The organism is Paraburkholderia strydomiana (assembly GCF_031456815.1).
Classification (GTDB): domain Bacteria; phylum Pseudomonadota; class Gammaproteobacteria; order Burkholderiales; family Burkholderiaceae; genus Paraburkholderia; species Paraburkholderia caledonica.
Map to the genome: position 1 here is coordinate 57,672 of NZ_JAVDVL010000019.1, position 48,267 is coordinate 105,938.

Genomic DNA, 48,267 nt, shown 5'->3' on the forward strand with positions numbered 1-48,267 from the left:
ATGCGAAGTTGCGCTCGCTTGCGGCTGTCCGCGTTCTGCATCATCCGGCGTTTGCGTTTTGCATGAAACGCAGTCGGCACGGTCGCGCATGCTCGTAGCTGCCCTCTTTTCACTACTGCTGCCCACCCACCATGTCTCTGTTCTCCGCCGTCGAACTTGCTCCCCGCGACCCGATTCTGGGCCTGAACGAAGCCTTCAACGCCGACACGCGCCCCACCAAAGTCAACCTCGGCGTTGGCGTGTATTTCAACGAAGAAGGCAAGATTCCGCTGCTGCGCGCCGTGCGCGACGCGGAAAAGGCACGTGTCGAAGCCGCGTTGCCGCGCGGCTATCTGCCTATCGAAGGCATTGCCGCCTACGACGCAGCCGTGCAAAAGCTGCTGCTCGGCAACGATTCTCCGCTGATCGCCGCCGGCCGCGTCGTGACGGCGCAGGCACTGGGCGGCACGGGCGCGCTGAAGATTGGCGCGGACTTCCTGAAGCGTCTGAATCCGAGCGCCAAGGTCGCGATCAGCGACCCGAGCTGGGAAAACCACCGTGCACTGTTCGAAGCCGCGGGCTTCGAAGTCGTGTCGTATCCGTATTACGACGCGCACACTCACGGCGTCAATTTCGACGGCATGTTGAGCGCGCTGAACAGCTACGCAGCGGGCACGGTCGTCGTGTTGCACGCATGCTGCCATAACCCGACGGGCGTGGACCTGACCGTCGACCAATGGAAACAGATCGTCGAGGTCGTCAAGGCGCGCAATCTGGTGCCGTTCCTCGACATCGCCTATCAGGGCTTTGGCGACAACATCGAAGCCGACGCAGCGGCCGTGCGACTCTTCGCGGCCTCTGAACTGAACGTGTTCGTCTCGTCGTCGTTCTCCAAGTCGTTCTCGCTGTACGGGGAGCGTATCGGCGCGCTGTCCATCATCACGGGCAGCAAGGAAGAAGCTACTCGCGTGTTGTCGCAACTCAAGCGCGTGATCCGAACGAACTACTCGAACCCGCCGACGCATGGCGGTTCGGTAGTCGCCGCGGTGCTCGCGTCGCCGGAACTGCGCGCCACGTGGGAAACGGAACTGGCGGGGATGCGTGACCGGATTCGCGCAATGCGCAATGGCCTCGTCGAACGCCTGAAGGCAAGCGGCGTGGATCGCGACTTCAGCTTCGTGAATGCGCAGCGCGGCATGTTCTCGTACTCAGGCCTGACCGCGCCGCAAGTGGACCGTCTGCGCGAAGAGTTCGGCATTTACGCTGTCAGCACGGGCCGCATTTGCGTCGCTGCATTGAATACGCGCAACCTCGACGTGGTGGCCAACGCGATTGCCCACGTGTTGAAGTAAAGCGTTTCAAGGCCGCGCGATCCCGCGCGCTCTGGTTGATTCGGCTGAAGCCGAATGTGAGAACGGCGCCCCTTTGAGGGCGCCGTTCTCGTTTGTGGACTCCGTGTTGGCGGATGATGTCAGCGCGAGTCGCGATGAATGTCGTGCGTGACGAAGCCCGCGTCGTTATCCGGCATGGCAAGCCAATCCGGCTGCGAGAGCGAATGGCGGATGTCTGCCAGTCCGCTTTCCCAGTGCTCCCGCATGGTCGAGAGGCCAAACTGGAAGTCCTTGTAGTGCCCTTCGTATTCTTTTTGCCTGTAGATGAGATGAATCACGTTGTAGCGCTTCGAGCACGACAGGTCTTCAGCCAGCTTGCACCATGGATCGTCGCGCTGGTCCGGCGAGACCCGGTCCAGCACCTCGCGCAACACGTGCCGGAAACGCTGTGAGCGTTGCAGCATGTCGGTCACAAGACGCGTGCGGCTCGAATATTGAATGTCTTTCATGCGCCCCTGCACGTCGGTGATGTTGTCGGGCACCGGCCCGATCGCGCTCCACAGATCGACCTGGAACGCCAGCGTGTCGCGCCGCGGCGTGGTTTGAATCACCTCGTAGAGCGGCGTGTTCGACATCAAGCCGCCGTCCCAGTAATACTGGCCGTCGATTTCCACAGCAGCAAAGCCGGGCGGCAAAGCCCCAGATGCCATGAAGTGCTCAGCCCTCAGCGTGGTCTGCGTGTTGTCGAAGTACGCAAAATTTCCCGTGCCGCAATTGACGGCGCCCACGGACACGCGCATTTCCCGCGAGTTGATGCGGTCGAAGTCGCACAGACTTTCCAACGTCGCTTTGAGCGGCGCGGTGTCGTAGTAGCTGGCCGCTTGAGGCGGTCCCGACACGGTCGGCAAAGGCGGCGGAAAGCGCGGCACGAAGAAGCCCTTCTGCCCTTCCACGAGCGCGCCAACGGCCTGTGTTGCCGTGAAAGCTTTACGCACTGCGTCGCTCGAATTGAAGAACGCGTGCTCGATAAAAGCGGGCAACGGTAGACCGAATGCGGGCTGGCAGATGGTTTCCCAGAATTGCAGCAGCCGTTCGACCCGCTTTTCGGGCGGATTGCCGGCGATGATCGCCGTATTCAACGCGCCGATAGAAATGCCTGCCAGCCAGTTCGGCTCGACGCCTGCTTCATGAAGCCCCTGAAAAACGCCGGCCTGATATGCGCCCAGCGCGCCGCCACCCTGCAGTGTGAGCGCGATGGTTTCATAGGCCGGCAATTGCACGCGCTTGCCGCGGGCCGACGCAGACGCCGCGCTGGCGCCTGCGCCTTCCTCATTACCGGCCGCGCCGACGCGAGCCCGTTTGAGATTGCGTTGCGCCATGCGCACCTCCTTATTGCATGTACCAGCCGTGACTTACGATAAACGATTGGCCCGTCAGTGCAGCCGTGGGGAAAGTCGACAGGAACAGGACGGTTTGCGCGACGTCTTCCACCGTGGTGAAAATGCCGTCGACCGTACCGCCCAGCATGACGCGCTTGACCACTTCTTCTTCGCTGATGTTCAGTTCCTTGGCCTGCTCCGGAATCTGCTTGTCGACGAGCGGCGTACGCACGAAACCCGGACACACGACATGGGAGCGCACATTGTGTTTTGCGCCTTCCTTGGCGAGCACGCGAGCGAGACCGAGCAGCGCATGCTTGGCCGTCACGTAGGCGGACTTGAGCGGCGACGCCTCATGCGAGTGAACCGAACCCATGTAGATCACGATGCCGCCGCGATCGTCCTTGTACATGTGCTTGAGCGCCGCCTTCGTGGTCAGGAACGCCCCGTCCACGTGAATGGCTTGCATCTTCTTCCAGTCGGAAAACGAGTAGTTTTCAATCGGATTGACGATCTGAATGCCGGCATTGGAAATGAGGATGTCGACCGAACCGAGCTCTGCCGCCACTTTGTCAATGCCCTGGTTCACCGCGTCTTCGTTGGTGACGTCCATTGCGATGCCGATTGCCTTGCCCCCGCCCTTCCTGATTTCTTCAGCGACGGCATTCGCGCCGTCCAGGTTCAGGTCGGCAATTGCGACAGCCGCGCCCGCAGCCGAAAGGGTCAACGCAATCTGCTTGCCGATGCCGCTCGCCGCGCCGGTGACGACCGCGACCTTGCCATTCAGATTTGTGTTCAGTGACGACATCCAGAACCTCCATGCAGTTGATGAGCAATGAGACCACGAGCCGCGCGCAGCGAGAAGTAGACCGAATGGCATAGGCGCGCATAGGCACTGTCCTATACCGTTCGGCCGATGTTGCACTGCGGCCAATGCTGCTATTGTGCATGAACCGTGTGGAATCGATCGGTAAAAAGCACGCCCCGGCTTATCTATTTAAACTAGGCGTTCTGGCAGGATTCCGGTCGCTTCACTATCAGGAGAATTGCATGAATTATCGGCGTCTAGGCCGCTCTGGACTGCAGGTCAGCGAGTTGTCCATCGGCTCGTGGGTCACGTACGGCAATCAGGTCGACCATCGCGCGGCGCGTGAATCGCTCGCTGCCGCGCGCGATGCGGGGGTCAATTTCTTCGACAACGCGGAGGTGTACGCGGGCGGCAAGTCGGAAGAAATCATGGGCCAGGCGCTCAAGGAACTGGCATGGCCACGCGTGAGCTACGTCGTGTCGACGAAATTCTTCTGGGGGCTGGAAGAAGCACCCAATCAGTACCACACGCTGAACCGCAAATATCTGCTGAACGCAATCGACTCGTCGCTCAAGCGTCTGCAACTCGACTATGTCGATCTGGTCTTCTGCCATCGGCCGGACCCGAACACGCCCGTCGAGGAAACCGTATGGGCAATGAGCGACATGATCACGCGCGGCAAAGCCTTGTACTGGGGCACGTCCGAGTGGAGCGCCGACGAAATCCGCGCCGCTTATGACATCGCGGAGCGACACCATCTGCACAAGCCGGTCATGGAACAGCCGCAGTACAACCTGTTTCACCGCAAGCGCGTCGAACAGGAATACAAGCGTCTCTACGAAGATATCGGTCTCGGTCTGACTACCTGGAGCCCGCTCGCGTCCGGCCTGCTCACCGGCAAGTATCGCAACGGCGTGCCTGCCGACAGCCGCGCCCAGTTGCAGGGCTACGACTGGCTGCGCAAACAGGTTACCGACGCGGGCAAAAACAACGTGGTCGGCAAGCTCGGCGAAGTGGCCGACGAACTGGGCTGCACCGTCGGCCAGCTTGCGATTGCATGGATTCTCAAGAACCCGCATGTCAGCACGGTGATTACAGGCGCATCGCGCGTCGAGCAGATTAGCGAGAACATGAAATCCGCTGAGGTCGCCGAGCAGATCACGCCGGAGATCAAAGAGAGAATCGAAGGTATTTTCGGAGAGGTGTACGACTGACGCCGCTCTGTCGGACGGCTGGGTACGGCGCGGCAAGATTGTGGCCGTGGTCCCAGTCGTGGTGGTAGTCGCGCAGGGTACCGCGCAATCCGACAACGCGCACGGCAGCACCGCCGCAACTCACTGCGCCGCGCGCGGCGTCGCGTACAATACGCGACCGCGCGGCACATCGGCGTTCTGTGCCGGCGTGCCGCTGCAATGCATCCGCATCGTCGACTCCAGCCTGGAACGGCGCGCCCTCTTTCTGCATCTCCTCATCATGCTCAGCTATCGCCACGCCTTTCATGCAGGCAACCACGCCGACGTTCTCAAACACGCGGTCTTGTTGCAGCTATTGCGCTACCTCGGTCAGAAGGACAAGGCCTACTGGTATATCGACACGCATGCCGGCGCGGGCGTCTATTCGCTGCAGGAAGGCTATGCGGTCAAGACCGGCGAGTTTCAGACAGGCATCGCCAGGCTGTGGGAGCGCAACGATCTCCCGTCGCTCTTCTCCGACTATGTCGATGAAGTCGCCGCGCTCAATCCCGACGGCCAGTTGCGCTTCTATCCCGGCTCGCCGTATATCGCCTGGCGCCAGATGCGCGAGCAGGACCGTATGCGTTTATTCGAGTTGCACACCACTGAGATCGACGTGCTGCGTCACAACTTTCGCGATGCGGGCCGTCGCGCGATGCTGTACGCGGGCGACGGTTTCGACGGCATTCTCGCACTGCTCCCGCCGGCGCCGCGCCGTGCGCTGATACTGCTCGATCCTTCGTATGAGGACAAGCGCGACTACACGCGCACGCTGCGGTGCATCGAAGAGAGCCTGAAGCGCTTCCCCACCGGTACCTACGCGGTCTGGTATCCGCAAGTGAAGCGCCTCGAATCGCAACGCTTTCCCGACCAGTTGAAAAAGCTGCAGGAGCGCAACTGGCTGCACGTCAGCCTCACGGTGAGCAATCCGCCCACGGACGGATTCGGGCTTTATGGCAGCGGCATGTTCATCCTGAATCCGCCATACACGCTGCCGAAGCTGCTGAAGGACCAGATGCCCTGGCTGGTCAAAGCGCTCGGTGAGGACAAGGCCGCGCAGTTCAAGGTCGAATACCGCGGCGATTGACGCCGGGCGAGGCCGCGCATAGTCGAATAGCGCCCCCTCGCCGCGCTGTTATTTGAGTTGTGCCGCGGCCTTGCGGGCGAAGTCGTTGGTATACGTCGCGTTCAGGTCGATCTTTTTCGGATCGAGCCGGTTATCGAACGACGCCAGTGCGCGCAATGAAGTCTCCGGGCCGTCGGCGGGCATCAGGCCGTCTGGCGAATAAGCGTCGCGCACATTATGGAACGCCTCGATATAGAGCGACGAGTCGTTGAGCAGATAGGCCGGCGGCACCATCTTCAGCAGATCGGCATCGCTCGCGGTCTGCAGCCAGTGATCCGCACGCACGATGGCATTGGCGAGCGCCTGCGTCGTCTTCGGGTATTTCTGAATGAAACTTTCCGACGCATAAAGTGTGGCGGCCGGCATCGTTCCGCCGAACACTTCCTGCGTTCCTTTCACGGTGCGCGTGTCCACCAGCACCTTGATTGCGCCGCCGCGTGTGAGCTTCGTCATCATCGGATCGACGTTGGATAGCGCGTCGATCTGACCGTTGCTCACTGCCGCGAGCACCGTGGCGCCGCTGCCTACACCGATCGCCGCAATGTCGCTTCTCTGCACGCCGGCCTTGCGCAAGGCGACAGTCAGCACGAGATCGGTCGATGACCCCGGCGCGCTCACGCCGACCTTTGCGCCTTTGAAATCGGCAAGCGTCTTGATCTTGTCTGCCTTCGACGTCAATACGGCAACGACGATCTGCGGCGCGCGGCCCATCAACGCAAAAGCCCGGTAGCGTTGCCCCTTCGCCTGCATGAATAGTGTGTGCTCGAATGCCCCGGCGCCGATATCCGCGCTGCCGCCCACTACTGCTTCGAGTGCTTTGGAACCGCCCGCGAAGTCTTCGAGCGTGACCTCGAGACCCTCGTCCTTGAAATAGCCCAACTGCTGGGCCGTGAGCACCGGCAAGTAGTAAAGACCCGGCAGACCGCCAACGGCCATTGTCAAAGCCGGCTTTTCGGGGACGTCTTTCGCGGACGCCACGCCGTGAAGTGCGGCAACGGCGAACAACGTGGCGCAAACGGCGGCACGCCGCATCCAGTGATTGGGCATTTGACGTCTCCTTTTTGTATGTTCTCGTTCAATCTGGTTGCCGGCCGCCCGTGTGGGCGCTATCGGCGCGACTTTGCGGCACAGACCGCTTGAGGATTGTCGTCGCCCGACTGGTGGCGCGCCATGCGCCCAAACCCGAATGGCCAGGCGCGGGCGCGCAAATTCGCTGCGCCGCGTCTCGCGCGGACGTCTGGCAGCAATCTACGGGCAGGATCGGCGCGAGTCGGCTATTGCGGACGCGGAGCGGGCCGAGGCACGGGATAAGGTTGAGGATACGGCTGAGGATACGGTTGAGGTTGCGGTGCGACACCACCGCCGCCGACGGGCAACTGGATATACGGCGCGACGACGATCGGCACGGACGAATTCGGCGCCAGTTCGGTAGGCGTAGCGATAGGTTGTGCTTCGACGATGGGTTGCCGCGACAGCGGCGCTGTCTGCAGGACGGTTCCGCTCTGCCCGTCGCTGATGCCATTCTGCGAGTCGAGGATCACAGGCTTGCGGCTATTGCTCGACGCAGCAGACGCGCTCGACACGGCGCAAGCCGTGGCAAACAAAACTGCAATGGCGGTCAGAGAGAATTTGAACGAATGGGTCGAAGACATGGGGCGGACCGGTTGAGCCGGGAAGGCCGGATTGCGCTGAAAAACGCTTTACCTTACCGCGACGCGGACTTCGCCGCTAGTCGATATTCGCCATCTCGAGTTTTGTGACGCCTTGAGGACAACGCGGCGCCCAGATGTGACAAAGCCCCGCAAAAGACGGGGCTCACACTTAACAGCTACTACTGAACTACTGTGGCGGCATAAAACGCTCGCCTAAAAAACTTACAGCGAATAGCCGTTGGCTTCGAGCGAGCGGATGCGCTGTTCGAGCTGGACGATATCCGACGACGAAGCCAGATACGCTTCACGGCGGTCGCGCTCTGCAGTTTCAAACCAGGTGCTCAGTTTTTCAAGGACGTATGCAAACATGATGTTCTCCAAGGATCAGATTGAATCCCCGGTGGATCGGGCATCAGGGATTTCCCGTAAAAGGGTTAACCCGGATTATAGGCCGATGGTGCAACCGCGCCAGTGAAATGCTCGCATGATGTGCATTCCAAAATGGAATGACGCACTCCATAGGTGCATAAAGCACGTTGATTTGATTGAGAGGCAGAAACGCCCGTAGACCAAAAAGTATGAGATAGACTCACTTGCCGCACACATTAGGTGCATACAGCAACGAATCGCCAGCCCGCCTCGCTAATCGCTAACGTTCGCCTTCGAAAACCCCTTGCAAGCGTTCCGGCTCTCCGCCGAAACCATGCCTGCGTCCGCAAGCCCCTCGATAATCGGACATTCCGGACGATCGTCGCCGTGACAATGGTTGGCAAGATGCGCCAGCGTGTCGCGCATATCGGTGAGTTCGGCGATGCGTCGATCGAGTTCGGCCACGTGGTCCAGCGCAATTGCCTTCACTTCGGCACTCGCGCGCGTGCGGTCGTGCCACAGCGCGAGCAGCCGCCGGATGTCTTCCACAAGAAAGCCGAGCCGGCGCGCCCGGCGAATGAAGCGCAGTGAATGCACCTCCTGCGGACCGTAGACACGATAGCCGGCGGTCGTTCGGGATTTCGCCGCGAGCAAGCCGACGCTTTCGTAGTAGCGAATCATTTTCGCCGTGACGCCCGACGCGCGGGCCGCTTCACCAATGTTCATCACTGTTTCCCCACTCAATGCGTCGATCGTACACCTTCCCATGATGGGAAGGTCAGTCACCTAAATCTGGTCGGGAAGGCATAATTCAATCATCGCAACCGACATTTCCCCGAGGCAATTCCGATGAAAACCGAATTCCAGGTTGAAGGCATGAGCTGCCAGCATTGTGTTGCGGCAGTCACCAACGCTATTCGCGAGCACGACGAAGCCGCGCAAGTGCAGGTAGATCTCGCGGCGGGCCGGGTCGCGGTCGAGTCGACGCAATCGGTCGACGCTTTGAAAGCCGCGATCGACGAGGCCGGCTACACGGTCAAAGGCGTGTCGCCCGGCGTGGCGAGCTAAGGGGAACGCGGATCATGTTCAAGGTCGCAGTCATAGGAGCGTCTGGCCTGCTCGGTCGCGCTGTCGTCGACGAACTGGCGGCTCAGCCGGACTGGCAAGTCGTCGGTACCGCCTTCAGCCGGCCAATGCCGAACACCGTCACGCTCGATGTCCGGGATCCGCGGGCAGTCGAGCAGTTTGTCGAGCGCGAAGCGCCAGATGCGCTCGTGATTGCCGCCGCCGAGCGTCGACCGGATGTGTGCGAGCGTCAGCCGGAAGTGGCCCGCGCGCTTAATGTGGATGCCGTGCGCGCGCTCGCCGCCGCCGCGCATCGGCGAGGCGCGTGGACGCTGTCGATTTCCACCGATTACGTTTTCGACGGCACTCATCCGCCCTATCGGCCGGATTCCGCACCGGCGCCGCTCAATGCATATGGGCGCAGCAAGCTGGACGGCGAGCAGGCGTTGACCGACACGACCGACCTGGGCTGCGTGCTGCGCTTGCCGCTGCTGTACGGGCCGATTGTCGATTGGTCGGAATCCGCCGTGACGAGTCTCGTGCCGGCTATTGCCGCGTCGGCATCGGCGCAGGGCCAGGCGGCCAACATGGACGCATGGGCGATCCGCTATCCGACCTTCACGCCGGACGTCGCGTTTGTGATCCGGCAGATGCTCGAGCGTCACGCCGCGGGTGACGCGATTCGCGGCATCGTGCAATGGTCGGGCGACGAACCGATGACCAAGTACGAGATCGCCATGCGCCTCGCACAAGCGCTGCAACTCGACGCGCGGCTCGTGCCGCAACACACGCCGGCCGATGCGACGCCGCGTCCGCATAATTGCCACCTGGCGTCGGACCGGCTGGAGCAACTCGGGATCGGCCGCCGCACGCCGTTCGATATGGCGATACGCGAGGTGTTGGCCGCCTTTCCGTGGCGCGGCGATACATCCGCCTGAACCGGATGCGCTGAACGTTGACGACCTCGCGAAGCGCACCAACGTCTCAGCAAAAATTCCTGCTAACGGAATGCAGCCCGCCCAGCAGATGCGACATATCGACGAGCCGTTGTGCGACCAGATGCCTGACCTCGCCCTGGCATTGCCATACTCCATACACAGCCAGCAGCGACGCACCGAGCGCTTCCTTGCGTTGCTTCTCGAGCAGGCTTGGCCACACGATGACGTTCACGTTGCCCGTTTCGTCTTCGATCGTCACGAACACCACGCCTTTCGCGGTGCCGGGACGCTGCCGCACGGTGACAAGACCGCAGCCTCGCGCAAGCCGGCCGTCGCGATAAGTGCGCAGCGTCGCAGCCGGCATCAACCGGTTTGCCAGCAACTGCGGGCGCAAAAGTTCCAGCGGATGGCGCCCGAGCGTCAGACCCACTGAGCGGTAATCCGCAACGATGTCGTGTGCTTCGGAGGGCGCGCCGAGTTCGGGCGTTTCGTCCTCGACGGCCGCGATTGCAAGCATGTCCTTGTCCGGCACGGCAGCGACCGACTGCCAGAGCGCCTCGCGCCGGTTGCCGGCAAGCGAGACCAGCGCATTGGCGTCCGCCAGGATATGCAGGTCCCGGCGATCGAGCGCCGCGCGACGCGCGAGGTCTTTCGCGCTTGCGAACGGGCGCACCGCACGCGCATTCTCAATCCGCTCGGCTGTGCCCTCCTTCATGCCACGTAGCAGCGACAGGCCCAGACGCACCGCAGGCCGTGCGGCATCCGCAATACGCTCAAGAGACGAGTTCCACCCACTGATAGTCACATCGACTGGCAGTACGCTGACACCATGCCGTTGCGCATCCTGCACGAGTTGCGATGGCGAGTAAAAGCCCATGGGCTGGCTGTTGAGCATGGCGGCCAGAAATGCCTCGGGTTCGTGGCATTTGAGCCAGCTGCTCGCATACACGAGCAGCGCGAAACTCGCGGCATGACTCTCCGGAAAACCATATTCGCCAAAACCTTTTATCTGTTCGAAGATGGCTTCCGCAAACGCAAGGTCATAGCCCCGCTCCTGCATGCCGAGCACAATGCGGTCATAGTATTTGCCGAGACCACCCTTGCGTTTCCACGCCGCCATCGCGCGCCGCAACTGGTCGGCTTCGCCCGCCGTAAAGCCCGCGGCGAGAATCGCGACCTGCATCACCTGCTCCTGAAAAATCGGCACGCCGAGCGTGCGGCCCAGCGCGGTCTCCAAATCCTTGCTTGGATAGGTGACCGGCTCAAAGCCCTGGCGACGGCGCAGATAAGGATGAACCGCACCACCCTGAATCGGACCCGGCCGCACGATGGCCACTTCGATCACCAGGTCGTAGAACGTTCGAGGCCGCATGCGCGGCAACATCGACATCTGTGCGCGCGACTCGATCTGGAAGACGCCCACCGTGTCGGCGGCGGAAATCATGTCGTAGGTTGCATCGTCTTCTGAGGGAATGTCCTGCATCTCGAAGCGCTCGCCGCGCTGCTCCGACACGAGGTCGAGCGTGCGCCGAATGGCCGACAGCATGCCGAGCGCAAGCACGTCGATCTTGAGCAGCCCCAGCGATTCGAGGTCGTCCTTGTCCCATTGGATGACGCTGCGCTCTGCCATCGCGGCGTTCTCAACGGGAACGAGGCGCGTGAGCTTGCCCCGGCTGATGACGAACCCGCCCGAATGCTGCGACAGATGCCGCGGAAAACCATACAGTTGCGCGGCGAGCGTGGCCCACGCGCGGATGAGCGGCGTTTGCGGGTTCAGCCCGCATTCCTCGAAGCGCTTCAGCAGGTCCGCGCTGTTATCGAACCAGTGATGCGACTTGGCGACCGCATCGACTATCTGCATATCGACGCCGAGCGCCTTACCCGTTTCGCGCAAGACGCCACGCGCACGATACGTCGAGACCGCAGCGGCAATCGCCGCGCGGTCGCGACCGTACTTGCGATAGATGTACTGAATCACTTCTTCGCGCCGCTGATGCTCGAAGTCGACGTCGATGTCAGGCGGCTCCCCGCGCTCTTTCGAGATGAAGCGCTCGAAAAGCATGTTGCCGCGCGCGGGGTCCACTTCCGTCACGCCGAGGCAATAGCAGACAGCCGAATTGGCCGCCGATCCGCGTCCCTGACACAGAATGTGCTGACTGCGCGCAAAGCGGACCAGGTCATAGACCGTCAGAAAGTACGGTTCATATTGCAGGTCGGCAATCAGTTCAAGCTCGTGCTCGATCTGCTCCTGCACGTGGTGCGGAATGCCCGACGGAAAGCGCCGTTGCGCGCCGATGTACGTCTCCTGCCGGAGATAGGCAGTCGGCGTGAAGCCGGGCGGTATCAGTTCGTCGGGATACTCGTAGCGCAGTTCGTCGAGCGAGAAGGTGCAGCGCGCGGCGATGTCGACGGTCGCGGCAAGTGCCTCCGGCGAATACAGATTGGCCAGCCGCAGCCGCGAGCGCAGGTGCTGCTCCGCATTCGGCGCAAGCTCGTATCCGCATTCATGAACCGGCTTGCCGACGCGAATGGCGGTTATCGTGTCCTGCAGCGGTTTTCTTGAACGCACGTGCATGACCACTTCGCCGAGTGCGACCACCGGCACGTCCCGGTTGCGCGCGACGAATTCGACCGCGCCGCGGTGAATGTCGTCCATCGCCCGCTGATGAAGCACGAGGCCCACCCACGCGCGTGCGGGAAAGGTCTCGTCCAGCCATTCGACCTGGGCATCGAGCACATCTTCTTTTGCCGGGAAGGTCGGCACGAGAATGGCCAGGCAGTCCGGCAGGCCCAGCAGGTGCCGGTATTCCTTCTCCGGTCGCGACAGGTCCTGCGGCGTGAGCCGGTATTCGCCCTTCGGCGCGCGCGTACGCGCCAGCGTGATGAGTTCGGACAGATTGCCGTAGCCCTCGCGATTTTTCGCCAGCAGGATGAGTCCGAATGCCGGCGAGCCGTCGGCGTTCACCAGACGAAAGTAGGAGCCGACGATAAACGGCAGCTTCGCTTCTTTCGCCGCGACGTGCGCACGCACCACACCGGCAAGCGAGCACTCGTCGGTAATGGCAAGCGCCGAGTAGCCCAGTTGCGCGGCGCGCTCAGCGAGTTCCTCGGCGTGCGACGCGCCACGCAGAAACGAAAAATTGGAGAGGCAGAAAAGCTCGGCATACGCCGGCAGCATGCTGAAGGTGGCATCCATGGCGCGTCATCCGAAAAGGCCATGAAGGAACCACCGCTGGTCTTCTTCGGCGTCGCGGCTGCTGACACGTTCGCGGTAAATCCAGTAGCAGCTCTGGTCGTCGGCCTGAGCGACGAAGTAGTCGCGCGTCACGAGTTCGCCGTCGAACCAGCCCGCTTCGATACGCTCCCCCGGCGACACCATGCGCAGCGGCGAGCCATAGAACGGACGATGCTGGCGCATTATCAAGCGCACCGGCGTATCGAGCATCCACGTGGGCCTCGGCAAGCCTTCCGGTATGACTGCGGGCTTCACCGGTTGTGTCACCGGCACCCAGCAGTTGGCGACTTCCGGCCGATGGTCGGGACTCGGCGCGGGCCGCAGCACGTTCTCGTCACCCAGCCGCGCGACCAGCAGTTCGAGTAGCCGTGCATGATCTTCCTTTGAGCCGCCGGGCTCGGGAAAAAGCGTATCGGAAGCCGGCGCAGCAGACTCCACTTTCGAGGCGTCCAGACGCAATGCGATAACCGGCGCGGTGAGCTCGATGCGATGCAAGCGCTCCTTCAGCAGCCTCACCAGGTGTTCTTCACGCCACGTTGGCTCGCCGAGGGCAATGTCGATGGTGGTGGGTTCGATGGCGTCGCGCCCCCGCTCGTGCTCCAGCAACAAACGTATTGCGGTGACCGCCAACTGCTTTGCGCAGAGCCAGCCGCACAACTGCACGATCAGCCGATGCGCGCCGAACACGGCGCCGTCCGCATGTTCGAGCCGGTCGGGCATTTCGATGCGCGCGGAAAACGTGGGCGGCAATTCGAGCCAGTCGAAGAGTTCCGGTGCGGTGCCGAATGCGCGGTCGAGCGAATCGAGCAGGTGTTCGCCGCAGCGCCGCTGCAAGCCGGCGCGCGGCAGCCGGCGAATGTCGGCGATGGTTTCGCAGCCGAGCCCCGCGAACCAGTCGGCGAACTCGCGCACCTCGGGGACCGCGATCATGGGCAACGCGGCGAGACGCTGCTCGAGCGTGGACAGCTTCAGCACGCGCCGCGCGCCCCGCCCCTTCGCATATCGCGCCAGCAGCCACGCGCCCTGGCCGGTCGGCGCGGCGCTCACGCGCGCGGTGAGACCGAGCGTGGCAAGCAGCGCCTTCGCCTCGCGGCACAGCGCAAGCAGTCCGCCAAAGAGGCGCAGGCTCGCGCCTATTTCCACGACGACGGTCGCCTCATCGAGCAGCGCGACTTCGGGCGAAAAGCGCATTAGCGCCACGCCGACCTCGCGTTGTGCGGACTGCTCGCGGGCGAAGTCGCGTTCGTGCATGTCCGTCTCGGGCGACAGCGTGAGCACGCCACCGCGTTTCATGCCGAGCCTCACTCCGGCCGCGCGCGCGACGCTGTCCGCAATCACGACCTTGTCCTTCTCGAGCACGACACTGCCGTGAGCGGGCTCAGGCGACCACTTCGGCCTGAAAACTTCGAGCGGCAACTTCGGCAGGTGAACGGCGAGGAAGACGCGCATGTCGTGACAGCAGAACAGGAGTGGGTTGAAGGGGAATCGACAGGGGCTCCGCGCGCGAGGGCCCTCGTCGTTTCACGATGTCGACGGTCAGGCCGTCGGCAGATGGTTTGAGCGCCAGCCGCAATAGCGCCGGCGACGCGTCCTGAGCGCTCGCGAGCGGCCGCACCATGACGAAAAGCGTCTCCGACGACTGCGCCGCCAGATGCAGGCGCCGAAGCGACGAAGCCTGCGCATACTGCGCCCAGAAAATCAGCGCACCGCAACTGCCGGCACGCAGAATCTGTTCTGCCGACCACAATGCGTCCGCCGTTTTCTGCGCCTTGACGCGCAGCACCTGCTCAAGCGACAAGCCGATGTAGCTGAGACCGAGGCCGTCCGGTGTATGCGGGGGCTGGACGAACGCAATGGGCCGGTTGCCCGCTGCACTGAGTGCCGGACGTAGCAGCCGCAGCTCGCCGACACCCGGCTGCTGCACGAGCAGGTCGACCAGTGCGCCCACTGGCCAGCCGCCACCGGGCAGTTCAGCCGATAGCGCCGGATAGCCGGTGTCGACCACCTGCCCCCGGCCGCGCGCAAGCTGGGACGCCCGCCACAGGGACGGGTGTATCGCTTCGGGCGGTGGAGAAGAGGCAGTCATGGACGAAAAAACCTGTATGGATGTACAGTATCCTACACGGATTTTCGCGACGGGGAACAGGCACTTTTTTTGGGAACGAATGGAAGGACAGGTGTGTACCCAAGCTCGTGGGCCATCCATTCCAGAGAAAACGCCATACAGCAGGCACTTCCCGACGCACACCGCCATTGCGGCGATGTGCGGTCTGAATCTCAATGAACGGGCTACAGCGTTGGGATCAAACCCGATCCAGATTCGCCGAAGCAAACGCCCAGTTCAAATGACGCGACACGGTCGCGACCAGGTAATCCGGCCGGCGATTCTGATAATCGAGGTAATAGGCGTGCTCCCACACATCCACCGTCAACAGCGGCGCCTGACCGCGCGTGAACGGGGTTTCCGCATTGCTCGTCTTCACCACCGCGAGTTCGCCTCGATCGACCACCAGCCATCCCCAGCCGCTGCCGAATTGCGACGCCGAAGTGGCCACCAATGCTTTGGTCAACGCTTCCGTGGAGCCGAACTTGCGCTGGATCGCCGCCTGCAGCTTCTCGCTCGGCGCGCTCGCATCCGGACTGAGCGAGTTCCAGTAGAAATTGTGATTCCACGCCTGCGCTGCGTTGTTGAACACGTCGACGAGCGCCGGCTGATCGTGCGACTGCATGATCAGCTCTTCGAGCGACGCATTGGCGAGCGGCGTGCCGGCCAGCAGCTTGTGCAGATTGTCGAAGTACGCACGATGATGTTTGCCGTAGTGAATCCCGATCGTACGCGCCGAGATAACCGGTTCGAGCGCGTTGTCCGCCCACGGCAACGGCGGCAGAGTTTGCGGCGACGCGCCGAGATACGCCGGCACCCCACGCGAGCTTGCAGCCGTTGTAGCGGCCTGCGTGCTCGCGCCGAATGACATCTTCGAAAGCAGCACACCGACTGACGCCAGCGATCCGGTTGCCATCAGACGACGGCGCGACAAAGACGATTTGAGCATGTTTGAAATCCCCAGTAATGTGGCGCGGCGCTCATGATGTCCGCCGCACTCACACAACATTCCACGCTATCTGGCTATTCCATCGCGGCGGGGAATTATTTGCCCGCTTCTAACGGGACGATTGGGACGATTGGGAGCCTTGCGGCGCGTCGCTCTGCTGCTTCGCTTCGGTCTTCTGCTTCGTGTCGATCTGCTTCGTGTCGGTCTTTTGCTTCATGACGCGCTTCTGCTTCGCATGGAGCTTCTGCTTCGCATGGACCTTCTGCTTCGCAGCGAGCTTCTGCTCGAAGAGCGGCTTGCCGAATTCGAACGCCTTCGTGTAATCCGCCGTGTCCGGTTCGTCGTCTGTCGGCGAGCGCGGGATGTTGTCGGTTCTGCCACTCGTTACCGGACGTATGTCGAGCTTCAGACCCGACACCTGGCGCTTGACGGTGTCCGCGACCTCGCCGATGACAGCGGGCGTCACAGCACCCATCGGCTCGACTCCGTGTGTCGCGAACTGCGTGCGCAGGCCACTATCGGGCGTGAGAAACAGCGGACCTGCCGGGACCTTTTGCTCTTCGTCCTGATATTCCGTCAGCTCGTCGCGTTCGTTGAACCACAAGACGCAACCAAGGCACGGCGGCTTGGAACCCGCGGCGCGACCTTCCTTCAACATCTCGGGATAGTTCTTTTCGATCGTCAGCCTCACACTGATCTCGGCGTGGTGCCGGGACGGGTTGTCGGTCACGGTCAGGACGACATCGGGATTTTCGCCGAGCCAGTTGAACAGCTTCTGCGCGCGGCGCAGCTTGTCGTCTGTATTGAGCAACAGCGACGCGCCGCTTTGCGGCGCAGTACGAAGTTTTTCGGCAATGAATTCGCCGAGATGGTCCCTGAGCCTGGCTGCATCGCCGTAACGCTTCTGGAGCTTCTCGTTCGCTTCGCCATTGTTCATCGACATCACAATGCGATTGCTCGCACGGGACGCAACGGCCTGCAACTCGGTTCCGTGCAACTTCGGATTCCCGTCCAGAATGAAGCCCGCGAGTCGCGTCGAAGTCCGTTGACTATCGGAGTCATTCCTCGAGTATTTCCACTGCTCCGCAACGTCTTCTGGCGCGACCTTCGGGGCGCCGCCCTGGGTCTGCAAGCTCCACGCACGAAGTCCGCCGGACTTCACAGCGCCGGTTATCTGCTCGTGGAGCAACTGCGCGTTGTCGTCGGGCTCGATGCGCGGCCCGGACTTCGACGCTCGTACTTTAAGCGGCCCAGGTGACCCGTTGCTTTTATCCGGCAAATTTGCCAGCGCCGCCGACGGCTCGCGCGCACTGCGCGGCTTCGCTCCTGACGACTGCGCAAGCGGTCTGTCACCGGCCGCTTTATCCGTCACCTCACCGGTCGCATTAGCGATCGCATTAGTGGTCTCACTACTGTTCGCCCGCCCGTCGGGCACCCTGTGATCCAGGGGAATCCCTTTCAGCATCGTCTTTCTCCAATCGGCGTGATCTCGCGGTGCATCGCTTTATCAGGCCGCGCCCGGAAGATTCAAATCGTCCTTGTGATCGTCGTACTCGGTTCCGGCAACTTCCTTCGCGCCGTCCTTGGCGATCTGCTTACCCGCTTCCTTCGCGGCCGTTTTGTTGATCACACCTTTGTTGGCCTGATACGCCGCGTTCAGTGCGGCCGACTCCGCGCCCTTGAGCGCCGTGCCCGCACCCGGCACGGTCAGCGCGCCGAGGGCCGCGCCGCCTACATCGAAGCCGGCCTTGATGCCGGCCTGCTTCATGTCGCCGCCTTCGAGCGCGGTGTCGGCGAGTTCGTAGCCGCTCGAAAGCGCCTGCGCGCCAACCGAGCCCGCTGCCGCCAGCTGGCTGATAAGCGGAATCTTGAGATCGGCGATCACGCCGAGCACCTTCGACACAACACCCTCGATCTTCGAGGCGATCGTGAGGAGTCCGTGCAGGAAGTCCTGGAACTGGCCGCCCTTCTTTGCTTTCGTGTCCGGCTGGTCGGCTTCGCCGTCCTGCATCGCGGCGACCGCGTTCGCGTCCTCAGCGCTCGACGGCGCCTGGGTCGCGTAGGTCGGCGCGGGCGTTTTGTTCATCGTCGAGGTGAATTTGTCGAAGTCCTTTTTCGAAATCTTGCCGTCGTCGGCGGCGTGGAAAAACGAGCCGCTATTGCCGTGCAGCGCGTTGTCCATCATGCCGAACAGCATCGGATCGTTGAGCAGCTGCTTCGCGGCTTTCGCGACGTCGGGGTTCGGATCGTTCGACAAGGTCTTGAGCTTGTCCCGCGTCAGGTTGCCGTCCTTGAAGAACGCGTCGGAATTCGCCTGCATCGTTTTCACGGTGGCGGTTTCGTCTGCATTCAATTCGACGTTCGATGAAATCGCGTCTTCCAGCTTGCCGCGTTTGACCTTGCCGTCGGCGTTGCCTGCGAGCTTCTGCCAGTCGTCCGGATGATCGAGGTAATACTGGGCGGCCGCGATCACTTGAGGCGGACGCTTGCCCTCGCTGCCCGTTCCGTCGACGATCTGCTGCAACGAGTCCTTCGTCACCGGGTCGGGCAGGTTGTCGGAATAGCGATACAGCTCGCGCTCGGCGTCGTTAGCGGTCATGGGGCGGCCCTGCTTCGCGCCGCTGGTGTCGTCCGACGGAATGTAGTTCTTCTCGAACGAACTGGCCTGCTTCTGGTTCATCGCGATCAACGTGGGCGAGTTCGAAAGCGCTTTCACGTCGCCGCCACTGAACTTGCCGTCCGTCTTGCCGTTCTTGCCCGAGTCCAGCATCTGCTGCAAGCCGGGATCGTTCTTTACCGTTTGCAACGCCGCCTTCAGATCGGGCGGCGTTTTCGGATCGTTGATCTTCTTGTCGAGATCCGAGAACTTGAGCGTGCCGAGTTCGCCCTCGTGACGCTGCAACACGTTGAGCGCGTTTGCACGATCCGGCGACGCTGCCAGTTGCTGGTCCGCGAGCGTGCGCTTTATGTCGCCTGCGATGAACTTGCCGTCCGACTTGCCGTTCAATGCGCCGTCGAGTTGCTTCTGCAAGTCCGGATCGTTCTTCAGCGATTGCAGCGCCTGCTTGAGGTCGGGCGGCGTCTTCGGATCGTCGATCTTCTTGTCGAGATCGGAGAAGCTCATCGTGCCCAGTTCCTTCGAGTGCGCGTCGAGCACGCTCAACGTGTTCGAGCGCTGTTGGGCGAGTTGCTGAGCCTGCTGTTCTTCCGGCGTGGGCGCGGGCGATGCCGGGGACGCGCTCGAGTCGGCGTCGGCCGCCGCTGTATTGGCGGGCTCGGGTTGCGCGGCGACGGGCGCGGCCGCGCCGCTGTCATCGCCGGCAGCGTCGGCGCGCTGACCGTCCGCCGGTTGCATCGCATTGCGCAACATGGGTCCGCTCGCGTTCGGCTGAGCGCCGCCCGCTTGCGCGAGATTGCGCAGCACGAGTCCACGCGGCACGGTCTGGCCGTCAGGGGCGCCCGGCGCCTTGCCTCCAGCCGACGACGCATGCTTCAAACCCGTCAGCATCGCGCTGAACAATGCCTGCATTTCCGCCGACCCGGCGTCCTGCGTGTCGGCCGGCGCGCCGTTTCTCAGCGCCGCCGCTTCGGGCGTGCCAACATCGCTCGCGGTGTCGGCCTGCGGCGGCGTGGTTTGCGTCAGTACGCGCATATTCATTGTTAGCTTTCCTTGATGATTTCGGGTTATTGGCCGGACTTGCCCGCACCGCGAACAAGCAGTTCGATTCGCCGCGCGACGTTCGCGGACATTGGCGGCAGATGCTGGCGTGCAAAAGCCGCCTGCAACGCTTCATACTGTCTTCGCAGCGCCGCCGCCCGCGTCTGAAGCGCGGGGCGCAGTTGCAGCGTGATTTCGAACGCGTACGAAGCGTCCGCGGACAATTGGCCGTCCAGATAAGACATCAGCAGCAACTCACTTGCATACATAGCGCCGTTCCAGGTCGGACCGAAATAGCGGGATTGACAGGCGCCGGCCGTTCAGCCCCGCTGCCGTCCCGACTGCGTTGCCGCGCGGCGAGACGGTTACGCCAGAATCGTCGAAAGATTCGCAAGCCGTGACGCCATCTGCGGATCGCTTGGATGCTCGAACGCATCGGAAAACGCCTCGGTCGCGGCTTGCGGCGTCTTCGCGTTCTTCACCGCGTCGATCGCGCCGCGTTGTGTCGTTTCCAGTTCCTGCTTGAGGAAGCCGTAGTTGGCGACCTGGCTCGACGGATCGAGCGGCGGCTTCTGGCTTGCCGCGAAGTCGAGCAGACCTTGCTTGCGCGAGCCGCCCCACTGCGCGATTCCGTAGCCGTTGGCGTTGTCGTCGGCCATGTTGCCGCTCGGCTTGCCGATCGCGCCGCCCTGGTTGATGCCGGAGTTCATACCCCCGCTCTCATGCCACAGATTGGCGACGACGCCGGCCGCCTGGTCCTTCGTCAGCCCGAAGTCTTTCTGCAAATTGGCCATGTAGGCGTCAGCAACCTGCTTGCTTTGTGCAGGCGTGTTTGCAGTGGTTTGCGGCGCAGTGCTGAGACCGGTGCTGCCGTTATTGAATGGGGCACCCGCTGCACCTGCTGCGCTCGCGGCGGAATTAGCGGCAGGCGCAGCAGACGACGCACCGCCGGAAGCCCCGGGCGCTAAAGCCCCGGCCTGGCCTGCGGCGCCTTCATGCGCAGCGCCGAGCCCCGCCAATACGTGATGCCCGCCGTGATGCCCGCCGGTCCCCGCCATGCCCGAACCCTGATCCTGAGCGTCGTCGCTTTGCTTGAGCAATGCGAGCAGATCCTGCATGAACTTCGCGACGTCGTTGACCTGGCCATCCTGGCCCGCGCCGTTGCTGCTCGCACTGCTCGCGGAATTGCCGCCGTCGAGCAGGTTGGCGATATCGCGCAGCAGATTGCTGACGTCCGAGCCGTGCGAACGATCGTTGTCGGCATTGGGCAATCTGTTTGTCGACGTGCCGACGAAGTAATTACCGCTCGCTGTAGATATGGGATTCATGGCGTTCTCTTCTCTCGATGAGTGACAGACGCGTGACGCTCGACAGCGCCGCGTTTGCATCAAGATAGATTTCCCTCGCACGCTGTTGCGTAGCGCGTGCGAAGCCGCATGCAGTGCGCCGAACCTGCGCGCCCGCAATCTGAAAATCGCCTGCTTCGAGACGGCCCGAGGCGATCCTAAGCGACTTGCGATGCGCGCTTCGCACGGCCGTGGTGCCGCTTCGCGTTACGTCATGCACGAACGCTGGCAATGAGTATGGTGGAGTTCTCCATGTGAATCGCTCATCTTGAGCAACGCTGTCATGTTCATTCGCCGATTTTGTGTTTCTTGTGCCTCTTGTGCCTCTTGTGCCGTCCATTGCGCTTCGTTGTTCACCGGCGCAGCCCTCTTGATGACGTTTTCGGTTTCGACGCAAGCAGCCACCGGGTTCGTGCGTGTCGATGCACAGTACGACGCCGTGGCGGAGCGGCATCGCGAGGAACGGTTGTGGGAAGAACGTCAGCAGGACGCGCGCCGTCAGCAGGCAATTCACGACGACTATCGCCACCGCAGTGAACGCGCGCAGCGCGCTCACGCCGCAAGCGAACGCGGACAACTGGATTGACGCCGCCCATGTGCCTTCTAAAACCGCGCATGGCCGGCGCCGCCGTTTGTTCGCTCGTCATGTTTGCAGCAGCGCCCGCATATGCCGATTGTTTCGACGAAGCCGCCGCGTATCAGCACGTCAATCCGACTATCCTGCGTGCAATCGCCTGGCAGGAATCACACTATCGTGCGGACGCGGTTCACAAGAACGCAAACGGCTCGATCGACTACGGTCTCATGCAGATCAATTCGATCCACCTGAGCGCGTTAGCGCGCTACGGAATCGGTCAGGAAGCGTTGATGACGCCGTGCAAGAACGTCTACATTGCCGCATGGCAATTGCGCCGGCAGGTCGTCAAATACGGCAATACGTGGGCCGCTGTTGGCGCGTATCACTCGGCGACGCCCGCATTACGCGACGACTACGCGCGTCGTATCGCCGCTATCGTCGAACGCTGGAGCATGGGATCGACATCGGTATCGGCATCGGCATCGGCATCGGTATCGGGAATGCCGGCGCCTTGACGTGCCGTCATGCGTCGAGCATGCGCTAAAGCCGCGGTTGCACGCGGCCCACTTCGTGGCAAAGCACGACGCTTCGCGCAATCCGCTTGTCGCGGCGGGCCGCGTCGCACAATGCAAATGGACGCACCACGCGAATCGTTTGTTCCTTCTTCTCTGTGAAACCAGCATGCCGACCATTCAATGCAGCGCCACCGTACTCGACGCTTTCCTATCCGTATTTTCGGGCGGCATGCGCATCGGAGCGCAGGCCGATCTCGACGACATGTTGCTCGCGTTGCGAACATGGCAGCCCGATTCGCCGCTCGCCGACGTACTCGAAGCGCGTCTGCATATCAGCCGCACGGACTGGCGAGAAGCGGCGCAACTGCTGCGTCAGGTGAGCGACCGGCACGCGGGTCTGCCGATCGTATCGGCGTTGCACGGCTTGTGTCTCTTCATGCTGCGCGACGACGAATGGCGGCGTCTCGGCGCGCAGGTTCTGGAGAGCGGCAATCAGACAGCGATCGCTATCGTCGCGCGGTTTCTCGGCGTGACGATCGAGCCGGGCGCGCACCCGTCGCTGCTCGCCGAGCGTGTGACCGAAGCCGTGCACGCCTGAAGCACCGGAAAAAATGCCGGTGTGACGCATATCGCGCACAACCGGCATTCAGCGTTTCGTTCCTGCATCCGTTACCAGAACTCGGTCAGGACTCGATCAGAACTCGATCACGCGCGGCGAAAGCAACACCAACCGTTCCATATGGCTATTCTGTTTCTGCCGATAGCGAAACAGTCCGCCCAGAAACGGTATCTTCGACAGGACCGGCACGCCCGATTCGCCATTGGTCTGGTTATCGATCCGATATCCGGCAATCAGCAGACTTTGCCCTTCCGTTACAACGGCTTCCGTGTTGATTTCGCTGGTGGCAATCTGAGGAATCTGGTCGGTGGTTTGTCCGAGCACGATCTGACCGTCCTCCACATGCACCTGCAACTTGATTTGCGTCTTGCCTTCGTCGTCGGTGACCATTGGCAGCACCCGCAGTGTATTGCCGACCGACACGCTGAACAGATCGCTCGACGTGAACCCCGCTACCTTCACGAAGAAGCGCGTTTTGTTGTCCATGACCGCCTCGACGTTATCCAGCGTCGCGACCTTCGGGCTTGCGTCGACGCGCGCGAGATCGTCCTGTTCGAGCGCATTGACGCGCGCGAGCAGATAACGCCCCGCATCGCCCACCACCGCTGTCAGCGACAAGCCCGCCGGCGTCACGTTGGCAATCGTGTTGCCGTTCGCGTCGGTTCCCGTGAACGTCGGATTCAACTGGCCGTTGAAGCTGTTCGCACTCGTCACGCCGTTGCCAGTCTGAAAGTCGACGTGGCTGTTGTGAGCGCGCCAGTCCACGCCGATCTGCTTGAGCGCGTTGTCGTTGATCTGAATGATGTTCGCCTCGATCTCGATCATGCGGCGCTTCACGTCGAGCCGGTCGATGAGCGGCTTGTACTGATCGACACGTTGCGGCAGATCCCGCACCAGCACCGAGTTCGTGCGCGGGTCCGCAATGATGACCGGCAACGAGCCCGCGCCGTCGGGTAGCGCGGCCGTGGACGGCGCGCCTCGTCCGCTCGCGTCGTTGCCGTTGTGCGCGCCTTGCGAAGGCGCGCCGACGGGCCCTGCCGCGTTCGGCAATGGCGCGCCGAACAGACCCGGCAACGGCGGATTGACGCCCGCGTTGTCGGGATACGGCGAGCCGCCGGAGGTTCCACCCCGCACGTCCGCCATCGCGTCGACGGGTCGCACCGAAGGCGTCACATCCGGCGTCGCGCCACGCGAGTTGCCTTTCTTGTCGCTATCGTTTTGCGGGTGATACAGGCTCGACAGCACGCTCGCCACGCCAGGCACGATCACGGTCTTGCCGTCGATCACCACTTTATGATCGTCGGCCCAACCGTTTTTCAGCGGATACACGCGGACCTCGCTGCCGGTGCGTCGATTCGCGTTCTGATCGATGCGCGCCGCCACGTCGCTCACGAGTGACAAGAGCCGGCTCGGTCCGGTGACCAGGGCAACGCCCTGAACCGGGTCGTACACAATCGGAAAGCGGTCGGTTTCGAGGCCGATCTGCTTGAGCGTCTGACGCAGATTTTCCGTTCCGGCGAAGTCGAGGTTGATGACTCGCGTGGAGACGTCATTGGCCGCGCTGATCGACAGCACGCTGCCGTCGTAGAACCACACAAAACCGAAGGTCGCGGCCATCGTGTCGATGAACTTGCGCGGCGGCAAGTTGAAGCGGCCCGACACCGTGCCCTGGATATTTGGCGCAATGGAAATGATGATGCCCTGGCTCGCCGCGAAATCGCTCAGTACATCCTTCACGTCCTTGCTTTCCACAGAGATCTGCACGAGACCCGGCCGCCATTTGATCGGCGCAGCGTGAGCGGTAGTGAGACAGAGAAGCAAAGCCGCGCCGATTGCACAGCGACCTAGTTTTGATTTCATGATGTTGTGGAAAGTCGGTGATTGAGATGACGTGCAGGCGTAATGCACAATTTCAGCGATTGAGCGTGTCGGAAGGTGCTTCGTTGAATTGGCGCCGATATCCGTTGACGAGGGTCGAGCGGTTACTCACACCCCACTTGCTGGCGGCTTCCAGAATGCCGCGCTCGCTGCCGCTCGCGGCTTGCAGTTCCGCGCGAATGCGCTGCATGCGTAACTGCCGGATGATTTCGCTCGGCGTCGAGCCGAGGCTGTTCTTGAAGGTGCTTTGCAACGCCCGGTCGGTGACACCGATCTCCAGCGCGATCTCGCGTATCGACAGATCCTTGCGTTCGAGATTCGCGACGAGAAAGCGATACGCGCGCCGGTATTTCGCCGGCAGGCGAGCGGCGATGTCGTCCAGTTGTTCCGGCGGACGCGCGGTGCGCTGCGTGTATTGCGCAAGCGCCCCGGCCTCGTCGCGCACGCAACGCAGCGCGTTGACCGCATAACGCGCGTAGAGCGTGAGCGACTCGCCGTTGCGGCCTTGCAAACGCCGCAACTTTGCCAGCCCATACAGATATTCCAGTTGACGATGCCCTTGCCAGCCGCGGCTCTCCGCACTGAGCAGATTGATGATCGACTCCGCGAGTTGCGGCACACCGCCTGCGAGACTCGCAAGCATCATCTCGAGACGCGCTGCGCGCTGATACGACGTCAATCCTTGCGCCGCGGCCCAGTTCAGATGCTCGTTGAGCGTGCGTTCCGCGTCGCGGCCGCCCTCGGCCAACGCATGCAATTGCTCGAGAAACTCAATGCGTCCACGCAGCAGCGGCGCTTTAACGCCCGCTGCGGCCCGCCGCATCAGCGCGGCGGGCACCGACACCACCGAGCATTGCGCGTCGCCCGCGAACCCCGGTTGCCAGTAGCCGTGATCGGCAAGCTCGGCGTGCGAGCGCAGTTCGCTTTGCGTCGTCAGATCGAAGCGCACGGTGTCGATCAGATCGTGCCAGCCGGCCACGTTGTGAAACTGCGCGGCGTCGCTAGTAAGAAGGTTTTCGAGTTCGTCGAGTGCGAGACCCGCTTCGCGCAAACGGCCCAGATCGAACAACACGCAGAAGGTGCCGAACAAACCTTCGAGACGCAGCGCAGCGTCGCCGCCCGTATCTTCGACCACGCGTGTGAAGCACGCCATCGCCGTACCGAGCCGATGACGGAACAACGCCTGCCAGCCCGCATTTCGGCACGACGCTGCTCGCATCTGCGAGCGCGATGCACGCATTTTCTTCTGTGCCTGGCGAAACGATTCGTCGGCGTCGAGTTCCATGCCGAAGGTCATGTTCAGGTCGCCCTGCAATTGCAGCCATGCGGGCAGAATGTCTTCGTCGCACGATTCGACGTGGCGCGAGATCTGTGCCGACGCCGCTAGAATCCGGCCCCCGGCGATCATGTCATAGAGACCCGCCGGCGCCGCCGACGATGCGAGAACGGATACGAGAGGAAAGTAAAAGGTTGAAAACATGGCTTGCTCCGTAACAGGTCTTCAAGCGGACGTCGCGGCATGGAAATGCTTAGGCATCTTGATTATCTGCGCGCCGGACTTCGGCGACATCGTCAACGCCTTGCGACAACGGAGGTCAATTTAACAAAGCTGGATTCGCCAATTCTCAATAATCAGAGGAAAACGGTGATTATTAAAAATAGTTGAGAATTGGCGTGTCGCCGCGAGCGCGGCTTTACCGCAGCGGCCGTGAAGGTACGGTGGCGGGCGCATCCACAGATGCTTTCGTCTCGCCCCGAGCGAGCGCTTCCAGGCTGGTTTTCAACAGACGCAGGTCGAGCTGATCTCGCACTTGCGTCACGAAGATGCCGGCGAACACGGCCATCATCAGCACGGCCACTGCGCCTTTTATCGGCTGGCTGAGCGCGCTGAGTTCGAGTTTCTGCGCCGATTTCGACGCGAGGTTCACGCCCATGTCGATCAGCAGCAGCACGAGCAGCATCGGCGCCGCAAGTTTGGCAACTGTTTGCATCAGCGTGTCGGTCTGGTGCATCACGAATGCATCGAGCACATTGACGGACGCCGGAATGGACGCCGAAACCGGCCACCACTTATACGACGCATACAACGCTTCCAGCAGAAACTGCATGCCGCCGAGCGACCAGAACGCGACCGTCGCGACCTGACCGAGCAGCGTGGCTGAAGGCGTGGATTGCTGCGATAGCATCGGGTTCTGCAACTGCGCGCTGTTAAAGCCGGTGAGATTGTCGAGATAGCTGCCCGCGCCTTCCGCGACCCAGAACACCGTCGACGCCGCAAAGCCCATCACGATGCCGATAAAGGTTTCGCGCAGACCGATTGTCAGCAGAGTCAGGCCAGTGAGCGACGCGCCAAACGAGTCCGGCTGACCCGCCGCGACGAACATGCTGAAACTGAGCGCGACGCCGTTGCGCACAACGCCTTGCAGCACGCCGTCGGAGGTGGGCGGAAACAGCGTCATCAACGCGAACAGACGCAGCGAACACACGCCCCACACCGCCAGATACTGCGAGAATTGCAAACCGTGTTCGAGCAGATACGCGTTCATTTGCGGCCCAGTCGCGCAAGCGCCATTTCTTCGGTCTCTTCGTCCTCGGCGTCGGCGGCAATGCCATCCAGCACCGCTTCAAGCTTTTTCACGCGCTGCTCGCACATGTCGATGCGACCGCGATTCTGCGCGATGTCGCGCCGCGCGGCGGCGATCTCTTTGTCTTTCGCGGCGATTGCGGCGCGCGCTTCGTTCAGTTCCGACTGCGCGTGCGCGAGCCGTTCCTCGAGCGTCTCCGTATAACGGCGGATCGACGTGAAGTTGTCGATCGAGAACGGCTCGGCGCCGGTCATCATCGCCGCGATGCGCTGACGATACATGCGCACCACGGCGTCGAGCTCCGCGTGCCGTTGCGCGGCCGCGTCGGCTTGCGCGCAACACGCGGCGCGCTCGTTCTGCCGCTGGGCGAGCGCGCCGCGCAAGGCTTCGTCCAACCGCTCGCGCCGCGCGCCCGACCGCTTGAGTGCCGTGATCTGCCGCTGCGCGCTCATACCGCCTGCCCTTGCGCGAGTTCGTGCAACGCTGCTTCCGTTGCGGCGGGATCGGCGTAGGAGTCCGTCGCTTGTGAGAGAAACGCTTTCAGTGCGTCGATCTTTTCGATCGCTTCGTCCGCGAGCGCATTCGTGCCGGGCTGGTATTCGCCGATCTGCAACAGCATCTCGACCTCGCGGTGTTTCGCCAGCAGCTTGCGCAATCGTGACGACGACGCCATGAATTCGCGCGACACGACCTGCGGCATCACACGCGACAAACTGCCAAGCACGTCGATGGCGGGATAGCGATTCTGCGCGGCGATCTCGCGCGACAGAATCAGATGGCCGTCGAGCACGCCGCGCACTTCCTCGGCAATCGGGTCGCTGCCGGAATCGTCCTCGGCGAGCACCGTGTACAGCGCCGTGATCGAGCCCGTCTCGCCCATACCCGCGCGCTCCAGCAAGCGCGGCAGCTCGGCGAAAATCGACGGCGGAAAGCCGCGCCGCGCGGGCGGCTCGCCGGCCGCGAGCCCGATTTCCCGGCCGGCTCGCGCAAAACGCGTGAGCGAATCCATCATGAGCAGCACACGCTTGCCTTCGTCGCGAAAGTGTTCGGCGATCGCGGTCGCCACATAAGCCGCCTTCGATCGTTCGATCGACGAACGGTCCGACGTCGCGCACACCACGACCGAGCGCGCCATGCCTTCAGGGCCGAGAATCAACTCGACGAATTCGCGCACCTCGCGGCCACGTTCGCCGATCAGCGCGATCACGTTGATGTCGCATTGCGCGCCGCGCGCGAGCATGCCGAGCAAAGTGCTTTTGCCGACGCCGGCCGGTGCGAAAATGCCCATGCGCTGACCTTCGGCGAGCGTCGTCATGGCGTCGATCACGCGCACGCCGGTTGCCATCGACGCCTCGATCATGCGGCGATTCATCGGGCTCGGCGGGTCCGCGAAAATCGGCCGGTAACGGTCGATGTCGATCGGCCCGAGTCCGTCGATCGGCTCGCCAAGCGCGTCGATCACGCGGCCGAGCAGTTTGTCGCCCACCTTGATCGACAGCGGCCGGCCGAGGCCGACCACCTGTGTCGAGCGCGACACATCGGACAGGCGCGAGAACGGCGAGACGAGCGCGTAATCGCGCGTGAAGCCGATCACTTCACCGTGCTGCATCAGCCGGCCGCCGGGCGCGCGCAATTCGCACAGTTCGCCGAGCTTCAGGTCGATGCCCGCCACCTTGATCAGCGTGCCGATCACTTCCACGACCTTGCCGACCTGCCGGATCGACACGCTCGCGAGAATTTCCCGTTCGATCGCGTCGCTCAGTTGCCGCAAACCCGCGCCGCCCAGCAGGCCGTTGTGCGTGGCCGCGGCTTTGTCGCGCGCATGTGTTTCGAGTTCGATCATGCGCTCCGACCCTCTTCAACAGGCAAGGCTTGTGCGGGCGCCGCAACGGATTCATCCACCGACGCCCGCAACGCACGTTCGACCGCCGCGCGCAGCGTGTCCAGTTGCGTCGACAAACCGGCATCGACAATGCCGACATCGGACTCGCATGTGCAGCTGCCGGGCGCGAACCGCTTGTCGCCGAGTACGCTCAACGCGACGGGACGGCCCAGCTCGCGCCAACGGCGCTCCAGATCGCCGAACGCCGCGCGCGCGGCGTCGAGATCGCCAGGATGCACGCTCACGCGCAGATAGGTCGAGCCTTCGACAATCCGGTCCACAGCACCCAGCGCCTGCGCGAACAACGCCTGCGCACCCTGCCCGCCGACGATCTGCTCGACCGCCAGCATCACGATTTCGGCCATGCGCTTGCTGAGTTGACGCTGTAGACGGTGAGCGTCGTTGCTGACATTCGCGACCTGCTGGAGCCAGTCGGCGAGCCCTTGCGCCATGCCGTCGCGATAACCCGCCTCGGCCGCGTCGGCGCGTTCCCGCGCCGCTTCGGCCACGAGCGCGGCGGCTTCCGCGCGTGCGGCCTGCAATAGCTGCTCGCGCTCAACCTGCGTGGCTGCAAGAATCGCCTGACGCTCGGCTTCGGCGCGCCCATAGACATCGTCGACGCTCGCCAGCATGCCGAACGTCTCACGCGCGACAATGTCCTCGTTCACGCCATAACGTGTCTCGCCGAGCGCGTCGGTTGCATCCGCGATACGTGGATGACTCAGCCAGATAACCATGGATACTCCGGCAAAAACTCCGCAAGCCGCGCGTGCAGAACACCCGCTCCGCTTTCGTCGAGCGCGGCGGGCACGGCATCGAGCCACGCCGCGTGCTGCGCGTCGTACGGCAATGCGAAGCGCAGCAGCGCGCAGGGCACGTCGCCGGCTTGCGGCTCGCGCGCGAGCAATGCGTAGCCCTCCAGCGCGAGTTGCGTATGTTCGAGCGACTCCAGCGACGGCACCGCCGCCGCGCCCAGCACGCGCGTCAGATCGGGCGCTGCAAGCGTGTCCGCAGCGGTCGAGCCGGTGATGCGATCGAGCGGACATCCGGCCCATTGCGCGAGCCGCACACGCGTGTTTCTATCGATCAGACGACGCACCTGCGCGCGCCGCAGCAGCAGCGCGCGGATGCACAGCGCGGCAAGACCTTGCTCGATCGGCAGTGCATCGAGCCGCGCCGCCGGCACGCCGATCAGCCGTTCGAGCGAGGGCGGCGCAAACGGCAACGCGCGCATCAGCGCAAGCGATACGTCTTCGCACGGACCGTGTCGCAGCCGTTCACGCAACGCAAGCGCGTCAGCTTCGCCAAGACCCAATGCGCGCGTCAGCCAGGAACCGTGGACCCAGCGAATCGCCGTGCGCAAGTTGTGCTCATAGCTCGCAAGCATGCCCGCCAGATGTTCGGCGTTCGGCCCGAGGCGAACGTGGCCGCGATGGAAGCCGTGCAGTAAGCCGGCGCGGGGCGCGCGATGGGAGGCGACGTGGGAAGCGACATAGGAAGCCGGCATGTTCATGCGGAGCGCCGGTCCTTGCGGCCGAGTCGCTGCGACAAAGCACCGGTCAAATTCGACAGCGGCCCGAAGCGCCGCTGCAACGCGTCGCGGAACGCGAAGCCGAGCGCGAGGCCCACCAGCACGACTACGAGCAGCCCCGCGGCAACCCACGGCCAGACTGAACCATGCGTGTCACTGCGGCGGCTCAGATCGACCTGATCGGCTGCCACGCCGGTCACGCTGACCTGTTCGTACGACAAGCCTTCCACACTATGCACGACCAGATTCTTGATCTGCGGCACGAGCGAGTTGAGCGCAAGACCCGGCCGGTACTTGATGAACACCGACGCCGACGACGGCTTCACTTGCTGCGCGAGCGGATCGTTGTTCGGAATCACGATCTGCACGCGCGCCACCAGTACGCCGTCGATGCGGGACAACGTGCCTGACAGTTCCTGCGACAAGCCGTAAATGAACCGCACGCGTTCTTCGGTCGGCGTGGAAACCAGACCGTCCTTCTTGAACAGGTTGCCCAGATCGTCGAACTTGCTGTGCGGCAGGCCGTTGTCGCGCAGTACTTCCATTGCGCGAACCATGTCGTCGTCGCTCACTTGCAGTGAGTAGGTCTTGCCGCCATCCGCCGTGGTCTTCTCCGCGCTCACGCCGCGCTCCAGAAGCGCGACCGTCATTTCGTTCACGTCCTGCTCGCTCAGATTGCCGTACAGCTCCTTCTTGCAGCCCGCGAGCAACGCACATGCAACGCACAATACGACCATCGCCGCGCGGCGCCAGCGCGCGTAGTGCCATGGTCCGAATGCTTCAGCCGTGAACATGGTCATTGGTTCTTCATCAAGGTTTCCGCCGACGACTTGGACGACGTCACCACGGCCATCTTCGCCTGAAAGTCGAACTGCACCATCGACAGATTCAGCGCGACTTCCGAGGCCTTAGCAATTGCCTCCGTGGGCGCCATCGAACTGGATTGCTGGCCGAACTGCGCCACTTCCTTGAGCGCGGCTTCCATCTGGCCGTCCTCGTGCGAGATCGCTTCGACGAGCTTGTCGTTTGCGGCATGCGCGCCGCCTTGATCCGGCGCGACGCGCTCCTGCTGCATCAACGCCTGGAACTTCGCGGCCGAGTCAGCGCCGGGCGTCTCGGCGCCATTGCCGGTCTTGAACGCTTCCGAAATCGCCTTGGCAACCGAGTCGTTGCTGATGGACAGGCTCATGTGAATACTCCCGCGTGAACTGTGAGCGAAGTGAAACGACGCGCGCGCCGCAAATCAGGCACGCAGAAAACCCATCTGCTGGAATTGCGCAGCGTTCTCACGCGCAGGCTGCACGGCCGACCTGGCGTGTTCGGCGGCGGCTTTGGCTTCCTGCTCCTCCGCCAGCTCGCGATACGACTGCGGCAACACAAACTCGCCGCCGCGATAGCTTGCGCGCGCGGCGAGCAGGTCTGCGCGCACTTCCAGCGCGCGAATCAGCGAACGCGTTTCGGGCGTCGTGTCGCCGGCGAGCGCTTCATCGGCCCATTGACGCCAGTTCGGATCGCCCTTCGACGCGAGGCAGTAAGCGAACATCGCCTTCGCGTAGGAAAAGGACGGCGCCGCGTGAATCACGTCGCGCAGCACCTGAACCGCGTCGTCCCAACGGCCATGCACGATGTACAGCACGCCTTGCAACGACTCGATCTCGCTCACTTTCGGACGCAGCGCGCGCAACGCATCCAGCACGAGTTCGATGTCGGTCGTATCGCCGCGCACCGTCGGGAAATGGCTGAAGAGCCCGACCGACACCGTTTCGATGAGCGCGGAAATCACGTCCTGACTGCACTGCAGATAGTCGGCCTGGCTGACCGACTGAGAGAGCTGGGCCGACTTGGGCTGGTTTGCGAGCATGGTGTTTGACTCCGTGTGTTCGGTGATGCTTCCAGTGAGCGAAAGGTAGCAGCGCAAAACGCGGCGGCTCACGCCGCGAGCGAAGCGATCAGCAGCATTGCGAAACGGCGCGCGATGCAGGCACAACTCGGAGCGCTACATCGGGCACGACACGGCACGCTCACATGGCGGTCGCTTCGCGCGCCGATGTCCTGCTTCGTATCGCGCCAATAGCGCGAGACATGTGCTGCATAGAATCGAGCCGCGCTATGGCTGCATGAACACGCCGTACGTTCGGGCTCGCCCGTCTCCCCTTCACTGGACCTCTGCGATGAGCGACGACAAAACCGAAGAGCCAACCGAAAAGAAGCTACGCAAGGCGCGAGAGGAAGGCGACGTCGCGAAAAGCGCCGACGTCGCGGACGGCGTGATTCTCGCGGCCGGCGTACTGATGCTCGCGGCAGCAGGCGATTCGATGGTCGACGCGATGCGCGCAGGCGTGCAAGACGCGCTCCGCTTCGTGAGCGGGCCGCGCGACATGGATACGCTTTACGTGACGTTGCACGTGATCGGCTCACACGTGATCGGCGCGATTTTGCCGAGCATCGGCGCGGCGGTGCTCGCCGCGATCGTCGCCGTAGGCGCGCAGGTGGGCGTCGTGATTTCGATGAAGGCCGTGTCGTTCAAGTTCGACGCCATCAGTCCCGCCGCCGGCGTGAAAAAGATCTTCTCGCTGAAATCTCTGCTCGAATTGCTGAAGATGGTCGTCAAGGGCGCAGTACTCATGATCGTCATGTGGAAAACGATCGAAGGTTTACTGCCGCTCGTGATCGGCTCGCTGTTTCAGTCGGTGCCGCAACTGTCGCGGCTCGCGAGCGGGCTGATGCTCAAGATTCTGGGCACCGCCGCCGCGCTGTTCGTGATGTTCGGCGGCGTCGACTTCAAGCTGCAAAAGTTTCTCTACATTCGCGGCAAGAAAATGAGCAAGGACGAGATCAAGCGCGAATTCAAGCAGGACGAAGGCGATCCTGTGATCAAGGGCGAACGCAAGCGGCTCGCGCGCGAACTCGCCACCTCCGCGCCGCCGCGCAAAGTGTCGGCCGCCAGCATCATGGTGGTGAATCCGACGCACTACGCCGTCGCAGTGCGCTACGCACCCGACGAATTTCCGCTGCCCGTCGTGATCGCGAAGGGTATGGACGAAGCCGCGGCGCAATTGCGCCGCGAGGCGCAGATATACAACGTGCCGATTGTCGGCAATCCACCGGTTGCGCGTGCGCTTTACAAGGTGGAGATCGACGAGCCGATTCCCGACGAACTGTTCGAAGCCGTCGCGGCGATCCTGCGCTGGGTCGACTCGATCGGTCTCGCGAAGCAAAGCCAAAGTATGCAGACACCCGCCGCGTAAGCACTGTTCGCGGCTCTTGCTGGACTCACCACATTCACCATGCTCAAGACGCTAAAACTCCCTGTGGGCGGCGAGATCGGGATGCTGTTCCTGATCATCGCGATCCTCTCGCTGATGATTCTGCCGCTGCCGACCTTCATGATCGATATTCTGGTCGGACTCAATATCGCGGCAAGCGTAACGCTGCTCATGATCACGCTCTACGTGCCGAGCGTGGTGTCGCTGTCGGCGTTCCCCTCGCTGCTACTTTTCACGACGTTGTACCGCCTTTCGCTGAGCATTGCATCGACCAAATCCATTCTGCTGCACGCGGAGGCGGGCGAAATCATCGACAGCTTCGGCAAGCTCGTGGTGGGCGGCAACCTGGTGGTGGGCATGGTCGTGTTCATCATCATCACGCTGGTGCAGTTCATCGTGATCGCCAAGGGCTCCGAACGCGTCGCCGAAGTGGGCGCGCGGTTCACTCTCGACGCGATGCCCGGCAAGCAGATGAGCATCGACGCCGATCTGCGCGCCAATCTGCTGACCTCCGACGAAGCGCGTCACAAGCGCGCGACGCTCGCGCTCGAAAGTGCGCTGCACGGCGGCATGGACGGCGCGATGAAGTTCGTCAAGGGCGACGCCGTGGCAGGACTCATCATCACGGTCATCAACATCGTGGCGGGACTCGCGGTGGGCGTCGCGTATCACGGCATGACGGCGGCGGAAGCGGCGAACCGCTTCTCGATTCTGTCGGTCGGCGACGCGATGGTCGCGCAGGTGCCGGCGCTGCTGCTCTCCGTCGCGGCCGGCGTGATGATCACGCGCGTCGCCGACGATCGCGATGAAACGCAACGCTCGCTCGGCGCGGATATTGGCCGGCAGTTGATCACGAGCCCGCCCGCCCTGTTTTTCGCGGCGGTGCTGCTGCTTGCATTCGCCGCGGTGCCGGGCTTTCCGTGGCTGCTGTTCATCCTGCTGTCTGGCGTGCTCGCGTTCGCCGCATACCGGTTGCAAAAGAGCAAGCCGTCGCGCCAGTTGCACGACGGTGAATCCGTGCGTTCCATGCAACGTGTCGGCGCGAAAATCGAAACGCCCGCCATCGCGACGCATCCGCCCGCGTTCACCTGCGCGCTCGGCGTGCGGATCGCGCCGGATCTGGTCGCGCGTCTAAGTCTCGCGGGACTCAACACGTCGTTCGAAGCGGAGCGTGAGGTACTGCAGGAAGAGTTGGGATTGCCGTTTCCCGGCATCACGATGTGGACGTCCGACCGCCTCGCAGCGTCCACGTGCGAGTTCCTGATGCACGATGTGCCTTATCTGACCGTGGAAATTCCGCCTGGAAAAGTGGTGTTGCCGACGCTGCCGCTCGCGCTCGCTCGTGAGGCGAGCGGCATTGGCGAAGACCGGCCTGGCGACGCCGAATTGCGCGCGCTCGCACCCAATTGCGAGCAACGCGCGCCGCTCGACGGCAGCAGTCAGCCGAGTTACTGGCACGACGAAAAAGGCTTGCCCGCAAAGACCGAAGCGTGGCGCGCGGAACAGGTGATCGCGCATGTTTCGGTGCGGCTCTTGCGGCGGCACGCGTCGCTCTTTCTCGGCGTGCAGGAAGTGCAGTGGATTCAGGAGCAACTCGGCATCGACTATCCGGGTCTGCTCGCGGAAGTGCAAAAGGTGCTGCCGCCGCAGCGTATCGCCGACGTGCTGCGCCGTCTGCTCGAAGAACAGATTCCGATCCGCAACGTTCGCAACATCATGGAAAGCCTGATCGCGTGGGGACCGAAAGAGAAGGACATGCTGATGCTGACCGAGTATGTGCGCGGCGACCTCGCACGCTTTCTCGCTCATCGCGCGACCCAGGGCGCGAAGGTGCTACCCGCCGTGCTGCTCGACGGGCCGGTCGAGCAGCATATCCGCCAGGCGATCAAGCAGACGCCCACCGGCAACTACCTCGCGCTGCCGCCCGACGAAGTGACCTTCCTGCTCGACAGCATCGAAGCGTACGCAGGAACGATTGCGCGCGACGACATCGCGCTCGTCACGTCGATGGATATTCGCCGCTATGTGAGGCGCATGCTCGAAGGCAAGCTCGACTGGCTCAACGTGTATTCGTACCAGGAGCTTGGCGGGCTCGTGGAATTGCAGCCGATCGGCCGCGTGACGGCATGACGCGGTGACGGCATGAGGGCAGACTGAATGTCGACATTTTCACGCTCCATGCGACGCCCCGCGCGCGTCATCGCACCCGATTCGACGGAATCGGGCGGCGTGTCCGGTTCGGGTTTCGCGCCGGGGTCCGCTACTTCGAGCGAACGTACGCGGCGCGCGTGCGGCTTCGACTATGCGGCGCTGGTTCGACGCGAGAGCGTTCCGGAACACGGCGCGCTTGCCGACAGCAACGCGGATCCCTTCGCACTCGAAGACGAAGAACGCGACGCCGATCAGCACCGCGCACCGGACCGGACGACCGTCGCGGGCCGCGTCGGCGCCGGCAGCGCCCCGGTGATCGAAGCGGTCTATATGCAGCAGCAAGGCTTTATCGAACTGGCGGCTTCGATCGCGCGCGAGGTCGCGCGACTATCGGCGAATCGCTTCGTCGCCGAATCGGGCAGTTGGGACCTGACGATGCGGCTCGATCCAAACCTGCTCGCGGACACCGTGCTCAATCTCACGCTTTCGCCCGCCGGCCTGTCGCTTCGCTTCGACGTGCAGGACGCCGAGGCAAAGCAATTACTCTTACTGCATAGCGGCATGCTCGAACGGCAACTGAAGGCGCTGCTCGACAGCTGGAGCGAACCGAGTTCGCTGACGTTGACCATCTGGTAAGTCCCGCCCTCCCTACTCATGGCTTCACGCTGACTTCCGCAATGCTCGAAACCCGGCCTCGCTCTCTCGCCGGCCTACTGCCGGCCATCCCGCCCGCCGACGCCTGCGCCGCGCGCCTGCTTTGCGACGCGCGCAACGTCGACGCATTGCGCCGGCTCGGCCGGCTCGATGCCGTGCATGTCTCGCACGTGGATGCGCGCGACGCCGCGAGCGCCGAACCGTTAGAGGATGCCGGCCGGATCGTCCTTGCACATCTGTCGGGGCAACTCGCGCTTCATGTCGATCTCGCGCGTTACCCGTCGCTGCAGATACTCGCCACGCCCGCCGAGGCGGACCACAGCGGCACGCAGCAGAGCCTGCGCAATGCGATTGCGAACGCGCTGCTTGCGCCGCTCGTCGACAGCTTCAATGCGAGCGGCGCAGGCACGTGGCGCGTGGCATCCGTGCAGCGCGCGACGAAGGAATCGGCCACGTTTGAGTCCGACAACACAGCGCGTCTGCGCATCGCACTGATGCGCGAGGGCGTCGCATACGAAACGCTGTTCGATATCGCACTGCCCACACTCCGGCTGATCGAAACGCGGCTCGCGTCGTTCGGCAATCAGCAGCGGCGCTGCGATCCCGACGCCTTCGCGACGCTCGGCATACCGGGGCGCATCGCGCTCGGCGCGCGGCGCGTGTCGATCCGTGCGCTTCAAAAACTACGTCCCGGCGATGTGCTGTTACGCACGTTCAGCCGCGCCACCGTGCTCGGCTTGCGCGGCCACGGCCCCTTGCAGCTGCGCGCCGCGTGGGGCACGCCGGGCCTACGCTGCATGCTGGCCACGGTCGCGCTCGACGGCGCCCTTCTCACCCTCAACGACGACCCCATCATGAGTGAAGAAACCCTGCAGGTCGAAGGCGACGAGTTGCCGCGAATCGACTACGGCGACGCTCCGCTGGACGATGTTCCGCACGAAGCCGCTATCGCGACAGGCACCGAGGCGCCGACGAAGTCCGAAACGGAAGAGGAAGCCGAAGCGGAAGCCGCACCGTTCACCCGAACTTCGCCTCTCGACATCGGCGAACTCGATCTGCCTGTGCAGTTCGAGATCGACACGCTGGCGTTGCCGCTGTCGCAAGTCGCAGCGCTGCGGCGTGGTTACGTGATCGAGCTCGACACGCCTGTGACGGACGCCCGCATCAAACTCGTCGCGCACGGTCAGACGATCGGCCACGGCGAACTGGTGAGCGTGGGCGAACACCTTGGAATCCGCATCACGGGGATGGCCTATGCCAGCGACACAGACCGGTGACATCACCGGATTGCTGATCGTCGTTCTGGCGATCAGCATCATTCCGTTCGTGGCGATGGTCGTCACCTCGTACATGAAGATCGTCGTCGTGCTCGGGCTCCTGCGCAATGCGCTCGGCGTCCAGCAGGTGCCGCCGAACATGGTGCTCAACGGCATCGCGATCATCGTCTCGGTGTACATCATGGCGCCGATCGCGTTCACCGCCGCCGGCGCGATGCAAGGCAGCAGCGGAGCGAACACGAGCGGCAGCACGGTCACGCAGACGGTGACGCAAGGCATCGCCGCCGCGCGCGAACCGTTTCGCAACTTCTTGAAGGCTCATGCGCAACCGCGCGAGCGGCAGTTCTTCCTGCGCTCGGCGAACGCGATCTGGCCAAAGGAACAGGCGAAGGCGCTCAAAGACACCGACATCATCGTGCTCGCGCCCGCCTTCACGCTGACCGAGCTCACGGATGCCTTCAAGATCGGTTTCCTGCTGTACATCGCGTTCATCGTGGTGGACCTGATCATCGCCAACGTGCTGATGGCAATGGGCCTGAGCCAGGTGCAACCGACCAGTGTCGCGATTCCATTCAAGCTGCTGTTGTTCGTCGCGATGGACGGCTGGTCGACGCTGATTCACGGCCTCATTCTCGGCTATCGCTAGGAGTTCCCATGAACATCGACGCGCTGCTCGGCCTCGCGACGCAGGGGCTTCTGCTGTGTCTTTACGTGTCGCTGCCGATCGTGGTGATCGCGGCCGGCGTGGGCCTCGTCGTTTCATTCCTGCAGGCCGTCACTTCGCTGCAGGATCAGACGCTGTCGTTCGGCGTCAAGCTGGTGGCAGTCGTCGTCGCGCTCGTCGTGGCCGCGCCCATTTCGGCCGCCGCCGTGCTGCGCTTCGCCAACCAAATGTTGCAGGCCGCGACCTCGCAATGACGACGGTCTCCGCCCAGACGCGCGCGGCGCAAGCCGGCGCGTCCACCGAAACGTCAGCGGCGAACCGCGCGAGCCACGACGCGTCGCATACACAGGCCGTGCGCTTTTCTGCCGTCTACAAGAACAACGTGACGTTTGCGCACGCGCATCACTCGCATCATCTCGCGCAAGCGAACAGCGCGAAGGCGCGCCAACTTGCGGCCGCGTTGCGCAAGCGTCAGGCGGCTGCGCGAGCCGCAGGCAAACGCTTCGCGCCGTCGCAACGCGCTGCGTCGACTGCGCACGGTGCGCTCAAAGGCGCTCACGCGACCAGCGCGAAAACGGCGCGGAGCAAGGTGCAAGCCGATCGCGTCACGCGCGACGGCGGCCGGCAAGGCGGCGGCGGTGGCGGCGGCCAGCCGCAGCAGGAAGGCGGTCAACAGAACGGCAAGCAACGCGACAATCCGCACGATCATGATCAGGATAGCCGCGACGATCATGACAGCGCGTCCGGCGGGGTCTTTGCAGCCACTGCCGTTGAAGGCGTCAGCGCGATTACACCGCCGCGCTCCAGTGCCGCGCGCGGCGGCGAAATACGCGCTGCAATCGGCGAAGCGCTGCTCAAGTTGCGTGACGATATCGCGGCGGGAAACGTGCCGTCAGCCGATCGCGCATTGCAGTCGCTGATGCAGCGCATCCACACGTTGCGCGCCGCCGAAGGCGCGCTTGCGCCCAGCACGTCGGCGGCGAGGCGCGAACTGCTCACCACAGTTTCAGAGCGTCTCGCGCAAACGGCACTGGACGCAACGCGTACGGCCGGCTCAACGCAACAGCTCGATGCGCGAGGCGCGCCAAGCGCCCACGGTTCGACCGCAGGTCTTGCGCAGCGCGTGAATCTGCTGGCGAACCTCGTCCTGCTCGTGCTTGAACGCCCGAACACGCCGGATCAGGCCGAGCGCGCGCGTCATCTGAACGCGGCCCTGCTTGGCGCGATCGAAGCGCGGCTGCGCGCCGCGTCGCGTGCCTGAGTGGCGTTTCGTGCGGCCGTGGACGGCTTCGCAAACGCGGGCACGTTGCACGCGGATATCGCTAATCTGGACTGCGTGGCGTGTCGATCCGATGCGCCGAACGATCTTCGCCTAAGTCTGAAACCATGAAACTGCTGCGCATCCTGACAGGTAACCATGCCGGCGCGGAAGCCCGCCTCAGCACGGGCGCTCACCGGGTCCACTCCGACGACGATGCCGACATCCGCATCACCGACTGGAGCGGCGCGGCAGTCGTGCTGAACGTCGACGAAACCGATGTAGTGACGGTTACGCGCATCGAGCCCGCGCCAGTCAACGCAGTACCCGCAATGGACTCGACGTACTCCGCCGCCGCTCACACCGACGAAGCCGCGCATCCGGACGCGCTCGACCCCGGCGTCGTGCTGATGACCGACTTCGTGCCGATGCAGTTCGACCAGACGGTTCTATGCATCGGTCCCGACGACGCCGTGTGGCCGAGCGATCTCGCCCTCCTCTCGACGCTGCTGGTCAAGCCCGAAAGCGCCGACGATCCCGCGCACGAAACCGCCGCCGGAAGCGGTCAATGGATCATCAAGCGCAAGCTGGTGACAGCCGTGGGCGCCGCGTGCGTGATGCTGGCGATTGCGTCGGGCGTGGTGTCGATGGCGCTAAGCACGCGGGCCAAGGCATCGTTGCCGCCGCCCGACGTCGCCGCCGCCGAACAGGCCAACCGCGATCTCGCGGGCGCGCGTCTGACCGGTCTGCATGCGACGCTCGACGGCCACGGCGGCGTGCTGGTGACAGGGCTTGTCTCCAGTGCCGGCGACGACCTGGTCGCGCAGCGTCTGCTCGAACACATCCAGGGCGCGCGCGTGACCCGCCAATACGGCAACGCCGACGACACGGCGCGCGGCATCAAGGAAGCGATCGGCATGGCGAACGTCGACGTGCATTACGCGGGCAAAGGCGTGTTCGCGATCACGGGTACGGGTGTCGACATCGACGGCGTGCAGCAGGCCGTGCAGCGCGTACGCGCGGATCTCGACGCGAACGTGAAGGAACTGCGCATCGACGCGACGGGCAGCGACGCGACGCCCACCGCCGAGGCCGACGGTCAGTACACGACCGTGGTGTCGTCCGATCGCGTGCGCTATGCGCAGACACCGGATGGCGTGAAGCACATCTTCATCCTCGCCGACGACCCCGCCGATGCGCCCATCTCCGCGAGCGACGCCGCAGCGAACGGCGACAGCGATGGCGAACGAAGTCACGGACTGAGCGGCGCGGCGCCCGAAGCCGCCACGCAAGCGGGCACACAAGCCACCGCACAGGCCGCCGCACAAGCCGCCGCACAAGCCGCCATGCAACCCCCTCAATTGGCAGCCGTCCCGGCAGCCGGACCTTCTGTCACGGAGAAATCTCATGTATCAGGCAATTGAACGTCATGCGGCGAAGTTCAACGATCTGCAAGGCCTCGTGCGCGCGCCCGATGCCGATGCGCAAGTCGCCGTGTTGCGCCGCGCGCTCGAAGAAAGCGCGGAGGAACTCAATAGCCGCACCGACGGCTCGCCGGAAGACCGCAATGCGCGCGCAAAGATCTATCGCGGGTTGCTCGCGGCGAGCCGGATCATCGCTCAACTGCGCGAAGACGCGCTCAATGGCTGAGTTTCGACGCAACTGCGTCGAAACGTTTGTCCCCGCACTACGCGGGATTCCGATGCCGCGGCCACTCCGGTCCGGCCGTTCATTTCAAGGAGTGTCAATCATGGGTTCAATCACGAGTGCAGCGAGTTCCCTCGGAGCAGGCGCAGGCACTGCGGCGCAGGCCACCGCGGCCGGCAAGGCTGAAGATCTGTCGTCGTCGGCCGGCACCGATTCCGCGGTCAACCAGATCAACGCCAACGCACAGGATCAACTGAAGATCGCGCAGGCTCAGTCGAACGCGAGCGTGCTGCAAGCCGTCGGCGAAGCGCTGAAGTCGGGCGCATCGAGCCTGACGAAGGCCGCGCAGGCAAGCTGACGCCTGGCTGGGGACGCGCTCCACGTGCGTTGCAGCAGGCTCTTTCTGGCGCGTTCGCCCCGGCGACACGCGCCTTTTCAATTCCGGCGTCGAGCACGCCGGGTTTCAACATCAACCAGAGTCGGACACGCCGTGGACATCGATTACTACACGCCGCTGATCGAAGATCTATGCACGACGGTCGGCCTGCCCGACGCCGGCCATGTGCTCGACACGCGCTCGATCGAAGTAGAAGGTTTCGACGTCCGGCTCGATCATTTCGCTAACGACACCGGTCTTTACATTGTGTTCGAGTTCGGAACAGTCGCGCCGGAGCGCGTGCTTGGTGTTTATCGGCTGATGCTGGAAGCCAACCTGCTCGTCTATGCGCAGGACCAGGCGCAACTGGGCGTGGACAGCGACACGGGCAGCTCCGTGCTGGTCGTGCGCGCGGAACTGTCCCAGCTGAACGGCGAAACGCTCGCCGACCTGCTTGCCCACTATGCGGAACACGGCCGCTACTGGCAGCAGAACATACTTCAAGCCACCGACGAGCAGTATCAGGCCGTCGCGTCAGGCGCCTTCATGTGGATTCGCGCTTAATGCGCATATTTGCGCGCGCGGAAGCCGCCGTCCCACCGGCGTTTCGGCGATCGAAAAACTAAATGGAATAGGACTCGACTATCGCGTGTTGTGTGATCAGGAGCGTGAGACGAAAGCCGCGCCGCCAGAACGAAAAACATGTCTGGCGCGCGCCTCGGTCAGACATTCTCATCTTGGAACGATCATGCAAATCGCCTTGCTAACGCGCAACGACTCGACCTTTCGACGGATCAAGAATGCTTTCGAAGCGGACGGCATGCCCGACTGTGTTCGCTATACCGATGAACTCGGCCTGATTCGCTCACTCGAGCGCAGTCCGCCGGATCTCGTCATCATCGAATCGGAGACGGAGTTCTCCACCAGCAATCTCGTGCTCGCGTGGCGGGCGTGTCATTTCAGACAGGACTTGCCGGTCATGATGATCGGCCAATGGTGGGACTCGGTAAGCATGACGAACGCACTGCACGCGGGCGTCGACGAAATCGTCGTGGGCGAGTTTCGCCTCGAGGAAATAGTGGCGCGCGGCCGTCACGCGGTGGAGCGCCGGCGCGGCGAGCGCACGGCGCAGAGCATTATCACGCTCGGCTCTTCGACGCTGTACCGGGCGACACGCGAGTTCGTCACACTCGACAAACGCGTGCGGCTCACGGCGCGTGAGTTCAGCATAGCGTGGCTGTTCTTTTCGCATCCCGGTGCGCTCATCACGCGCAAGGAACTGGCGCACGCGGTGTGGGGAAAGGAGCTCGATATTGCTGGGCGTTCGCTCGAACAGCATATCTACAAACTGCGCGCCAAACTGGAACTGGACGAACACAGCGGCCTCACACTGCGCACCGTGTATTCGCTCGGCTACATGCTCGAACAGATCGAAGCGCCGCATCGCCGGGATATCTGCACGACGCGTGCGCCACGCGCGCGAATGGCCGAAGCGGTGTCGTGACACTTGCCGGCCATTGCGCGTAACGCAGCAGGGAACACGGCCTTTTGGCGACCCGCAGCGCGGGTCGCCATCTCGACGTTCAGCGTCAGTTGGCCAGATCGATACGGCCATACACGCCTGCAACTTTCTTGTTCGGGCCTGCAGCATAGAACAGCGTCGTTTTGGGCTGATTCAATACGCCGTTGCCGAACGAGAGCCCCCACAAGCCGGTCTGCTGGAACGCCGTGCCGTCTTGCAGCGTGAGCTTGCCGAGCGGCTTGAGCGAGACTGGATCGAACGCGTTGATGTTACCGTCGCCGAAATTGCCGATCAGAATGTCGTTGCTCAGCGTGCCGAAACCGGCGGGCGCCTCTGCGACTGCCCACGGCGCGTTGAGCACGCCACCCGCTGGAATCTGTTGCAGCAGATTGCCGTTCAGATCGAATACGTCGACCACGCCGAGGCCCGCGCCCGTCACCTGAACCTTGCGGCTCGCGTCCTGCTGCGCATATGTCACGAAGATTTTCGAACCGACTGCCTGAATGCCGAACGGAGCAAAACCCGCCGGTACAGATGGGTCCTTGAACGTGCCAGGCAGCGCGATTTTGTTGAACGCCGCATCGAACACGTCGACCTTTGCGTTGTGAAAGTCGGTTGCGTACAGCAGATTGCGGCCGCCGTTGCTGGCGAGCGTCAGGCCTTTGTAGATGGCGCCACCGGCCGCGTCGTCGAACGCGGTAACGGCTGCGGTCGGCAACACTTTCGGCGACCACGCGGCGATCGTGCCCGCTTCCGTCGCAAACATGAACACGGCGTTGCTCTTCGCAGAGCCGTCCGGCGTCGCGATCATGAAGTCCGTAGCCGTGCCGTTGAAGACGATGCCGGTCGGCCCCGCCACGCCGTTGGTGCCCGGCGGAATCGTCACGATCAGCGATTGCGGCACGCCGTCGCCGTCGAACAGCACGGACTTTTGCGAGCCGTTGCCCGAGACCCACGCGGCGCCGGCCGGATTGAACGCGATACCCCAGCCGTTCTTCAGATCGGGCGCGGTGTTGGGCGCGGCGACGCTGCCGTCGGACACCAGCACCATGGACTTGAATACGCTTGCGTTGGCCGTCTTGCCGTTGTCGACATGATCGCCGCCGCCACAGGCGGTGAGCGTCAATGCGGTAAGTAGAGCGGCTGCTGTCTCGAGTAACGCGGGTTTATATTTCATTCGAATCTACCGTCTGTAAAGTTGAAGGGATGGGCTGCGACGAGGGCGGCCGGCCAGGAATCGTCGTATTGCAGAATAGAGTTCGAGTGAGCCGCGTTTGGCGGCGATGCCGAAGGTCTGCGCGGTTTGGCGAAGGAGTGCATTGCATCCGGGCAGTCCGCGCGCAGCTAGTTCGCTGGCGCGCTTATGACTTCGCGCGATCGAGGGGCGCTCATACGTTAGCGGCTACCGTTGTCTGCATGAATGCGACCGGAGAGCCTCCAGATGATGCGTGTCAATGGAATGCCCGCAGCGCCTGATTCAGCGACGCCAGCCGCGCAGGACGACAAGCCCGCGAGCGGCCCGACGTCGAATGCTCCGGCGCGTGCGCCGGTTCCGGCGCAACTTGCTCCATACAAGCCAAAGCGCGAACCCGTGCAGCCCGGTGCCTACCGCGATCAACTTCTGAAGGGGCCAATGGGCGCGATCGGCAAGCTCGCGTCGCCGCCCAAACCGCAGCCCGCAGTCGACGACATTCACAATTTCGTGCCGCCGAAGGGCAGCGCCGGCAAGAGCGTGTTCAACGCGATCAGGCAAGCTTTGGGCAGCGGACAGAAAGGCTTCACGCCGCTCAACCTTGCTTCCAAAAAACCGCTGACGGGCGTGCTCGGCGCGAATTCGCGCGCGGCCGGCGGCAGCTTCGTGTACGACGCCCACACCGCACACGAGATCCCCGGCATGATCGCGAGCGGCGCATCGGCCGTGGTCGCGCATCAAACCACCAAACGCTATGAGCAGAAACTTGCGGCGATGCTGCGCGAAGATGTGCTTGCCTTCGACGCGTTGCCCCAACCCGCGCCAAAGGGCATTCCGATGAAGGGTATTTCATCGTCCGAGCAAGGCGGGGTCGCGGCGAGCCATGACGAAACGCAAGCCCAAACGCAAGCGCCGACGGAAGACTTGATGGCCACGACTGAGCCCGTCCGCACGAACGCACCCGAATCAGCCGTACACAAAACCAACAGATATCTGCCGACCACACCGGAGAACATGATCGTCACGCGCCAGCACGGCGAATGGCAATACGACAAGGCGAAACTGCTGCGTGCCGCGAACGATCCGGCTCATCCGCAGCATCAACGTGCGCGCGATGTGCTCACGACCATGTCCATCGCGGAAAATCAGGGCAAACGGCGCAGAGGCGCGCTCTATGAGAGCGCGACATCGGCGACGGCGGCGGCGGCCGGCGCGGTGCTCGCCGCAGGCACGCATGGCGCGGCCACGCCGCTGATCGTCGCTGGGCAATCGCTCAATGCGGTGAAGGACGCGTTGGACATAAGGAAATTCGCGCTGGAAACACGGCAAAATCTGCGCGACGAGAAAGCCGACGACGTACAGCGTCATGTCACGCAATTAGCCAGCAAGAGCGAGGCCTTCGACCACGCGCCGCTCGAAGCACAAGCCGGCGTCTACGCGAATATGTACGACAACGCCCGCCGCAAAACGGCACAGCAGCACAATTTCGGTTACCGGCTGCCCGGCTCGCTGATCGACGATCGCAAGGCTGGCGTCTATAAAACCGCGGCAACCGATGTGGTCAGCGCGCACATCGCGGAGATCGCGCAGAAGGCAATGCGCCGTGCGCGACCCGAGATGCTCGGTCAGTTGCACGGGACCAGCAGCGAGCCGAACCTCACGCGTTCAGCGCGCGAAAAAGCTGCGCTGCAAAAGATCGAAAGCGATCCGCAATTGCGCGCCACGCTCACGCTGCTCACCGACGCCGGCATGCCGCGAACCGACGCGGTCAGAGCGATGATGCGCCTCGCCGCCGACGCGCTGAAACCCGCCGAAGAGAAATCGGCGAAAGCAGAAGCGCAAGACCCGAGTGCAATGTCCAATGATGAAAAGCTCGAGAAGATTGCGGGCATGATCGGCGAGCCGGGTCTTAAACCGGCTGACGCCGCGAAGGAGTCGAAGGATGCGATCAAGGGCGCGTTGCGGCTGCGCTCATAAGGCGTCGGCGCGAACGGATGTGAGGTGTTCGGGCATCTTTGATAACGCTGGGCGCCCTCACACGCGACATAGACGACTGCACATGAAGCTCCAGCTACGACACGCGAGTTCGCGCGGAGCATTTCTATCGAGCGCTGTTTGATGCTCACGCTACCGCGAGAGGCAGCGTCAATCTTGCTTCGAGTCCGCCGTTACGGCGGTTTTCCAGTTGCAGTTCGCCACGCATCGCGAGCGTAAGACGTCGCGCGAGCGTGAGGCCCAAGCCGGACTCCGGCGCACGCGCTGTCGTGCGCGGCGCGCGATACCAGGGCGCGAATACGGTCTCCATTTCGGCCGGCACGATACCCGGTCCGGAGTCGACCACGGCCAGCACCACCCGCCGTGCATCGACGCGCACGCACAACCGCACGGCGCTGTCATAGCGCAACGCGTTGTCGATCAGATTGACGAGCACGCAGCGCAGCGCATGCGGGCACGTTACGACCGGACACCCTACCTCGCCTTCGAGCTCGACCGAGCGGCCGGCGTCCCTGTAGTTATCGACGAGCGCACCGATCAGTCCGTCCGCATCGAAGCATCGCAACGGTTGTCCGGCCCAGCATTGCATTCGCGCGCAAGCGAGGCTTGCCTCGACCAGTTCGCCCATCTCGGCGAGATCGTGCTCGATCGCGTCGCGCACATTGCCATCGTCGAGCCGCTCACAGCGCAACGCCATACGTGTCAGCGGCGTGCGCAGGTCGTGCGCATATGCTGCGAGCACGTCGAGCACCTGGGCGACGCGCTCGGCGTCGTAGCGCTGCGCGCCGTTGATCGCGCGTACCAGGCGCGCGACCGTGGGCGGCCCGAACTCGGCCAACGCTTGCGGCAACGTGTCCGTGCTGCTGCGCTGCTCGATTGCGGCGGCGAGGCGCGCGATGCACGAACGCTGCTCGTACGCATATACCCACAGCGCCGCCGCGAGCAGCCCGAAACCGATCGCGACGAGGCAGACGACCGGCAGCAGGTTGCTGTCGGCGCGGCACGGCCGCGTGTAGAGCATCGCCGCGTTGGCAGCAGGTGCGCTTATCGTGACGAGCAGCGCAACGAGCAGCACGAACATCGCGATTGCGCTGATCCGCTGCGATTGCACGCCCGTGCGAATGGCGCGAACGGTGCGAACCGCACGAGCGGCGCTCGCCGCGGGACTGGGCGGAATCGCGCGAGCAATCCTAAACGAGGAGTGTCTTGCCGCGCGAGTGCAGATTCGCAGCACGGATTCCTCAAAGGCCTCGCGCGACACGGTCGAATGGATGAAGGTCATCGTCGTTCTCCTGACGCCGCCACGTCGGACGGCATAGGAGACATGAGAGCATGCGGCATGGCGTTCGCACCATCAAACGAGAGGTCGCCCACCCCCTACGAAGGTTTGCCCTCGCCATGCACTGGTGTCGCTGGTGTCGCTGGTGTCGCTGGTGTCGCTGGTGTCGCTGGTGTCGCTGGTGTCGCTGGTGTCGCTGGTGTCGCTGGTGTCGCTGGTGTCGCTGGT

The 48,267-nt window shown here is 63.3% G+C and carries 47 protein-coding genes; 21 read left to right on the top strand and 26 right to left on the bottom strand.

Translation table 11 applies throughout. From position 1 onward, the window contains the following. Positions 1–131: 131 nt before the first annotated feature. Entirely contained in the window at positions 132–1,331 is a 1,200-nt protein-coding gene (locus J2W46_RS31655; protein WP_020069986.1) for an amino acid aminotransferase, read from the top strand. A gap of 119 nt (positions 1,332–1,450) precedes the next feature. On the opposite strand, the gene J2W46_RS31660 is transcribed toward J2W46_RS31655, so the two are convergent. Next, positions 1,451–2,689 (bottom strand): DUF3734 domain-containing protein, encoded by a 1,239-nt coding sequence (locus J2W46_RS31660; protein WP_020069987.1) that lies wholly within the window; start codon positions 2,687–2,689, stop codon positions 1,451–1,453. 10 nt (positions 2,690–2,699) lie between these two features. Next, positions 2,700–3,497: a 3-hydroxybutyrate dehydrogenase gene (locus J2W46_RS31665; RefSeq protein WP_310359422.1), complete on the bottom strand. Its 798-nt coding sequence runs from the start codon at positions 3,495–3,497 to the stop codon at positions 2,700–2,702. A 242-nt stretch (positions 3,498–3,739) separates the two neighbouring features. Here J2W46_RS31665 and J2W46_RS31670 point away from each other — a divergent pair, with 242 nt between their 5' ends. Together J2W46_RS31670 and J2W46_RS31675 are read left to right on the top strand one after the other, a co-directional pair. Beyond that, positions 3,740–4,711: a potassium channel beta subunit family protein gene (locus tag J2W46_RS31670; protein ID WP_310359424.1), complete on the top strand. Its 972-nt coding sequence runs from the start codon at positions 3,740–3,742 to the stop codon at positions 4,709–4,711. 259 nt (positions 4,712–4,970) lie between these two features. Beyond that, positions 4,971–5,816, top strand: a complete 846-nt coding sequence (locus tag J2W46_RS31675) for a 23S rRNA (adenine(2030)-N(6))-methyltransferase RlmJ (RefSeq protein ID WP_310359505.1) — start codon at positions 4,971–4,973, stop codon at positions 5,814–5,816. Between the two features lie 48 nt (positions 5,817–5,864). On the opposite strand, the gene J2W46_RS31680 is transcribed toward J2W46_RS31675, so the two are convergent. The 4 genes from J2W46_RS31680 to cueR all read right to left on the bottom strand — a co-directional run bounded on the left by J2W46_RS31680 (position 5,865) and on the right by cueR (position 8,602). After that, complete coding sequence (locus J2W46_RS31680; RefSeq protein WP_310359427.1) at positions 5,865–6,902, bottom strand: ABC transporter substrate-binding protein; 1,038 nt, start codon at positions 6,900–6,902, stop codon at positions 5,865–5,867. A gap of 227 nt (positions 6,903–7,129) precedes the next feature. Further along, entirely contained in the window at positions 7,130–7,507 is a 378-nt protein-coding gene (locus J2W46_RS31685; protein ID WP_020069991.1) for a hypothetical protein, read from the bottom strand. A gap of 222 nt (positions 7,508–7,729) precedes the next feature. Further along, positions 7,730–7,876 (bottom strand): DUF3563 family protein, encoded by a 147-nt coding sequence (locus tag J2W46_RS31690; protein WP_020069992.1) that lies wholly within the window; start codon positions 7,874–7,876, stop codon positions 7,730–7,732. Positions 7,877–8,149: 273 nt separating this feature from the next. Then, positions 8,150–8,602 carry a Cu(I)-responsive transcriptional regulator gene (gene cueR, locus J2W46_RS31695; RefSeq protein ID WP_310359507.1) on the bottom strand — a complete coding sequence of 151 codons (453 nt, stop codon included), beginning with the start codon at positions 8,600–8,602 and terminating at the stop codon, positions 8,150–8,152. Between the two features lie 123 nt (positions 8,603–8,725). On the opposite strand from cueR, the gene J2W46_RS31700 reads away from it, so the two are divergent. After that, entirely contained in the window at positions 8,726–8,944 is a 219-nt protein-coding gene (locus J2W46_RS31700) for a heavy-metal-associated domain-containing protein (RefSeq protein ID WP_310359429.1), read from the top strand. Between the two features lie 14 nt (positions 8,945–8,958). Then, positions 8,959–9,879: a dTDP-4-dehydrorhamnose reductase family protein gene (locus J2W46_RS31705; RefSeq protein ID WP_310359432.1), complete on the top strand. Its 921-nt coding sequence runs from the start codon at positions 8,959–8,961 to the stop codon at positions 9,877–9,879. Positions 9,880–9,925: 46 nt separating this feature from the next. Here J2W46_RS31705 and J2W46_RS31710 read toward each other — a convergent pair whose 3' ends face one another. The 8 genes from J2W46_RS31710 to J2W46_RS31745 form a co-directional block, all read right to left on the bottom strand. Further along, a complete protein-coding gene (locus J2W46_RS31710; RefSeq protein ID WP_310359435.1) occupies positions 9,926–13,075 on the bottom strand; it encodes an error-prone DNA polymerase in 3,150 nt (1,049 codons plus the stop codon). Positions 13,076–13,081: 6 nt separating this feature from the next. Continuing rightward, positions 13,082–14,563, bottom strand: coding sequence for a Y-family DNA polymerase (locus J2W46_RS31715; protein WP_310359439.1), 1,482 nt, complete (start codon positions 14,561–14,563; stop codon positions 13,082–13,084). Further along, positions 14,493–15,200: a translesion DNA synthesis-associated protein ImuA gene (imuA, locus tag J2W46_RS31720; RefSeq protein ID WP_027779232.1), complete on the bottom strand. Its 708-nt coding sequence runs from the start codon at positions 15,198–15,200 to the stop codon at positions 14,493–14,495. The genes J2W46_RS31715 and imuA overlap by 71 nt, the downstream gene beginning before the upstream one ends. Before the next feature lie 217 nt (positions 15,201–15,417). Next, positions 15,418–16,035 carry a superoxide dismutase gene (locus J2W46_RS31725; protein WP_208459217.1) on the bottom strand — a complete coding sequence of 206 codons (618 nt, stop codon included), beginning with the start codon at positions 16,033–16,035 and terminating at the stop codon, positions 15,418–15,420. Positions 16,036–16,276: 241 nt separating this feature from the next. Further along, positions 16,277–17,632 (bottom strand): hypothetical protein, encoded by a 1,356-nt coding sequence (locus J2W46_RS31730; RefSeq protein WP_310359442.1) that lies wholly within the window; start codon positions 17,630–17,632, stop codon positions 16,277–16,279. 42 nt (positions 17,633–17,674) lie between these two features. Continuing rightward, positions 17,675–19,825, bottom strand: coding sequence for an HrpF/NolX family T3SS translocon protein (locus J2W46_RS31735; RefSeq protein ID WP_310359445.1), 2,151 nt, complete (start codon positions 19,823–19,825; stop codon positions 17,675–17,677). A 26-nt stretch (positions 19,826–19,851) separates the two neighbouring features. Beyond that, positions 19,852–20,094, bottom strand: a complete 243-nt coding sequence (locus J2W46_RS31740) for an anti-sigma factor family protein (protein ID WP_020070002.1) — start codon at positions 20,092–20,094, stop codon at positions 19,852–19,854. Between the two features lie 96 nt (positions 20,095–20,190). Then, the gene (locus J2W46_RS31745) at positions 20,191–21,153 is read right to left on the bottom strand and encodes a phage tail tip lysozyme (RefSeq protein ID WP_310359449.1); all 963 of its coding nucleotides are present in this window, start codon (positions 21,151–21,153) and stop codon (positions 20,191–20,193) included. A 391-nt stretch (positions 21,154–21,544) separates the two neighbouring features. Between J2W46_RS31745 and J2W46_RS31750 the strand changes: the two genes are divergently transcribed. The 3 genes from J2W46_RS31750 to J2W46_RS31760 all read left to right on the top strand — a co-directional run bounded on the left by J2W46_RS31750 (position 21,545) and on the right by J2W46_RS31760 (position 22,861). Beyond that, positions 21,545–21,757 (top strand): hypothetical protein, encoded by a 213-nt coding sequence (locus J2W46_RS31750; protein ID WP_310359452.1) that lies wholly within the window; start codon positions 21,545–21,547, stop codon positions 21,755–21,757. An 8-nt stretch (positions 21,758–21,765) separates the two neighbouring features. Then, a complete protein-coding gene (locus J2W46_RS31755; protein WP_310359454.1) occupies positions 21,766–22,263 on the top strand; it encodes a lytic transglycosylase domain-containing protein in 498 nt (165 codons plus the stop codon). 166 nt (positions 22,264–22,429) lie between these two features. After that, entirely contained in the window at positions 22,430–22,861 is a 432-nt protein-coding gene (locus tag J2W46_RS31760) for an HrpB1 family type III secretion system apparatus protein (protein ID WP_087751653.1), read from the top strand. Between the two features lie 96 nt (positions 22,862–22,957). On the opposite strand, the gene sctC is transcribed toward J2W46_RS31760, so the two are convergent. The 10 genes from sctC to J2W46_RS31810 all read right to left on the bottom strand — a co-directional run bounded on the left by sctC (position 22,958) and on the right by J2W46_RS31810 (position 32,619). Next, the gene (sctC, locus tag J2W46_RS31765; protein ID WP_310359456.1) at positions 22,958–24,742 is read right to left on the bottom strand and encodes a type III secretion system outer membrane ring subunit SctC; all 1,785 of its coding nucleotides are present in this window, start codon (positions 24,740–24,742) and stop codon (positions 22,958–22,960) included. Positions 24,743–24,794: 52 nt separating this feature from the next. After that, positions 24,795–26,240 (bottom strand): helix-turn-helix transcriptional regulator, encoded by a 1,446-nt coding sequence (locus tag J2W46_RS31770; protein ID WP_310359458.1) that lies wholly within the window; start codon positions 26,238–26,240, stop codon positions 24,795–24,797. 214 nt (positions 26,241–26,454) lie between these two features. Continuing rightward, complete coding sequence (sctT, locus tag J2W46_RS31775) at positions 26,455–27,306, bottom strand: type III secretion system export apparatus subunit SctT (RefSeq protein WP_310359460.1); 852 nt, start codon at positions 27,304–27,306, stop codon at positions 26,455–26,457. Next, positions 27,303–27,797 carry a type III secretion protein gene (locus J2W46_RS31780; protein WP_310359463.1) on the bottom strand — a complete coding sequence of 165 codons (495 nt, stop codon included), beginning with the start codon at positions 27,795–27,797 and terminating at the stop codon, positions 27,303–27,305. Before J2W46_RS31780 ends, sctT begins: the two co-directional genes overlap by 4 nt. Further along, positions 27,794–29,188, bottom strand: a complete 1,395-nt coding sequence (sctN, locus tag J2W46_RS31785) for a type III secretion system ATPase SctN (RefSeq protein ID WP_310359466.1) — start codon at positions 29,186–29,188, stop codon at positions 27,794–27,796. The genes J2W46_RS31780 and sctN overlap by 4 nt, the downstream gene beginning before the upstream one ends. After that, a complete protein-coding gene (sctL, locus tag J2W46_RS31790; protein ID WP_310359468.1) occupies positions 29,185–29,964 on the bottom strand; it encodes a type III secretion system stator protein SctL in 780 nt (259 codons plus the stop codon). Before sctL ends, sctN begins: the two co-directional genes overlap by 4 nt. Further along, positions 29,949–30,740: a type III secretion protein HrpB4 gene (locus J2W46_RS31795; protein ID WP_310359471.1), complete on the bottom strand. Its 792-nt coding sequence runs from the start codon at positions 30,738–30,740 to the stop codon at positions 29,949–29,951. Before J2W46_RS31795 ends, sctL begins: the two co-directional genes overlap by 16 nt. Then, positions 30,737–31,495 (bottom strand): type III secretion system inner membrane ring lipoprotein SctJ, encoded by a 759-nt coding sequence (gene sctJ, locus J2W46_RS31800; protein WP_310359509.1) that lies wholly within the window; start codon positions 31,493–31,495, stop codon positions 30,737–30,739. Before sctJ ends, J2W46_RS31795 begins: the two co-directional genes overlap by 4 nt. A 59-nt stretch (positions 31,496–31,554) precedes the next feature. After that, positions 31,555–31,947: a hypothetical protein gene (locus tag J2W46_RS31805; RefSeq protein ID WP_020070016.1), complete on the bottom strand. Its 393-nt coding sequence runs from the start codon at positions 31,945–31,947 to the stop codon at positions 31,555–31,557. 54 nt (positions 31,948–32,001) lie between these two features. After that, the gene (locus tag J2W46_RS31810) at positions 32,002–32,619 is read right to left on the bottom strand and encodes an HrpB1 family type III secretion system apparatus protein (RefSeq protein WP_310359475.1); all 618 of its coding nucleotides are present in this window, start codon (positions 32,617–32,619) and stop codon (positions 32,002–32,004) included. A gap of 310 nt (positions 32,620–32,929) precedes the next feature. On the opposite strand from J2W46_RS31810, the gene sctU reads away from it, so the two are divergent. From sctU to J2W46_RS31870, 12 genes are all read left to right on the top strand, one after another. Then, positions 32,930–34,006, top strand: coding sequence for a type III secretion system export apparatus subunit SctU (gene sctU, locus J2W46_RS31815; protein ID WP_310359477.1), 1,077 nt, complete (start codon positions 32,930–32,932; stop codon positions 34,004–34,006). Between the two features lie 39 nt (positions 34,007–34,045). Beyond that, entirely contained in the window at positions 34,046–36,154 is a 2,109-nt protein-coding gene (gene sctV, locus J2W46_RS31820) for a type III secretion system export apparatus subunit SctV (protein WP_027804952.1), read from the top strand. Between the two features lie 27 nt (positions 36,155–36,181). Beyond that, positions 36,182–36,811 carry a type III secretion system protein SctP gene (sctP, locus tag J2W46_RS31825; protein ID WP_310359480.1) on the top strand — a complete coding sequence of 210 codons (630 nt, stop codon included), beginning with the start codon at positions 36,182–36,184 and terminating at the stop codon, positions 36,809–36,811. A 41-nt stretch (positions 36,812–36,852) separates the two neighbouring features. Next, positions 36,853–38,106 (top strand): type III secretion system cytoplasmic ring protein SctQ, encoded by a 1,254-nt coding sequence (gene sctQ, locus J2W46_RS31830; protein WP_310359483.1) that lies wholly within the window; start codon positions 36,853–36,855, stop codon positions 38,104–38,106. Further along, positions 38,084–38,752, top strand: coding sequence for a type III secretion system export apparatus subunit SctR (gene sctR, locus J2W46_RS31835; RefSeq protein ID WP_310359486.1), 669 nt, complete (start codon positions 38,084–38,086; stop codon positions 38,750–38,752). The genes sctQ and sctR overlap by 23 nt, the downstream gene beginning before the upstream one ends. 8 nt (positions 38,753–38,760) lie before the next feature. Next, complete coding sequence (sctS, locus tag J2W46_RS31840) at positions 38,761–39,024, top strand: type III secretion system export apparatus subunit SctS (protein ID WP_310359487.1); 264 nt, start codon at positions 38,761–38,763, stop codon at positions 39,022–39,024. After that, positions 39,021–40,031 (top strand): hypothetical protein, encoded by a 1,011-nt coding sequence (locus J2W46_RS31845; RefSeq protein ID WP_310359489.1) that lies wholly within the window; start codon positions 39,021–39,023, stop codon positions 40,029–40,031. Before sctS ends, J2W46_RS31845 begins: the two co-directional genes overlap by 4 nt. A 125-nt stretch (positions 40,032–40,156) precedes the next feature. Further along, entirely contained in the window at positions 40,157–41,452 is a 1,296-nt protein-coding gene (locus tag J2W46_RS31850) for a type III secretion protein (protein WP_310359491.1), read from the top strand. Next, complete coding sequence (locus J2W46_RS31855; protein WP_020070027.1) at positions 41,436–41,678, top strand: hypothetical protein; 243 nt, start codon at positions 41,436–41,438, stop codon at positions 41,676–41,678. Before J2W46_RS31850 ends, J2W46_RS31855 begins: the two co-directional genes overlap by 17 nt. A 100-nt stretch (positions 41,679–41,778) precedes the next feature. Beyond that, the gene (locus J2W46_RS31860; RefSeq protein WP_020070028.1) at positions 41,779–42,033 is read left to right on the top strand and encodes a hypothetical protein; all 255 of its coding nucleotides are present in this window, start codon (positions 41,779–41,781) and stop codon (positions 42,031–42,033) included. Between the two features lie 132 nt (positions 42,034–42,165). Next, complete coding sequence (locus tag J2W46_RS31865; protein ID WP_310359493.1) at positions 42,166–42,615, top strand: CesT family type III secretion system chaperone; 450 nt, start codon at positions 42,166–42,168, stop codon at positions 42,613–42,615. Between the two features lie 184 nt (positions 42,616–42,799). Continuing rightward, the gene (locus J2W46_RS31870) at positions 42,800–43,555 is read left to right on the top strand and encodes a response regulator transcription factor (RefSeq protein ID WP_310359495.1); all 756 of its coding nucleotides are present in this window, start codon (positions 42,800–42,802) and stop codon (positions 43,553–43,555) included. Between the two features lie 85 nt (positions 43,556–43,640). On the opposite strand, the gene J2W46_RS31875 is transcribed toward J2W46_RS31870, so the two are convergent. Beyond that, entirely contained in the window at positions 43,641–44,750 is a 1,110-nt protein-coding gene (locus J2W46_RS31875) for a TIGR03118 family protein (protein WP_310359496.1), read from the bottom strand. A gap of 264 nt (positions 44,751–45,014) precedes the next feature. Between J2W46_RS31875 and J2W46_RS31880 the strand changes: the two genes are divergently transcribed. Next, positions 45,015–46,742 carry a hypothetical protein gene (locus J2W46_RS31880; RefSeq protein ID WP_310359499.1) on the top strand — a complete coding sequence of 576 codons (1,728 nt, stop codon included), beginning with the start codon at positions 45,015–45,017 and terminating at the stop codon, positions 46,740–46,742. A 145-nt stretch (positions 46,743–46,887) separates the two neighbouring features. Here J2W46_RS31880 and J2W46_RS31885 read toward each other — a convergent pair whose 3' ends face one another. Next, complete coding sequence (locus tag J2W46_RS31885) at positions 46,888–48,042, bottom strand: sensor histidine kinase (protein WP_310359501.1); 1,155 nt, start codon at positions 48,040–48,042, stop codon at positions 46,888–46,890. Between the last annotated feature and the right edge of the window lie 225 nt (positions 48,043–48,267).

Excerpts from the sequence above, each read along its gene's own strand:
- J2W46_RS31655 (WP_020069986.1), top strand. The coding sequence starts at position 132 with ATGTCTCTGTTCTCCGCCGTCGAACTTGCTCCCCGCGACCCGATTCTG.
- J2W46_RS31660 (WP_020069987.1), bottom strand. The coding sequence starts at position 2,689 with ATGGCGCAACGCAATCTCAAACGGGCTCGCGTCGGCGCGGCCGGTAAT.
- J2W46_RS31665 (WP_310359422.1), bottom strand. The coding sequence starts at position 3,497 with ATGTCGTCACTGAACACAAATCTGAATGGCAAGGTCGCGGTCGTCACC.
- J2W46_RS31670 (WP_310359424.1), top strand. The coding sequence starts at position 3,740 with ATGAATTATCGGCGTCTAGGCCGCTCTGGACTGCAGGTCAGCGAGTTG.
- J2W46_RS31675 (WP_310359505.1), top strand. The coding sequence starts at position 4,971 with ATGCTCAGCTATCGCCACGCCTTTCATGCAGGCAACCACGCCGACGTT.
- J2W46_RS31680 (WP_310359427.1), bottom strand. The coding sequence starts at position 6,902 with ATGCCCAATCACTGGATGCGGCGTGCCGCCGTTTGCGCCACGTTGTTC.
- J2W46_RS31685 (WP_020069991.1), bottom strand. The coding sequence starts at position 7,507 with ATGTCTTCGACCCATTCGTTCAAATTCTCTCTGACCGCCATTGCAGTT.
- J2W46_RS31690 (WP_020069992.1), bottom strand. The coding sequence starts at position 7,876 with ATGTTTGCATACGTCCTTGAAAAACTGAGCACCTGGTTTGAAACTGCA.
- cueR (WP_310359507.1), bottom strand. The coding sequence starts at position 8,602 with ATGAACATTGGTGAAGCGGCCCGCGCGTCGGGCGTCACGGCGAAAATG.
- J2W46_RS31700 (WP_310359429.1), top strand. The coding sequence starts at position 8,726 with ATGAAAACCGAATTCCAGGTTGAAGGCATGAGCTGCCAGCATTGTGTT.
- J2W46_RS31705 (WP_310359432.1), top strand. The coding sequence starts at position 8,959 with ATGTTCAAGGTCGCAGTCATAGGAGCGTCTGGCCTGCTCGGTCGCGCT.
- J2W46_RS31710 (WP_310359435.1), bottom strand. The coding sequence starts at position 13,075 with ATGGATGCCACCTTCAGCATGCTGCCGGCGTATGCCGAGCTTTTCTGC.
- J2W46_RS31715 (WP_310359439.1), bottom strand. The coding sequence starts at position 14,563 with ATGCGCGTCTTCCTCGCCGTTCACCTGCCGAAGTTGCCGCTCGAAGTT.
- imuA (WP_027779232.1), bottom strand. The coding sequence starts at position 15,200 with ATGACTGCCTCTTCTCCACCGCCCGAAGCGATACACCCGTCCCTGTGG.
- J2W46_RS31730 (WP_310359442.1), bottom strand. The coding sequence starts at position 17,632 with ATGCTGAAAGGGATTCCCCTGGATCACAGGGTGCCCGACGGGCGGGCG.
- J2W46_RS31735 (WP_310359445.1), bottom strand. The coding sequence starts at position 19,825 with ATGAATATGCGCGTACTGACGCAAACCACGCCGCCGCAGGCCGACACC.
- J2W46_RS31740 (WP_020070002.1), bottom strand. The coding sequence starts at position 20,094 with ATGTATGCAAGTGAGTTGCTGCTGATGTCTTATCTGGACGGCCAATTG.
- J2W46_RS31745 (WP_310359449.1), bottom strand. The coding sequence starts at position 21,153 with ATGAATCCCATATCTACAGCGAGCGGTAATTACTTCGTCGGCACGTCG.
- J2W46_RS31750 (WP_310359452.1), top strand. The coding sequence starts at position 21,545 with ATGACGTTTTCGGTTTCGACGCAAGCAGCCACCGGGTTCGTGCGTGTC.
- J2W46_RS31755 (WP_310359454.1), top strand. The coding sequence starts at position 21,766 with ATGTGCCTTCTAAAACCGCGCATGGCCGGCGCCGCCGTTTGTTCGCTC.
- J2W46_RS31760 (WP_087751653.1), top strand. The coding sequence starts at position 22,430 with ATGCCGACCATTCAATGCAGCGCCACCGTACTCGACGCTTTCCTATCC.
- sctC (WP_310359456.1), bottom strand. The coding sequence starts at position 24,742 with ATGAAATCAAAACTAGGTCGCTGTGCAATCGGCGCGGCTTTGCTTCTC.
- J2W46_RS31770 (WP_310359458.1), bottom strand. The coding sequence starts at position 26,240 with ATGTTTTCAACCTTTTACTTTCCTCTCGTATCCGTTCTCGCATCGTCG.
- sctT (WP_310359460.1), bottom strand. The coding sequence starts at position 27,306 with ATGAACGCGTATCTGCTCGAACACGGTTTGCAATTCTCGCAGTATCTG.
- J2W46_RS31780 (WP_310359463.1), bottom strand. The coding sequence starts at position 27,797 with ATGAGCGCGCAGCGGCAGATCACGGCACTCAAGCGGTCGGGCGCGCGG.
- sctN (WP_310359466.1), bottom strand. The coding sequence starts at position 29,188 with ATGATCGAACTCGAAACACATGCGCGCGACAAAGCCGCGGCCACGCAC.
- sctL (WP_310359468.1), bottom strand. The coding sequence starts at position 29,964 with ATGGTTATCTGGCTGAGTCATCCACGTATCGCGGATGCAACCGACGCG.
- J2W46_RS31795 (WP_310359471.1), bottom strand. The coding sequence starts at position 30,740 with ATGAACATGCCGGCTTCCTATGTCGCTTCCCACGTCGCCTCCCATCGC.
- sctJ (WP_310359509.1), bottom strand. The coding sequence starts at position 31,495 with ATGGTCGTATTGTGCGTTGCATGTGCGTTGCTCGCGGGCTGCAAGAAG.
- J2W46_RS31805 (WP_020070016.1), bottom strand. The coding sequence starts at position 31,947 with ATGAGCCTGTCCATCAGCAACGACTCGGTTGCCAAGGCGATTTCGGAA.
- J2W46_RS31810 (WP_310359475.1), bottom strand. The coding sequence starts at position 32,619 with ATGCTCGCAAACCAGCCCAAGTCGGCCCAGCTCTCTCAGTCGGTCAGC.
- sctU (WP_310359477.1), top strand. The coding sequence starts at position 32,930 with ATGAGCGACGACAAAACCGAAGAGCCAACCGAAAAGAAGCTACGCAAG.
- sctV (WP_027804952.1), top strand. The coding sequence starts at position 34,046 with ATGCTCAAGACGCTAAAACTCCCTGTGGGCGGCGAGATCGGGATGCTG.
- sctP (WP_310359480.1), top strand. The coding sequence starts at position 36,182 with ATGTCGACATTTTCACGCTCCATGCGACGCCCCGCGCGCGTCATCGCA.
- sctQ (WP_310359483.1), top strand. The coding sequence starts at position 36,853 with ATGCTCGAAACCCGGCCTCGCTCTCTCGCCGGCCTACTGCCGGCCATC.
- sctR (WP_310359486.1), top strand. The coding sequence starts at position 38,084 with ATGCCAGCGACACAGACCGGTGACATCACCGGATTGCTGATCGTCGTT.
- sctS (WP_310359487.1), top strand. The coding sequence starts at position 38,761 with ATGAACATCGACGCGCTGCTCGGCCTCGCGACGCAGGGGCTTCTGCTG.
- J2W46_RS31845 (WP_310359489.1), top strand. The coding sequence starts at position 39,021 with ATGACGACGGTCTCCGCCCAGACGCGCGCGGCGCAAGCCGGCGCGTCC.
- J2W46_RS31850 (WP_310359491.1), top strand. The coding sequence starts at position 40,157 with ATGAAACTGCTGCGCATCCTGACAGGTAACCATGCCGGCGCGGAAGCC.
- J2W46_RS31855 (WP_020070027.1), top strand. The coding sequence starts at position 41,436 with ATGTATCAGGCAATTGAACGTCATGCGGCGAAGTTCAACGATCTGCAA.
- J2W46_RS31860 (WP_020070028.1), top strand. The coding sequence starts at position 41,779 with ATGGGTTCAATCACGAGTGCAGCGAGTTCCCTCGGAGCAGGCGCAGGC.
- J2W46_RS31870 (WP_310359495.1), top strand. The coding sequence starts at position 42,800 with ATGCAAATCGCCTTGCTAACGCGCAACGACTCGACCTTTCGACGGATC.
- J2W46_RS31875 (WP_310359496.1), bottom strand. The coding sequence starts at position 44,750 with ATGAAATATAAACCCGCGTTACTCGAGACAGCAGCCGCTCTACTTACC.
- J2W46_RS31880 (WP_310359499.1), top strand. The coding sequence starts at position 45,015 with ATGATGCGTGTCAATGGAATGCCCGCAGCGCCTGATTCAGCGACGCCA.
- J2W46_RS31885 (WP_310359501.1), bottom strand. The coding sequence starts at position 48,042 with ATGACCTTCATCCATTCGACCGTGTCGCGCGAGGCCTTTGAGGAATCC.